At 73.0% G+C, this 56,246-nt stretch carries 53 protein-coding genes (1 of these 53 running past the window's edge); 28 read left to right on the forward strand and 25 right to left on the reverse strand.

Annotated features, from left to right (window positions below; genetic code table 11):
* Positions 1–242: 242 nt before the first annotated feature.
* The 6 genes from ACI781_RS14480 (at position 243) to ACI781_RS14505 (ending at position 4,925) form a co-directional block, all read left to right on the forward strand.
* On the forward strand, positions 243–998 hold the full coding sequence (locus tag ACI781_RS14480; RefSeq protein WP_456566812.1) for an enoyl-CoA hydratase/isomerase family protein: 756 nt from the start codon (positions 243–245) through the stop codon (positions 996–998).
* Positions 999–1,142: 144 nt separating this feature from the next.
* Positions 1,143–2,543, forward strand: a complete 1,401-nt coding sequence (locus tag ACI781_RS14485; RefSeq protein ID WP_456566813.1) for a DUF4407 domain-containing protein — start codon at positions 1,143–1,145, stop codon at positions 2,541–2,543.
* Between the two features lie 133 nt (positions 2,544–2,676).
* Positions 2,677–2,814, forward strand: a complete 138-nt coding sequence (locus ACI781_RS14490; protein ID WP_456566814.1) for a hypothetical protein — start codon at positions 2,677–2,679, stop codon at positions 2,812–2,814.
* Positions 2,811–4,034 carry an acyl-CoA dehydrogenase family protein gene (locus ACI781_RS14495; protein ID WP_456566815.1) on the forward strand — a complete coding sequence of 408 codons (1,224 nt, stop codon included), beginning with the start codon at positions 2,811–2,813 and terminating at the stop codon, positions 4,032–4,034. Before ACI781_RS14490 ends, ACI781_RS14495 begins: the two co-directional genes overlap by 4 nt.
* A complete protein-coding gene (locus ACI781_RS14500; protein WP_456566816.1) occupies positions 4,027–4,515 on the forward strand; it encodes an FAS1-like dehydratase domain-containing protein in 489 nt (162 codons plus the stop codon). Before ACI781_RS14495 ends, ACI781_RS14500 begins: the two co-directional genes overlap by 8 nt.
* A complete protein-coding gene (locus ACI781_RS14505) occupies positions 4,515–4,925 on the forward strand; it encodes a MaoC/PaaZ C-terminal domain-containing protein (protein ID WP_456566817.1) in 411 nt (136 codons plus the stop codon). The genes ACI781_RS14500 and ACI781_RS14505 overlap by 1 nt, the downstream gene beginning before the upstream one ends.
* Here ACI781_RS14505 and ACI781_RS14510 read toward each other — a convergent pair.
* Positions 4,922–5,542 (reverse strand): antibiotic biosynthesis monooxygenase, encoded by a 621-nt coding sequence (locus ACI781_RS14510; protein WP_456566818.1) that lies wholly within the window; start codon positions 5,540–5,542, stop codon positions 4,922–4,924. The two genes, ACI781_RS14505 and ACI781_RS14510, sit on opposite strands and share 4 nt — an antisense overlap.
* Before the next feature lie 269 nt (positions 5,543–5,811).
* Here ACI781_RS14510 and ACI781_RS14515 point away from each other — a divergent pair, with 269 nt between their 5' ends.
* Positions 5,812–6,396 (forward strand): dihydrofolate reductase family protein, encoded by a 585-nt coding sequence (locus ACI781_RS14515; protein ID WP_456566819.1) that lies wholly within the window; start codon positions 5,812–5,814, stop codon positions 6,394–6,396.
* 7 nt (positions 6,397–6,403) lie between these two features.
* Here ACI781_RS14515 and ACI781_RS14520 read toward each other — a convergent pair whose 3' ends face one another.
* Positions 6,404–7,510 carry a hypothetical protein gene (locus ACI781_RS14520; protein ID WP_456566820.1) on the reverse strand — a complete coding sequence of 369 codons (1,107 nt, stop codon included), beginning with the start codon at positions 7,508–7,510 and terminating at the stop codon, positions 6,404–6,406.
* A 46-nt stretch (positions 7,511–7,556) separates the two neighbouring features.
* Positions 7,557–8,048, reverse strand: coding sequence for a hypothetical protein (locus tag ACI781_RS14525; protein ID WP_456566821.1), 492 nt, complete (start codon positions 8,046–8,048; stop codon positions 7,557–7,559).
* A 118-nt stretch (positions 8,049–8,166) separates the two neighbouring features.
* On the opposite strand from ACI781_RS14525, the gene ACI781_RS14530 reads away from it, so the two are divergent.
* Entirely contained in the window at positions 8,167–11,394 is a 3,228-nt protein-coding gene (locus ACI781_RS14530) for an SNF2-related protein (protein ID WP_456566822.1), read from the forward strand.
* On the opposite strand, the gene ACI781_RS14535 is transcribed toward ACI781_RS14530, so the two are convergent.
* The 7 genes from ACI781_RS14535 to ACI781_RS14565 all read right to left on the reverse strand — a co-directional run bounded on the left by ACI781_RS14535 (position 11,387) and on the right by ACI781_RS14565 (position 16,137).
* Positions 11,387–11,830, reverse strand: coding sequence for a type II toxin-antitoxin system VapC family toxin (locus tag ACI781_RS14535; protein WP_456566823.1), 444 nt, complete (start codon positions 11,828–11,830; stop codon positions 11,387–11,389). The genes ACI781_RS14530 and ACI781_RS14535 overlap by 8 nt on opposite strands.
* On the reverse strand, positions 11,827–12,084 hold the full coding sequence (locus ACI781_RS14540; RefSeq protein WP_456566824.1) for a type II toxin-antitoxin system Phd/YefM family antitoxin: 258 nt from the start codon (positions 12,082–12,084) through the stop codon (positions 11,827–11,829). The genes ACI781_RS14535 and ACI781_RS14540 overlap by 4 nt, the downstream gene beginning before the upstream one ends.
* Positions 12,085–12,164: 80 nt before the next feature.
* A complete protein-coding gene (locus tag ACI781_RS14545; RefSeq protein WP_456566825.1) occupies positions 12,165–12,602 on the reverse strand; it encodes a hypothetical protein in 438 nt (145 codons plus the stop codon).
* Positions 12,603–12,666: 64 nt separating this feature from the next.
* The gene (locus ACI781_RS14550) at positions 12,667–13,335 is read right to left on the reverse strand and encodes a DNA alkylation repair protein (RefSeq protein ID WP_456566826.1); all 669 of its coding nucleotides are present in this window, start codon (positions 13,333–13,335) and stop codon (positions 12,667–12,669) included.
* The gene (locus ACI781_RS14555; RefSeq protein WP_456566827.1) at positions 13,332–13,694 is read right to left on the reverse strand and encodes a DUF1330 domain-containing protein; all 363 of its coding nucleotides are present in this window, start codon (positions 13,692–13,694) and stop codon (positions 13,332–13,334) included. The genes ACI781_RS14550 and ACI781_RS14555 overlap by 4 nt, the downstream gene beginning before the upstream one ends.
* Before the next feature lie 38 nt (positions 13,695–13,732).
* Complete coding sequence (locus ACI781_RS14560; protein ID WP_456566828.1) at positions 13,733–14,893, reverse strand: hypothetical protein; 1,161 nt, start codon at positions 14,891–14,893, stop codon at positions 13,733–13,735.
* 92 nt (positions 14,894–14,985) lie between these two features.
* Positions 14,986–16,137, reverse strand: a complete 1,152-nt coding sequence (locus ACI781_RS14565) for a hypothetical protein (RefSeq protein WP_456566829.1) — start codon at positions 16,135–16,137, stop codon at positions 14,986–14,988.
* A 183-nt stretch (positions 16,138–16,320) separates the two neighbouring features.
* Between ACI781_RS14565 and ACI781_RS14570 the strand changes: the two genes are divergently transcribed.
* Positions 16,321–17,364 carry a DUF3048 domain-containing protein gene (locus tag ACI781_RS14570; protein WP_456566830.1) on the forward strand — a complete coding sequence of 348 codons (1,044 nt, stop codon included), beginning with the start codon at positions 16,321–16,323 and terminating at the stop codon, positions 17,362–17,364.
* A gap of 32 nt (positions 17,365–17,396) precedes the next feature.
* On the opposite strand, the gene ACI781_RS14575 is transcribed toward ACI781_RS14570, so the two are convergent.
* The gene (locus ACI781_RS14575) at positions 17,397–18,014 is read right to left on the reverse strand and encodes a hypothetical protein (protein WP_456566831.1); all 618 of its coding nucleotides are present in this window, start codon (positions 18,012–18,014) and stop codon (positions 17,397–17,399) included.
* Positions 18,015–18,768: 754 nt separating this feature from the next.
* Complete coding sequence (dndA, locus tag ACI781_RS14580) at positions 18,769–19,968, reverse strand: cysteine desulfurase DndA (protein ID WP_456566832.1); 1,200 nt, start codon at positions 19,966–19,968, stop codon at positions 18,769–18,771.
* Positions 19,969–20,067: 99 nt separating this feature from the next.
* On the opposite strand from dndA, the gene dndB reads away from it, so the two are divergent.
* The 11 genes from dndB (at position 20,068) to ACI781_RS14635 (ending at position 38,317) form a co-directional block, all read left to right on the forward strand.
* Complete coding sequence (gene dndB / locus ACI781_RS14585; RefSeq protein ID WP_456566833.1) at positions 20,068–21,207, forward strand: DNA sulfur modification protein DndB; 1,140 nt, start codon at positions 20,068–20,070, stop codon at positions 21,205–21,207.
* Positions 21,204–22,892 carry a DNA phosphorothioation system sulfurtransferase DndC gene (dndC, locus tag ACI781_RS14590; protein ID WP_456566834.1) on the forward strand — a complete coding sequence of 563 codons (1,689 nt, stop codon included), beginning with the start codon at positions 21,204–21,206 and terminating at the stop codon, positions 22,890–22,892. Before dndB ends, dndC begins: the two co-directional genes overlap by 4 nt.
* Positions 22,889–24,859: a DNA sulfur modification protein DndD gene (gene dndD / locus ACI781_RS14595; protein ID WP_456566835.1), complete on the forward strand. Its 1,971-nt coding sequence runs from the start codon at positions 22,889–22,891 to the stop codon at positions 24,857–24,859. The genes dndC and dndD overlap by 4 nt, the downstream gene beginning before the upstream one ends.
* The gene (gene dndE / locus ACI781_RS14600) at positions 24,856–25,257 is read left to right on the forward strand and encodes a DNA sulfur modification protein DndE (RefSeq protein ID WP_456566836.1); all 402 of its coding nucleotides are present in this window, start codon (positions 24,856–24,858) and stop codon (positions 25,255–25,257) included. The genes dndD and dndE overlap by 4 nt, the downstream gene beginning before the upstream one ends.
* The gene (locus ACI781_RS14605) at positions 25,254–26,705 is read left to right on the forward strand and encodes a DNA phosphorothioation-associated putative methyltransferase (protein ID WP_456566837.1); all 1,452 of its coding nucleotides are present in this window, start codon (positions 25,254–25,256) and stop codon (positions 26,703–26,705) included. The genes dndE and ACI781_RS14605 overlap by 4 nt, the downstream gene beginning before the upstream one ends.
* 893 nt (positions 26,706–27,598) lie before the next feature.
* The gene (locus ACI781_RS14610; protein WP_456566838.1) at positions 27,599–29,329 is read left to right on the forward strand and encodes a hypothetical protein; all 1,731 of its coding nucleotides are present in this window, start codon (positions 27,599–27,601) and stop codon (positions 29,327–29,329) included.
* Positions 29,223–30,269: an HNH endonuclease gene (locus ACI781_RS14615; protein ID WP_456566839.1), complete on the forward strand. Its 1,047-nt coding sequence runs from the start codon at positions 29,223–29,225 to the stop codon at positions 30,267–30,269. The genes ACI781_RS14610 and ACI781_RS14615 overlap by 107 nt, the downstream gene beginning before the upstream one ends.
* 1,522 nt (positions 30,270–31,791) lie before the next feature.
* Positions 31,792–35,037, forward strand: coding sequence for a TM0106 family RecB-like putative nuclease (locus ACI781_RS14620; protein WP_456566840.1), 3,246 nt, complete (start codon positions 31,792–31,794; stop codon positions 35,035–35,037).
* A gap of 201 nt (positions 35,038–35,238) precedes the next feature.
* Positions 35,239–35,784 (forward strand): hypothetical protein, encoded by a 546-nt coding sequence (locus tag ACI781_RS14625; protein WP_456566841.1) that lies wholly within the window; start codon positions 35,239–35,241, stop codon positions 35,782–35,784.
* A 169-nt stretch (positions 35,785–35,953) separates the two neighbouring features.
* Positions 35,954–36,595 (forward strand): hypothetical protein, encoded by a 642-nt coding sequence (locus ACI781_RS14630; RefSeq protein ID WP_456566842.1) that lies wholly within the window; start codon positions 35,954–35,956, stop codon positions 36,593–36,595.
* 63 nt (positions 36,596–36,658) lie between these two features.
* On the forward strand, positions 36,659–38,317 hold the full coding sequence (locus ACI781_RS14635) for an FAD-dependent oxidoreductase (RefSeq protein ID WP_456566843.1): 1,659 nt from the start codon (positions 36,659–36,661) through the stop codon (positions 38,315–38,317).
* A 36-nt stretch (positions 38,318–38,353) separates the two neighbouring features.
* On the opposite strand, the gene ACI781_RS14640 is transcribed toward ACI781_RS14635, so the two are convergent.
* A complete protein-coding gene (locus ACI781_RS14640) occupies positions 38,354–39,085 on the reverse strand; it encodes a DUF6308 family protein (RefSeq protein WP_456566844.1) in 732 nt (243 codons plus the stop codon).
* Between the two features lie 471 nt (positions 39,086–39,556).
* Between ACI781_RS14640 and ACI781_RS14645 the strand changes: the two genes are divergently transcribed.
* Together ACI781_RS14645 and ACI781_RS14650 are read left to right on the forward strand one after the other, a co-directional pair.
* Entirely contained in the window at positions 39,557–39,838 is a 282-nt protein-coding gene (locus ACI781_RS14645; protein WP_456566845.1) for a hypothetical protein, read from the forward strand.
* Positions 39,839–39,976: 138 nt separating this feature from the next.
* Positions 39,977–40,156, forward strand: a complete 180-nt coding sequence (locus ACI781_RS14650) for a hypothetical protein (RefSeq protein ID WP_456566846.1) — start codon at positions 39,977–39,979, stop codon at positions 40,154–40,156.
* A gap of 22 nt (positions 40,157–40,178) precedes the next feature.
* Here the strand turns inward: ACI781_RS14650 and ACI781_RS14655 are convergent, their stop codons facing one another.
* Positions 40,179–41,219, reverse strand: a complete 1,041-nt coding sequence (locus tag ACI781_RS14655; RefSeq protein ID WP_456566847.1) for an NAD(P)-dependent alcohol dehydrogenase — start codon at positions 41,217–41,219, stop codon at positions 40,179–40,181.
* Between the two features lie 58 nt (positions 41,220–41,277).
* Complete coding sequence (locus ACI781_RS14660) at positions 41,278–42,681, reverse strand: ADP-ribosylglycohydrolase family protein (RefSeq protein ID WP_456566868.1); 1,404 nt, start codon at positions 42,679–42,681, stop codon at positions 41,278–41,280.
* A 203-nt stretch (positions 42,682–42,884) separates the two neighbouring features.
* Here ACI781_RS14660 and ACI781_RS14665 point away from each other — a divergent pair, with 203 nt between their 5' ends.
* Positions 42,885–43,046 (forward strand): hypothetical protein, encoded by a 162-nt coding sequence (locus tag ACI781_RS14665; RefSeq protein WP_456566848.1) that lies wholly within the window; start codon positions 42,885–42,887, stop codon positions 43,044–43,046.
* A 78-nt stretch (positions 43,047–43,124) separates the two neighbouring features.
* Here ACI781_RS14665 and ACI781_RS14670 read toward each other — a convergent pair whose 3' ends face one another.
* The 4 genes from ACI781_RS14670 to ACI781_RS14685 form a co-directional block, all read right to left on the reverse strand.
* Positions 43,125–44,024, reverse strand: a complete 900-nt coding sequence (locus ACI781_RS14670) for a carbohydrate kinase family protein (protein ID WP_456566849.1) — start codon at positions 44,022–44,024, stop codon at positions 43,125–43,127.
* Between the two features lie 18 nt (positions 44,025–44,042).
* Positions 44,043–44,450, reverse strand: coding sequence for a hypothetical protein (locus ACI781_RS14675; RefSeq protein ID WP_456566850.1), 408 nt, complete (start codon positions 44,448–44,450; stop codon positions 44,043–44,045).
* Between the two features lie 130 nt (positions 44,451–44,580).
* Positions 44,581–46,134, reverse strand: coding sequence for an MFS transporter (locus ACI781_RS14680; RefSeq protein WP_456566851.1), 1,554 nt, complete (start codon positions 46,132–46,134; stop codon positions 44,581–44,583).
* Positions 46,135–46,278: 144 nt separating this feature from the next.
* Positions 46,279–46,908: a TetR family transcriptional regulator gene (locus ACI781_RS14685; protein ID WP_456566852.1), complete on the reverse strand. Its 630-nt coding sequence runs from the start codon at positions 46,906–46,908 to the stop codon at positions 46,279–46,281.
* Positions 46,909–47,332: 424 nt separating this feature from the next.
* Here ACI781_RS14685 and ACI781_RS14690 point away from each other — a divergent pair, with 424 nt between their 5' ends.
* Complete coding sequence (locus ACI781_RS14690) at positions 47,333–47,701, forward strand: hypothetical protein (protein ID WP_456566853.1); 369 nt, start codon at positions 47,333–47,335, stop codon at positions 47,699–47,701.
* Positions 47,702–47,801: 100 nt separating this feature from the next.
* On the opposite strand, the gene ACI781_RS14695 is transcribed toward ACI781_RS14690, so the two are convergent.
* Positions 47,802–48,320, reverse strand: coding sequence for a C40 family peptidase (locus tag ACI781_RS14695; RefSeq protein WP_456566854.1), 519 nt, complete (start codon positions 48,318–48,320; stop codon positions 47,802–47,804).
* A 426-nt stretch (positions 48,321–48,746) separates the two neighbouring features.
* Between ACI781_RS14695 and ACI781_RS14700 the strand changes: the two genes are divergently transcribed.
* Positions 48,747–48,908 carry a hypothetical protein gene (locus ACI781_RS14700; RefSeq protein ID WP_456566855.1) on the forward strand — a complete coding sequence of 54 codons (162 nt, stop codon included), beginning with the start codon at positions 48,747–48,749 and terminating at the stop codon, positions 48,906–48,908.
* A gap of 78 nt (positions 48,909–48,986) precedes the next feature.
* Here ACI781_RS14700 and ACI781_RS14705 read toward each other — a convergent pair whose 3' ends face one another.
* From ACI781_RS14705 to ACI781_RS14715, 3 genes are all read right to left on the reverse strand, one after another.
* Positions 48,987–49,862, reverse strand: coding sequence for an SMP-30/gluconolactonase/LRE family protein (locus tag ACI781_RS14705; RefSeq protein WP_456566856.1), 876 nt, complete (start codon positions 49,860–49,862; stop codon positions 48,987–48,989).
* A gap of 14 nt (positions 49,863–49,876) precedes the next feature.
* Positions 49,877–50,932, reverse strand: a complete 1,056-nt coding sequence (locus ACI781_RS14710) for an IS110 family RNA-guided transposase (protein ID WP_456566857.1) — start codon at positions 50,930–50,932, stop codon at positions 49,877–49,879.
* A 384-nt stretch (positions 50,933–51,316) separates the two neighbouring features.
* Complete coding sequence (locus tag ACI781_RS14715; protein WP_456566869.1) at positions 51,317–52,165, reverse strand: helix-turn-helix transcriptional regulator; 849 nt, start codon at positions 52,163–52,165, stop codon at positions 51,317–51,319.
* A gap of 93 nt (positions 52,166–52,258) precedes the next feature.
* Here ACI781_RS14715 and ACI781_RS14720 point away from each other — a divergent pair, with 93 nt between their 5' ends.
* On the forward strand, positions 52,259–53,008 hold the full coding sequence (locus ACI781_RS14720; RefSeq protein WP_456566858.1) for an SDR family oxidoreductase: 750 nt from the start codon (positions 52,259–52,261) through the stop codon (positions 53,006–53,008).
* Between the two features lie 144 nt (positions 53,009–53,152).
* Here the strand turns inward: ACI781_RS14720 and ACI781_RS14725 are convergent, their stop codons facing one another.
* Positions 53,153–54,004: an LAGLIDADG family homing endonuclease gene (locus ACI781_RS14725; RefSeq protein WP_456566859.1), complete on the reverse strand. Its 852-nt coding sequence runs from the start codon at positions 54,002–54,004 to the stop codon at positions 53,153–53,155.
* A 59-nt stretch (positions 54,005–54,063) separates the two neighbouring features.
* On the opposite strand from ACI781_RS14725, the gene ACI781_RS14730 reads away from it, so the two are divergent.
* Complete coding sequence (locus tag ACI781_RS14730) at positions 54,064–55,395, forward strand: alpha-amylase family glycosyl hydrolase (RefSeq protein ID WP_456566860.1); 1,332 nt, start codon at positions 54,064–54,066, stop codon at positions 55,393–55,395.
* 15 nt (positions 55,396–55,410) lie between these two features.
* On the opposite strand, the gene ACI781_RS14735 is transcribed toward ACI781_RS14730, so the two are convergent.
* Entirely contained in the window at positions 55,411–55,842 is a 432-nt protein-coding gene (locus ACI781_RS14735) for an ATP-binding protein (RefSeq protein ID WP_456566861.1), read from the reverse strand.
* Between the two features lie 172 nt (positions 55,843–56,014).
* Between ACI781_RS14735 and ACI781_RS14740 the strand changes: the two genes are divergently transcribed.
* Positions 56,015–56,246: the 5' portion of an STAS domain-containing protein gene (locus ACI781_RS14740; protein ID WP_456566862.1), read on the forward strand. Its footprint extends 137 nt past the window's final position; the window shows 232 of its 369 coding nt (coding positions 1–232); its start codon is at positions 56,015–56,017; the stop codon falls past the right edge of the window.

A 56,246-nucleotide genomic window follows, 5' to 3' on the forward strand; every position in this document is an offset into this window, starting at 1 on the left:
ATCGGCGATCTCGGCGGCATGAGGCGCTGATGCCGACGAGATCGCCGATCTCGGCGGCATGAGGCGCTGATGCCGACGAGATCGCCGATCTCGGCGGACGGGGAGGGGGCAGAGGCGGCGGACGGGGAGGGGGCGGACGGGCGGCGGCAGGGGGCGGGAGCGGGGGACCGGGCAGCCGAGCCCGCCGCCGGTGCGCGTGGTCTGATCAGAGGCAGCGTTCCCGACGAGGAAGAGGTGTGCCCGTGGCCGAGTCCGGCTCCGGTGAGGTCCAGCTCGAGGTCGACGGCGCGGTGGCCGTGGTGACGCTGAACGCGCCCGAGCGGCGCAACGCGCTCTCCCCGGCGATGGCCCGCGAGCTGATCGGGGTGTTCGACGAGGTCGACGCCCGCCCCGAGATCGGCGCGCTCGTCGTCACCGCCGTCGGGAAGTCGTTCTGCGCGGGCGCCGACGTCGGCACGCTGCAGGCCGCCGGGGAGGACCCGGCCCGGCCCGACCTGTACGACGACATGTCCGCGGTCTACGACTCCTTCTACCGGCTCGGCCAGGTGCGGGTGCCCACAATCGCGGCGGTGCGCGGCTCGGCGGTCGGCGCCGGCATGAACATGCTGCTGGCCACGGACCTGCGCGTCGTGGCCACCGACGCGCGGCTGCTGGCCGGCTTCCTCCGGCGCGGCATGCACCCCGGCGGCGGGCACTTCGTGATCCTGTCCCGGCTGATCGGCCGCGAGGCCGCGGCGGCGATGGTGCTGTTCGGCGAGGAGATCAACGGCACCCGGGCCGCGGAGCTGGGGCTGGCCTGGGAGGCGCTGGACGCCGACGCCGTCGAGCCGCGGGCCCGCGAGCTGGCCGCCCGCGTCGCCGCCGACCCGGAGCTGGCGCGGGTGACGGTGGGCAACTTCCGCAAGGAGACCGCGACCGCGGTCTCGTGGGAGATCGCCACCCAGTTCGAGCGGCCGGCGCAGATGTGGTCGATGCGCCGCCAGGCGTCCGGCCGCTAGACCTCCCGCGGCCGGCCGCCCCCCGGGGCATCCGGCCGCGTGCGCCGCGCCACGCCCCCGGGGCGTTCCGGTGCCGCCGCCGGCTGCCGATGAGGAGGCCGAGGCGGCGGAACGACCCCCGTCGCCCAGGGGGTGCGAGCAGGCATGGCGAGACGACGGCGGATCGGCGATTCCCTGGCGACGCTGGGCGGCGCCCGGGCCGAGCTGCTGGAGGCGGCGCCCGGGGCGCGGCCGCGGTTCGTCGCGCTCGGCGGGGTGCTGCTGAGCACCGGCGGGCTGGCCGTGCTCTCGATGGCGTTCGCGGTCGCCATGGCGCTGGGCGTGTGGTGGCCGGTGGCGCTGCTGATCGGCCTCGGCTGGGGCTTCGTCGTCGTCAACCTGGACCGCATGCTGCTGGTCGGCATGGCGCACGACGCGTCGGTGGGGCGCAACATCGCCCTCGCCGTCCCGCGCCTGGGGTTGGCGCTGGTGCTCGGCGTGGTCATCGCGACCCCGCTGACGCTGCAGGTCTTCCACAAGGAGATCGACACCGAGATCGTGACGATGCAGGCCGAGGCGGCCGACGCCTACCGCACGTCGCTGGAGTCCGACGCCCGGTTCGCGGGCCTGCCGGAGCTGACCGAGCAGGTGGCCCTCGAGGAGCAGATCGTCGCCACCGGCGGCGCCGCCGACCCGGCGCTGGCCGGCGTCCAGGCCGACGTCGCCGCCAAGCAGGCGGCGCTGGACCAGGCCGTGGCCAGCCAGCGCGACCTGCAGGCCCGCGCCCAGTGCGAGCTGGACGGCACCTGCGGGACCGGCGAGGCCGGCTCGGGGAGGGCGTACCAGTCGGCGCGGGCCGCCGCCGACGCCGCCGCCGGCGGGGTGTCGGCCGCGCAGACCGCCCTGGACGACGCCCGCGCCACCGCCGCCGACGCCGAGCAGCGCAGCCTCGCGCTGGCGCAGACCGCGCTCGCCACCGACTCCGAGACGCTGGCCCGGCTGACCGCCGACCAGGACCGGCTTCAGGCGCAGTTCGACGCCACCAACGGCGGGTCGGGCGGCATCCTGCTGCGGCTGGAGGCGCTGGACCGGCTCAGCGACCGCAACACCACGCTGTGGGCGGCCAAGACGATGCTGTCGCTGCTGTTCCTCTGCGTCGAGATGCTGCCGGTGCTGGTCAAGCTGCTGCTGAACTTCGGCCCGCCGACCGCCTACGACGAGCTGGCAGCGCTGCGCGACCGCGGCGACGTGGAGATCGAGGAGCTGCAGAAGCAGTCCCGGTTCGAGGTCGCCCAGGCGCAGGAGGAGCTCCTGGTGCTGGCCGAGAAGGAACGGGTCGACCGGCAGAAGCAGGCGATCCTGGCCCGCCGGCGGGCGGCGCTGTCCTCGGCGGTGCAGCAGGCCGCCGCCGTCCAGGCGCCGGCACCCGCCCCGGCGGCGGACCCCGCACCGGCCCAGGCGGAGGACCCGCTGCGCGCGCTGTGGGACACCGGCCCGATCCGCCTGGCCCGCAGCGCGGCCCGGTCGGTGCGCACCGCCCGCCGCCGTCCCGAGGTCCAGGTCTGACCGGGGCTCCCGGCCGGTGAGGTCCGGCCGGGGTGGATGGACGCCGTCGCGACCCCGTCGGTAGTTTCCCGGGACAACCTCACCTGTGACGCGCGCCACCGGCGTGCCGTCCGGAGCCCCCCAGGAGCGCAGCGTGGCGCAACGACCGGCGGACGAGCCCCTCGACGCCTCCCGCGACCGCGTGCGCGCGTGGCCCGCCGAGCACGGGGAGCCGGCGGTCGACGGCGACGTGCCCGTCCGCGCGCTCCGGGTCGAGAGCGGGCGCTCGTGACCCGCGCGACGCAGACGGCGGTCGTGGTCCCGGCGCTCTGGGCCGGCGGCGGCACGGGGCGGCCGCTGCCGTCCCCGGCCGCGCCGGTGGCCACGTCCGGCCAGGCCGGGGCGGCCCGGCCCCGCCGGGGGACGGCGGTGGCCGAGGACCTGCGGACGTCGGTGCGCGCCTTCCTGGAGGCGGCGGTCCCGGAGGCGCGGGTGCGCCGGATCACGGAGTCCCCGTCGGGCTTCGACGCGGCGCTGTGGGCGCGGCTGTCGGGAGAGCTGGGGCTGACCGGGCTGGTCGTGCCGGAGCGGTTCGGCGGGTCCGGGGCGGGGTTCGCCGAGCTGGGCGTCGTCCTCGAGGAGACCGGGCGGGTGCTGCTGCCGGCGCCGTACCTGTCGACCGCCGTCCTGGCGGTGCAGGCGCTGCTGCTGTCGGGGGACGAGGCCGCGGAGGCGGCGTACCTGCCGGGGATCGCCGACGGGTCGCTGCGGGTGGCGGTCGGCGGGGTGGTCGGCCCGCCGGCGTGCGAGGCCGTGGCCGGGACGCGCGGCTGGCTGGTGGACGGGTCGGCCGGCGGCGTCGTGGACGCCGCAGGCGCCGACGTGCTGCTGGTGTTCGCCTCCTGCGCGGGCGGCTCGTCGCTGTTCGCCGTCGAAGCCGCGGCCGGCGGGCTGTTCCGGACGCCGCTGCGCACGCTGGACCCCACCCGCCGGCAGGCGCGGGTGGAGCTGCACGCGACGCCCGGCACGCTGGTGGGGGAGCAGGGCGACGGCGACCGGGTGCGGGCCGCCCTGCTGGACCGGGCGCTGGCCGCGCTGGCCGCCGAGCAGCTCGGGGGCGCGCGGCGGGTGCTGGAGACGGCCGTCGCGCACGCGGGCACCCGGCACCAGGTCGGCCGGCCGATCGGCTCGTCCCCGGCGGTCGAGCAGCGGTGCGCCGACCTGCTGGTCGACGTCGAGCGGATGGCCGTGGCGGCCGACGCGGCCCTGGCGGCGGTCGACTCCGGCGCCGCCGTCCTGCCCGTGGCCGCTCGGGTCGCGGCGTCGTTCTGCGGGGACGCCTACGCCGCGACGGCGGCGGCGTGCATCGCGGTCCACGGGGGCATCGGGGTCACCGGGGAGCACCCGGCACACTCGTACTACCGGCGCGCGAGCAGCTCACGGCTGCTCTTCGGGTCGCCGGCCGAACATCGGGAGGCATTGGTGAGGTTGGTGGTGGACGGTCGTGGCTGACAACCGGTTCCCGGTCGAAGCCGGGCACGTGCTCATGTTCCGCCGGGCGATCGGGGACCCGGCGGCCGCTTACGACCCGGAGGCGCTGGCGCCGCCGACGTTCACGGTGGCCGCGTCGCAGTTCGAGCCGCAGCACTCGCTGCGCCCCACGCCGGGTGAGCCGTGGTTCGGGTCGGGCCGCACGCCCAGCGGGACCGCGGGGTCCGGCGGCTCGTCCGAGGGCGGCGCGTCCGAGGGCCCGGCCGAGTCGACGCTGCACGCCGAGCAGCACTTCACCTACCACCGGCCGGTGCGCGCCGGGGACGTGCTGACCGCGACCAGCCGGCCCGGTGAGACGTGGACCAAGGAGGGCAAGCGCGGCGGGACGCTGCGGTTCTCCGAGTACGTCACCGAGTTCCGCGACGCCGACGGGGAGCTCGTCGTGACCTCCCGCGGGGTCTCCGTGACCCCGTCCCAGCCGCCCGTGGGAGGGCAGGGCTGATGGCGCTGCGCAGGGGTGACGTCGAGGTGGGCGCCTCGCGGCAGGTGACCGTCGTCGACGACCTGACCCGCACCCAGATCGTCATGTACGCCGGTGCGAGCGGGGACTACAACCCGATCCACACCGACGAGGTGTTCTCGACCCAGGCCGCCGGGTTCCCGTCGGTGTTCGCGCACGGGATGCTGACGATGGGCATGACCGGCCGCGCGCTCACCGACTGGGTGGGCGAGGGGCAGCTGCTGACCTACGGCGTGCAGTTCCGCGGGCAGGTCTGGCCGGGCGACACCCTGGTCACGACCATGACCGTGACCGCGGTGCACGACGACTCGGTGGACCTGGAGGTCCGCACGACCAACCAGGACGGCCGGGACGTCGTCGTCGGCACCGCGTCGGCCCGGCTGGAGTCCTAGACCAGTTCGGGCACCCGCAGGGAGGACAGGACGACGTCGGTCTCGGCGACGTCCAGAACCCGTGCGCCGACCGCCCCGGTGATCTCCTCGCGCATCACCCGGGTGCGGTCGCGCACGGCCTCCATGGCCACGCGGCTGTGGAAGGTCACGGTGCTGACCGCCCGGTCGCGGTGCCGGTCGACCAGGAGGCTGAGGCTGCAGAAGTTCGGCAGCTCCTCCAGCCGGGGCAGCAGGAGCGCGCGGTAGGCGTCGAGGAACCGGTCCAGCTGCCCGGCGTCCACGGCCACCCAGGTGACCCGCGCGGCGCCCCGGTCGTGCATCGCGCGCTCGCGGTGCACGACGGCGACCTCCCACTCGTGCACCTCCAGCTCGGCGCCGAAGGCGTTCACCAGGCGGTCGCGCATCGGGTGCACCAGGGCGGCGCTGGCGTGCATGGCCTCCTCGGTCTCCCAGGCGGAGGTGGCGATGGACCGGCCGGTGTCGCGGTCGACGAGCAGCGACAACCCGGTGCAGCCGGGCATCTGCCGGACCGCGGGCAGCGCCTCCTCGCGCATGTAGGCGATGCCGGCGTCGATGGCGGCGGTGAGGCCGCGGATGGTGGTGGACCGGGCGTACATGGTGCTCCCCTCCCCGGCGGCGACACCCCGCCGTGCGACCAGCGTCCTCGTGTCCGGCGGGTCCGGCCAGAGGGGCGCACGCGGTGGGTGGCCGCGCACGCCCGGCCTCGCGCGGCGGCCCGCGCAGCGGCGGGTCGACGCGTCGGCGAGGGGACTCGGGGACTCGTGGACGAGTCGACACGTCGCCAGGTCGACGGCACCGCGGCGATGAGCCGGGCCGGCGACGCCGGTCTGCACTCCCGTCCCGTCCCCTTTCCCGAGGAGCCCCCGTGACCGCCACCTACACCTGGGACGTCTTCTGCAGCCTCGACGGCTTCGGCTCCTACGGGGCGGACGGCGACTGGGGCGGCTACTGGGGAAAGCAGGGGCCGGAGTTCCTCGACCGCCGCCTGGCCCAGTACGCCGAGGACCAGCGGCTGGTCCTCGGCGCGACCACCTTCCGGGAGTTCGTGCACTTCCTCGGGGCGGCGCCGGGGATCTCCGAGGCCGACGACCCGATCAACCACCGGATGAAGCACATGCCGACCACGGTGGTGTCGACGACGCTGACCGGGCCGCTCGACTGGCCCGACGCGACGCTCGAGCGTGGGGACGCCGTCGACGTCGTCGCCCGGCTGAGGCAGGAGTCCGCGGTGCCGTTGCGCTCGCACGGCAGCCTGGCGATGAACCGGTCGCTGATGGCCGCCGGGCTGGTCGACCGCATCCAGCTGACCGTCTTCCCGGTCATCACCGGCCGGACCGGCACGGACCCGGTCTTCGCCGGCGCAGCGGACTTCGACCTGGAGCTGCTGGACAGCCGGACGCTGGACGGCCGCATCCAGGAGCTCGTCTACCGGCCGACCCTGCACGGCTGAGGGCGGCTCACCGCAGCACCCAGGCCCGGTTGGCGCCGTCGGCCCGGCAGACGCCGGTGACCACGAGGGTGTCGCCGTCGGCGGACAGGGCGGTGGCGCCGAGGCTGCCGAAGCCCTCGCACAGCGCCGTCCCGCCGCCCAGCTCACCGGTGCGCAGGTCGACGCTCGCCACCCGGGCCTCCTCCTGCAGCGCGGCCAGCGGCACGAGGGCGGAGTGGCCGGCGGGGTCGACGGCGAGGTCGAGGCCGGAGTCCGCGGCACGGCCGAGGTCGACCTCCCGGTCGACGTCCCGCCCGCGGACGGTGAGCAGGCGGGCGGAGTCGGCCGTGGCGAGGGTGACGACGGCGGTCCCGTCGGCGGTGAGCTGCACTTCCGCGGGGCGGGTGGCCTCCTTCGGGAGGAACCGGACCGGGGGACCCTCTGGCCGCAGGTCGGCGTCGACGCGGGCGAGCGCGGTGCCCTGCCCGCCGTCGGTGGCGAGCAGCGCGGCGACGGCGCCGTCGGCGCCCACGGCGATGCGGGTGACGGTGCCGGGGTCGTCGCCCTCGACCGCGGGGACCTCCCCGGTGGCGCGGACGGCCCCGGTGACCGGGTCGACGGCGAGCAGCCGGCGGTCGGCCGCCGCGACGACGAGCGTGGAGCCGTCGGGGGAGAGGGCGGCCGCGACCGTGTCAGGTGCGCGGCCCAGCGCGACGGCCGCCGTGCCGGCGGTGAGCTCGAGCGTGCCGGTGGCCCGGTCCACGCCGACCACCCGGGGGGTGCCGTCGGGGGTGACCACGAGCTCGGCACCGGGCCCCGGCGCCTCGAGGGGCGTGACGGTGCCGATCCGCGGCGCGTCGTCGCGGATGACGATCTCGACGAGCGCCCCGCCGTCGCCGGTGGCCAGCAGCGCGACCGCTCCGCCGCCGGGCCGGGCGGCGAGGGCGGCCATGCGGGCGTCGGCGCCCACGGCGGCGTCCAGGTCGACGCTGCCGGCGACCGACCCGAGCCGCCCGTCGGGAGCCGGCTCGCCGTCGCCGGCGGTGCGGGTGCACGCGGTGGCCAGGGCGAGGCCGAGCGCGGCGACGAGGGCGAGGAGCACCGCGGGCACGGCGGTGCGGGCGCGGGCGGCCACGGCCCCCTCCTCGGTCGGTGGGTGCTCCCGACCATCCCACCGCCGCTCACAGGAAGCCGCACTCGCGGAACGCGTCGCGCTCCCAGACGACCAGTGCCAGCTCGGCGAACTGGGGGCCGCCCGGCCCGGTGAAGGCCACCAGCACGGCGAAGGCCCCGCGCCCCTCCGACGGCACCGGCTGCACCCCGGCGACGGTCGCGCGGAAGAGCTCGTCCTGGTCGATGCCGCGCGCCTGGTCGGCGGCCTCGCGCAGGTAGCGGTCGCGCGGTCCCCGCTCCCGCTGCTGCTCCCGGCACATCAGCTCCCACGACGTCTCGGCGTCGCCGGCACGGGCAGCGTCGAAGACGGCGTCCACCGCGGCCTGCGGGGTGAGGGGGCGCACCGCCGCGCCCCGGACGAGCCACCACCCCGCGGTCCCGGCCGCGAGCAGCGCGGCGACCAGCAGCACGGCCACCGCCGCCGCCACGCGGGCTCGCGGTCCGCGCGGGGAGATCGGTGGGGCGGAGGCGGGCGCGGACACGGGCACGGAGGTGGTCATGGGCGCACCGTGGCACCCCGGACCGATGCCGCCGGGCGTTGTCCACAGGCGCCGGGGCCCGGACGGGCGGCTGTGGACGGCGCCGGGCCGGACCGCCGCGCGTGGTTAGCCTCGGCTGGTGCTCGAGGAGCTGCCCGTCCTGCTCGCCGAGGCGGTGGTCCGCCGCTCGGTCGGCGAGGACGCCCACCGGCGCGGGGTCGCCTATGCGCGCGAGGGCCGCGTGTTCGACCTGGAGTGGCGGCCCGGCGGTCTGGAGGGCGGCGCCGACGTCGCCGGCAGCGGTGGGCTGCTCTACCACGTGTTCGCGCGCTACGACCGCGCCGCCAGCCGGTGGCGGGGCGCGTGCAGCTGCCCGGTCGCCGTCGACTGCAAGCACGTCGCGGCGATGCTGGTCGCCGCCCGGGAGGCCGGCCCGATCGCCGTCGACCCGTACGGGCCGCCGATCGCCGTCCCCGCGCCGCTCCCCACCTGGGAGCGGCTGCTCACCGACCTCGTCGCGGCGCCGGGCGCCCGGCCACTGGTGCCGATGGGCGTGCAGTTCCGGGTGGAGGAGCCGCCGGGCAGGCCGCCGTCGATCCGGCTGCAGCCGGTGGTCCCGGGCGCCCGGGCGAGGTGGGTCCGCTCGGGCGTCTCCTGGCGGAACCTGCCGCACGAGCGGCAGACCAACCGCGACCCGGCGCACGTGGCCGCGCTGCTGGAGCTGTACGAGGCCTCCCGGGCGCGCGGGCAGACCTCCTGGTACGGCCCCGCGGCGGAGCCCGCGGTCCTGCTCGCGGAGTTCGGTCCGGGGCTGTGGCCGGCGCTGCGACGGGCGGTCGACGACGGCGTGACGCTGCTGACCAAGCCGGGGGATCCGGTGCGGCTGCTGCCCGAGCCGGGCGAGGTCGTCGTCGACGTGCACGACGACGGGATGGGCGGCCTGCGCCTCGAGCCGGTCGTGCGGCTGGCCGACGGCGCGACCGTGCCCGCCGCGGACCTAGTGCTCCTCGGCGATCCCGTGCACGGGGCGGCGCTGACGCCCGACGCCGGCGGGCTCGTCCTCAGTGCGCTGGCGCAGGTGCCGCGCGGGGTGCAGAAGCTGCTGGCGGCGCGGGTCGTGCGGGTGCCCGCCGCCGACCGCGAGCGGTTCCTCGCCGGCTTCTACCCGGCGCTGCACCGCGCACTGCCGGTGCGCTCGACGTCGGTGGAGCTGCCCGAGGTGCTGCCGCCGCTGCTGGGCCTCGCGGTGGAGCACGCGCCCGGCCACCGGGCGGCGCTGACCTGGTCGGTGCTGTACCGGACAGGGGCGGAGGTCCGCCGGGTGCCGCTGCTGCGCGGCACGGGCGTCGTCCCGGACACCGGGCGCGACCGGGCGGCCGAGGACCGGCTGCTGCGCGCGCTCCCGCCGCCACCGGAGCGGCTGGCGCGGCTGTGGCGGGGGAGCCCCGCGAGGCCGGTGCCGGCGGTGGAGATGTCGGGGGTGGACGCCGCCGTCCTCACCGCCGAGTACCTGCCGCGGCTGGCCGAGGCCGGGGTGGTGGTGGAGCAGAGCGGCGAGCCCCCGGACTACCGCCGGGCCGACGGCGCGCCGGTGGTGCGGGTGTCGGCCACCGACGCCGCCGACGGCGACTGGTTCGACCTCGGCGTCACGGTGACCGTCGACGACGAGGAGATCCCCTTCTATCTGCTGTTCGCCGCGCTCGCGCAGGGCGAGGAGTTCCTGCTGCTGCCCAGCGGCACGTGGGTCGACGTCCGGCGGCCGGAGCTGGACCGGCTGCGGGCGCTCATCGAGGAGGCCCGGTCGCTGCAGGAGACCGACCGGCCCGGGATGCGGATCACCCGCTACCAGGCGGGGCTCTGGGAGGAGCTCGTCGAGCTGGGCGTGGTGGAGGAGCAGAGCGCGCGGTGGCAGCGCGACGTCGGCCGGCTGCTGCAGGCCGGGGACGTGCCACCGCCGGCGGCACCCGCGTCGCTGGCCGCGGAGCTGCGGCCCTACCAGCTGGAGGGCTACCAGTGGCTGGCGACGCTGTGGGACCTCGGCCTGGGCGGCGTGCTGGCCGACGACATGGGGCTGGGCAAGACGCTGCAGACGCTGGCGGTGCTGTGCCGGGCGCAGGAGGCCGGCGAGCTGACCGCGCCGGTGCTCGTGGTCGCGCCGACCAGCGTGGTGTCGAACTGGGCGCGGGAGGCGGCGCGGTTCGCTCCCGGGCTCCGGGTCGCCACGGTGACCGGCCGCCGGCGGGGGACCCCGCTCGCCTCGGCGGTGGGGGGCGCGGACGTCGTCGTCACGTCGTACGCGCTGCTGCGGCTCGGGGAGGCCGACTTCCGCGAGCTGCCGTGGAGCGGGCTGGTGCTCGACGAGGCGCAGTTCGTGAAGAACCACCAGGCCAAGACGTACGCCGCGGCGCGCCGGCTGCCCGCGCGGTTCAAGCTGGCGATCACCGGGACGCCGGTGGAGAACGACCTGATGGACCTGTGGTCGATGCTGTCGATCGTCGCGCCGGGGCTGTTCCCGCACCCGAAGCGGTTCGCCGAGCAGTACCGGGTGCCGATCGAGCGCGTCGGCGACGCCGCGGCGCTGGCCGCGCTGCGGCGGCGGGTCCGGCCGCTGATGCGCCGGCGGACCAAGGAGCAGGTGGCCGCGGACCTGCCGCCGAAGCAGGAGCAGGTGCTGGAGGTGGCCCTGGAGCCCCGGCACCGCAAGGTCTACGACACGCACCTGCAGCGGGAGCGGCGCAAGGTGCTGGGCCTGGTCGACGACCTGGACCGCAACCGCTTCACCATCTTCCGGTCGCTGACCCTGCTGCGGCAGCTGGCGCTGGACCCGGTGCTGGTGGACGAGGCCTACGCCGGGATCGGGTCGAGCAAGGCCGACGCGTTCCTGGAGCACCTGCGGGAGGTCGTCGCCGAGGGGCACCGCGCCCTGGTGTTCAGCTCGTTCACCGGGTTCCTGGGGACGGTGCGGTCCCGGCTCGACGCCGAGGGGCTGCCGCACGCCTACCTGGACGGGTCGACGCGGGACCGGGACGCGGCCGTGGCCTCCTTCCGGTCGGGTGAGGTGCCGGTGTTCCTGATCAGCCTCAAGGCCGGCGGGTCGGGGCTGAACCTGACCGAGGCCGACTACGTGTTCGTGCTCGACCCGTGGTGGAACCCGGCCGCGGAGGCGCAGGCGATCGACCGGGCGCACCGGATCGGGCAGGACAAGACGGTGATGGTCTACCGGCTGGTCGCCGCGGACACGATCGAGCAGAAGGTGCTGGCCCTGCAGGAGCGCAAGCGCGACCTGTTCGCCCGGGTGGTGGACGGCGAGGACGGCGCGCTGACTGGCCCTTTGACCGCCGACGACATCCGCGGCCTGTTCAGCTGACGGTTACCGGCCCCGCGTTGGTGTCGACGAGCGCCAGCCCCTCGGTCTGCCAGGCGGCGAGCAGGTCACGGTCACCGGCGGCGGCGACCAGTTCCGCGTCGGCGGCCAGCAGCGCCGCCGCGCAGTGCACCGCGTCGTAGCCACGCAGGGAGTGGGTCCGCGCGAGCGAGGCCGCGCGCCGGACCAGCGGCTCGTCCACCGGGAGGACGGTCACCTGGTCCCAGATCAGGTCGAGCCGCTCCAGGGCCTGGTCCTCCTGGTCGCCGGTCATGCGGCCCAGCCGGGTGGCCTGGGCGAGGGCCGCGGCCGCCTCGACGTACCCGAGGCGGCTGCAGACGACGTCGGCAGCGGCGTCCCACACGGCCCGGCAGGTGGCGCTGGACGGCTCCTCGATCACCAGCGGGACGATCGCGGAGGTGTCGAGGTAGGCGATCACCTGCGCTGGTCGGCCACCAGGTCGCTGACCGGACCCTGCGCGCGCACGGGCTCCGGCAGCGGGCCCTTGCGGCGCTGCGGGGGCTGGACGACTCCCTCGGCGATCAGGCGCTCGAGGGCCGTCGGCTGGTCGACGGGGACGAGGCGCGCGACCGGCCTGCCGTGGTCGGTCACCGTCACGGTGCTCCCGGTGCGGACCTCGGCGAGGTACCGGCTCAGGCCGTCGCGGAGTTCACGCACACCCACCGTGCTCACGGTTCCTCCTGTGGCCACAATGCTGGAGTCGAGTGTAGCCACGGAAGCGTGTTCTGGGGCTCGCTCGACGGGCCGGGGCATCAGGCCGGCCACGCCCGCCGGGGCACGACGCAGACCGCCGTCCGCCCGTTCCCGACGTGCAGGCTGCAGTCCAGGCCGGCGCGGTCGCGCAGGACGGCCTCGACCGCCGAGGACCAGGCGTGGTCGTCGGGGGAGAGACCGGCCGGACCGGGCCGCTCCAGCAGCATCGCCAGGTGCAGCTCGCCCGGGTCGACGTCCTCGCCGTCGGCGACCGTCTCGTGCGCGACGGCGAGGTGGGCCAGGACCTCGCGGTCGGGCTCGATCGGCACGTCGTCGATCGGCATGAGCAGCGGGACCATCGTGCCGTCGGGGCGCAGCCACGTCAGCCACAGCGAGCGGCGCGAGGGCGGTCCGTCGAGCTGCAGCAGCGCGCGCCAGCGCTCGGTCAGCTCGCGGTCGCTGGTGGTGCGGACGTCGGGGTGCGGTCGGGTCGACATGGCAGGGGACTCTGGCCGATCCGGGCGACCGCCGTGCCCGTTGTCCACAGGCCGCCGAGGGCCCCTACTCGCCGCGGCGTCGCACGATCTCGGCAATCCAGACCGGCGCGTACGGCGACGTGCAGTTCGGCGGCGTCGGGTAGTCCTCCAGCACCCGCAGGCGCTCGCCGATCGCGACGGCGCGGGCGCGGTGCTCGGCGTGCTCGATGCCGATCGTGGCCAGGCAGGTGTTCATCGCCCACTGCAGGCGGTCCGGGGCGTCCTGCATCTCCGCCTCGATCACGTCGAGCAGGCCGGGCAGGTCGAGGCCGTCGGGCCGTTTCGCGACGCGTTCGGTGGTCAGCGCCCAGCCGGCGCTCGCGACGACCGGGTCGGGGTCGGCGAGCCAGGCGACCCGCAGGTCCTCGGCGTGCGGGCTCTTCTTCACCACGTAGCTGACGAGCCAGTCGTGCACCTTCGGGGTCCGGGACGAGCGCAGCATCGCGTCCAGCTCGTCGCGGTCGAACGCCTTCGGCCGGCAGATCAGGAGCGCCAGCAGCCGCGCCGCGGTGTCGTCGGTGGCCCAGAGGTCGCGGGCGAGGTCCTGCTGGGTCTTCAGTCGCTTGGCGACGGCGCGCAGCCGGCCGAGGTTCACCCCGTGGTCGTCGCCGTGCCGGGCGTTGACCTCGCGGATGCGCGGGTCCTCGAGCCCGGCCAGCTCGGCCAGCAGCTCGGGCGCCGTCGCGGCGGTCACCACGGGCTCGTCGGCTGGAGGACGGCCTCGGTGAGCGCCTGCGTGCGGAACCTCGTGAACTGCTGGTACTCGGGGTCGGCGACCATCCGGCTGAACGCCTCGCGGCTCGGGTAGCGGACGAGCAGGACGGCGTCCCAGTCCTGCCCGGCCTCGGCCACCAGCGGGGTGGCGCCGTTGCCGGCGTAGACGACCTCGCCGCCGTAGCGGGGGAGGAACGTGCCCTCGAGCGCCGCCGCGTAGGTGGCGTAGGAGGCGCGGCCGCCGTCGGCGAAGCGCAGCAGGTTGAGCATGACGACGGGTCCGCCCGGGTCCTCGTCGAGGAACTGCTTGAGGTCGGCGCCGCGGGGGTCGATGGCCATGGCTCCCGACGCTAGCGCCCGCCGATCAGCCAGGCCCGTCAGCTCCGGCCGACGAGGACGGCGACGTCACGGGCGGCGTCGCACGAGCCGAGGACGGCCAGCGACGCGCCGTCCGGGGTGAGGGCGGCGGTGTCGAAGCCGTAGCCGCCGTCCTCGCACAGGTCGACGGTGGTCACCTCGCCGGTGGCCAGCTCGAGGACGGAGACCACCGCGGCGCCGTCGTCCGTCTCGTGCGGCAGGTAGGCGTACTGGCCGGCGGCGTCGACGGCGACGGCCCGCGGCGCCTGCTCGGCCTCGTCGAGGGCGGCGAGCTCGGTGACCGCGCCGTCGGCGACGCGGAGGACGGTGGCGCCGGGGCCCGGTCGGAGGGGCTCGACGGTGACGACGGCGGAGCCGTCCCGGGTCAGCGAGAGCGCGCCGGCCACGGTCTCCTCGGCCGGCCGCAGCTCGGTGTCGCTCAGCTGCCGCAGGTCCGCGTCGAAGGTGACCAGCCGCGAGGAGTACACGTCGTCCGGGGTGCGGATCCCCAGCAGGACGGTGAGGGTGCCGTCGGCGGTGACGTCCAGGCCGAGGGCCCGGCCGCCCACCGGCAGGTCGACCGAGCCCGTGGTCTCGCCGGTGGCCAGGTCGACGGCGAGCAGCTGCCCGACGCGCGGCACGGTGGAGTCGATGATCGGGTCGACGTAGACGGTCGAGCCGTCGGGGGAGAGGGCCGACGCGAGGTAGTCGGCGTTCAGGTCCGGGTCGATGACCTCGGGCTCGTCGGCGCCGGGTGGCAGCACGAGGATCCGCGGGCCGTACTCGGGGCCCTTCTCGACGATGCCGGTGATCACGACGGTGCCGTCGTCGGTGAGGTGCAGGTCGGCGAACCAGTCGAGGGTCGGCAGCTCGCGGACGTTGCCCGTCGCCAGCCCGTCCGGGCCGGGGACGAGGTCGACGAGGAAGGTGTCGACGACGTTGGTCCGGCTCTCGGGGCCGATCAGCGCGGTGAGGTGGCCGTCGGGGTGGGCGACGACGTCGATCGGGAACGGCGGGTTGCCGACCACCTCCTCGATGTCGGCCTCGCCGAGGACCTGGGTGAGCGGTCCGGTCGGCCGCTCCTCGGGCGTGCCGTCGACGCTGGTCGTGCAGGCGGCGAGGGCGGCCCCGGTGGCGAGCGCGGTGGCGGTGAGCAGGGCGGTGCGAGCGCGGGCGGGCACGGTGGAGGACTCCTGGGTCGGCTGGCGGAGGCCGGTTTCTACCGTGCGGCGGCCCGCGGCGATACGGATCGGCGCGCGGGCGGTCGGCCGGCTCAGCCGCGGCCGAGGAGGACGGCGAGCGGGCGGCCGCTGCCGCAGGAGCCGAGGAGGGTGAGCGTCGCGCCGTCCGCGGCGAGGGTGAGGACGTCGAAGCCGGCGCTGTCGGCGCACAGGTCGACGTCGGTGACCTCGCCGGTGGCGAGCGCGACGACCGCGACCACCGCGTCGCCGTCCGCGGTGACGTACGGCAGGTAGGCGTAGCGGCCGGCGGGGTCGACGGCGGCGGCCCGCGGCGCGCGCCCGGCGTCGTCGAGGGTGGCGATCTCGGTCGGCCGGCCGTCCACGACCCGCAGCACGGTGGCTCGCTCCGGGGGGCCGGTGCCGACGCTGACGACGGCGACGCCGTCCGGGGTGACCGCGAGCGCGGCCCCGAGGTCGGCCGGGGGCAGCGCGGTGTCGGTGCGCGGGCGCAGCGCGGCGTCGAAGGTGGCGAGCCGCAGGGGAGCGGTGCCGTCGGGGGCGGCGACCTCGACGAGTGCGGTGACGGTGCCGTCGGGCGTGACGGCCAGGTCCCGCGCCCGGCTGCCGGGCGGCAGCGCGAACCAGTCCGTGCGCCCACGGGAGAGGACGCGGACGGCGAACAGCCGGGACTCCTGCGGCCGGGTGGTGGGGGTCGCGTTGACGTACAGGTACGTGCCGTCGGGGGAGAGGGCCGACTCGAGCTCGTCGGTGGGCATGCCCCAGGCGGCGAACTCGGGTTCGCCGGCGCCGGGCTCGAGCACCAGGATGCGCGGACCCCGTTCGGTGCCCTGCTGGAGCACGCCCGCGACCACGGCGGTGCCGTCGGGGGCGACGTGCAGCTCGGCGGACCGGTCCAGGGCCGGCAGCTCGCGGACCGGTCCTGCCTCCGGCCCGTCCGCGCCGGGGAGCAGGTCGACGAGGACGGTGTCGACGCCGCCGGTCGGGCCCGCCGGGCGGACGAGTGCGGTCAGGTGCCCGTCGGGGGCGGCGGCGAGGTCGATCGGGACGGCGCCGGTGCCCACCACCGCCGCGAGGTCGAGCTGGCCGAGGACCTGGGTGAGCGGGCCGTCCGACCGCCCCGCGACGGTGCCGTCGACGGTCGTGGTGCACGCGGCGAGGACGCTCGTCGCGGCGAGGCCGGCGACGGCGGTGCGGACGCGGCGGGCGGACACGGAGGTGGTCACCCCCGATCGGCTGGCTGCCCCGTTTGTACGCCGCGGGGCGGTCGGGCGGCGTCGTGCGGGACGCGTGATCCGGCCGACGGCGGGGTGCCGGTGCGCCGAGGGCGGATCGGGCCGCGGGCGTCCTAGCGTTGCCCGCGGCGGGGCCCTCCCGTCGCGTCGTCCCCCTCGGTCAGGAGCGTGCTGGTGCAGTCCCGTCCTCCGTCGCGCCCCGCCTCCCGCGGCGGGCGGGCGCGATGGCTCGGCTCGGCCGTGGCCACCGGCTTCCTGCTCAGCGTCGGGGTGGCGTGCGTGACGGACGGCGCCCCTTCCTCCCCGCCGACCGCGACGCCGGCCGGCGTGTGGCCGCTGACCGGCGTGGACGCGGCCGGGGCCGACACCGCGCGGCCGGCGCTGGCGGTGAAGGTGGAGAACTCACCGGCCGCCCGCCCGCAGACGGGGCTCGACGCCGCGGACGTGGTGTGGGAGGAGGTCGTGGAGGGCGGGATCAGCCGCTACGTGGCGGTGTACCAGTCGACGCTGCCGCCGGCGGTCGGGCCGGTGCGCTCCATCCGCCCGATGGACGCCCCGATCGCGGCGCCGCTGCACGGGCTGATGGCCTTCTCCGGGGGACAGGCGCCGTTCGTGCAGGCGGTGACCGCGGCGGGGCTGCAGGACGTCAGCTCCGACGCCGGCGCCGGCGGCTACTCCCGCGCGTCCGGCCGGGAGGCGCCGCACAACCTGTACGTCGACCCGGCCGCGCTGCTGGGCCAGGCCGACGACGCGCACCGGGCGGCGCCGCCGCCGCAGTTCGGCTTCTCGCCGGAGCCGACCGCGCCGGCATCCGGCACGGAAGCCGGCGCGCTGGACCTGACGCTGTCGCCGGTGGCGCGGCCGCGGTGGACCTGGAGCGCCGACGAGGCCGCGTGGCTGCGGTCGGAGGGGTCGACGCCGGCGGTGGACGGCGACGGCGCCCGGCTGCGGGCCACGAACGTGGTGGTGCTGCGCGTGGACGTGGTCGACACCGAGTTCACCGACAGCGTCGGCGCGGCCGTGCCGGAGACGGTGATGGTCGGCGACGGGGACGCGGTCGTCGCCACCGGCGGGCACACGGTGGAGGCGTCGTGGTCGAAGGCGTCGGTGGGGGAGCCCGTCGTCCTCACGCTGGACGGCTCCCCCGTGACGCTGGCGCCGGGGACCACGTGGGTGGAGCTGGTGCCCACCCGGACCGGCGCCGTCGCCGTCGACTGACGCCGCCGACCTGCTGCGGGCCGGGGACGCGGTCAGACCGTCTCGGGTACCCGGAGGTGGGCCAGGGCGACGTCCATCTCGGCCACGTCGAGCACCGTGGCGCCGAACGTGCCCGTGAACCCCTCGCGCAGGGCGCGGGCCTGCTCGCGGGTGGCCTCCAGGGCCGCGCGGCTGTCGAAGGAGACCGTGCCGACCAGCCGGCCGCCGGCCCGGTCGACCAGCAGGCTGACGCTGCAGAAGCCGGGCAGCTCCTCGAGCTTCGGCATCAGGCGGGTGCGGTAGCCCTCGAGGAACGGCTCCAGGGGACCGTCGAGGTGGGCCCAGGTGAGCCGCGCGGCCCCGCCGTCGTGGAGGGTGTGCTCGCGGTGCAGGACGTCGATCTCCCATTCCCGGACCTCCGGCTCGCCGCCGAAGGTGGCGACCAGCCGTTCGCGCATCGGGTGCACGAGCGGGGCGCTGGCGCGCATGGCCGCCTCGTCCGCCCAGGCCGAGGTCGCGATGCAGCGGCCGGTGTCGCGGTCGACGAGCAGGGAGAGCCCGGTGCAGGCGTGCATCTGCTGGATGGCCGGCATGGCCTCTTCCCGCATGTAGGTGATGCCGGCGTCGATGGCCGCGGTGCTCGCGTTGATGGTGGTGGATCGGGCGTACATGGCGGGGCCGCTCCTCTCCGGTCGGCGGCGACGCCCCGGCGGCACCGCCGCGCGGCTCCAGCGTCCTCGCCGGTGCTGCCCGGCGGAAGGGGGACGCTCAGACCGTCTCGGGGACGCGCAGGTGCGCGAGCGCGAGGTCCATCTCGTGCACCTCGACGATCTTGGCGCCCATGGCCTGGCGAACTGCTCGCGCAGTAGCCGGACGTACCAGCGCATAGGGCGAGCGCGTCGCGGGTCTGGAAGCTGGTCACGCTGACGGTGCGGCCGGAGGTGGGGACATGTCCTTGCGGGGAAGTCCTGTCGGGCCGCTGGTGTCACTTTAAGGGCAATTCTGGGACGCCTCGATCACCGATATTGATTCGCGTGACGGGCCTTGAGGACCTGTCTGCGCGGATGCGGGAGTCCACCGATGCCCGGGACTGAGGCCGCTTCCACGACGTGAGATCGCTGATGCTCGCGCTCGCCGGGGAAGTGGCCGAGCTGATGCGGTGGCTGCCGCCTGACGAATGTGCTGAACGATGAGCTGACAGCGCGATTCGGCGACGAGTTGGCTGACGTGCTGCTTCACCTCGTAGGCCTGGCGGATGTGGCTGGCATCGACCTTGGGGGCGCTGCACCGATCAGGCTGGCGCGCGATGAGGAACGTTTCCCGGCTGACGCATGTCAAGGAGCTGCACCAGCGCGGCACGCCTCCGTGATTCTGGCTCGGAGGAAGACTCGACGCTCGAACGTCAAGTGCAACGGAGCGCCTGGCCTACGGTGCCTGCAGGCCTCGGAGGCGCTGCGCGACTGCATGCCAATCGGGCTCCTCGCTCAAGTGACTCCAGGAGAACCGAAGTGCTCCGGCGACTTCGTCTTCAGCAAGGCCCATAGCGAGGAGGACATGGCTGGGCTCGTAGCTCTGCGAGGTGCACGCTGACCCGTTGGACACGGCCACCAGGTCCTTGAGCGCCACGATGGCCGCTTCAGAGTCAACCCCTGGAACGGAGAAGTTCAGGGTCTGCGGCAGTGACTGGTCTGACACGCCGTGAATCGAGACGCCCAAGGGGGAAAGTGCCTGCAGCGCCCGTTCCTTGATCTCCTGACAACGCGCCCGACGCCGCTCGGCCTCCTGCAACGCCAAGCGGGACGCCGTGCCCAGGCCAGCGATGAGCGCCACGGGCAGGGTGCCGGGGCGCAACCCGCGCTCCTGACCGCCGCCGTACATCAGGGGTTCCAGGGGTGCTCGCTTGAAACCGCGCCGTCGGGCGACCAGGGCGCCGATGCCCTTCGGGGCGTAAAGCTTGTGCCCTGAGATGGAAAGCAGGTCGATGCGCCGGTTCTGTAGCGGCTGAATGACCTTGCCGAAGGCCTGGGCGGCATCGACATGCAGGAACGCTTCGTGACCGTCGAGTGCGGCGGCAATCTCGTTGATCGGCTGGATGACGCCGGTCTCGTTGTTGGCCGCCATGACGGAGACGAGCAACGTGTCCGGCCGCAGGGCGGCGTGAACGGCCGCCGCGGCGACACGCCCGTCGGCCGCTGGGGGCAGCAGTGTGACGTCGAAGCCGCGGCCGCGTAGTACCCCCAGCGGTTCCAGCACTGCCTTGTGCTCAAGCTGTGTGCTGACGATGTGCTTGCGACGGCTGCGCTCGCCATGGGCAGCCAGTCCGAGGATGGCGAGGTTGTCGCTCTCGGTCGCGCCGCTGGTGAAGATGACCTCGTCGGGCTGGGCGCCGACCACGGCGGCCACCTCCTCCCGGGCGCGCTTGACGCGCTCCTTGGCGCTCTGGCCGTAGCTATGGGTGCGGCTGCCGGCGTTGCCGTACTCCTTGGCCAGGTAGTGCATGACCTCGGCTAGGACGGCCGGTTCAACGGGCGCGGTGGCGTTGCAGTCGAGGTAGACGGGGCGCTCGGAGCCGGTCGCCGCGGCCTCGTCTCCGGTCCTGTCAGCGGTCGCGGTTACCGTCGTCATGGTCGAGACGGTACGTCAGCCGGACGACGAACGTTAGGACACGCCGAGGCGCTGTACGGATCCTTGCGTCCGTACAGCACGAAGGGTAGACACCGGATCATGGCAGCACCACGCGCCGCCGCGGCGGCCCCGTCGCGGCCACGGGCGTCAGCCTTCGAGTACGTCTTTCCAGCCATTCGTGGCGTCCAGGCCGGACGCGAATACTACGTCACGATGTGCCCGCTGCGCCTCATTCCCCGACTGTTTGTCTTCGACGAGGAAGAACTGACTCCGGAGATGCGTGCGCAGCGGAGCCTCAACAAGGCACGCGTGCCGGAGATTGCTCGATACATCCTCGACAACCCCACGAGTTACATCTTTTCAGCCTTGACGGCATCGGTGAATGCCGACGTCCGCTTTGAACCCTTCGATGTTGACGGCGGTGGAGGCGAGCGACTTGGCTCGCTCACCATCCCGATGTCGGCCACCTTCGTCATCAACGACGGCCAGCACCGTCGGGCCGGTATCCAGCAGGCGCTTGTTGAGAATCCTGAGCTGGGTGATGAAAGTATTGCCATCGTCATGTTTCTGGACGTGGGGCTCAAGCGGTCGCAGCAGATGTTCGCTGACCTTAATCGGCACGCCATTCGACCGGCAAAGTCCATCGGAGTGCTGTACGACCACCGCGATGAGATGTCGGCCATCTCGCGTCTGGTCGTCTTTCAGTCGCCGCTCTTCAACGACCTGACCGAGACGGAGACCAGTAACCTCTCGACGCGGTCGCGCAAGCTGTTCACGCTATCGGCTTTCTACAACGCTAACCGGGCGCTACTAGACGGGCTGGAACTGCCCTCGCTGGAACGCCGCGTCGATCTCGCCACTGCCTACTGGGAAGTGGTTGCCGAACAATTCCCGGAATGGGCGATGGTGCACAGCCGCGAGCTCAGTGCCGGGGAGATCCGGCGCGACTTCATCCACAGTCACGGCATTGTCCTTCACGCTCTTGGCAATGTTGGTAACAGTCTGCTGCGCGCCAGCAAGAGCCGAGCTAACTGGGAGAAGCGGATCCGTGGCCTGCAACAGCTCGACTGGCACCGCGGCAGCACCACGTGGGAGGGCCGGGCCGTACTTGGCGGGAAGGTCTCGAAGAGCCGGGCCAACGTGCTCCTCACCACCGCTGCTATCCGCACTGCTTTAGGCATGCCGCTGCCGCCGGAGGAGCGGCGGGCCGAAGACGCTTTCCGCCGAGGAGAATCATGACCCGCAGCCTGCCCATCCGACCCCGTTCCGCCTTTGATGACAGCGGCTTCGCCGCCACGGTGGACAGCCTGGTCGCGCAGACGCAGCAGCTGTACCTCGCCGACAGCGTGCCGTGGGTCGTCGGCTACTCCGGTGGTAAGGACTCAACCGCCGTGCTGCAGCTGGTCTGGCTCGCCCTGGCCGGGCTGGCCCCGGAGCAGCGGACGAAGCCGGTGCACGTCATCAGCACGGACACCCTGGTCGAGAATCCGGTGGTTGCCGCCTGGGTGACGCACTCGCTCGACGTCATGGCCGAGGCAGCCCTCCGCGATGACTTGCCGCTGACGCCGCACCGCTTGACCCCGGCCGTCGCCGACACCTTTTGGGTCAACCTGATCGGCCGCGGCTACCCGGCCCCGCGCCCGAAATTCCGCTGGTGCACCGAGCGGCTAAAGATCAAGCCGTCGAACAGCTTCATCCGCGAGATGGTCCAGTCGCACGGCGAGGCGATTCTCGTGCTCGGCACCCGGAAGGCGGAGTCGGCCGGTCGCTCGCACCGTATGACGGCGCTGGAGTCGCGCCGTGTCCGCGACCTGCTGAGCCCCAATGACTCGCTGCCGAACTGTCTCGTTTACTCGCCGGTCGAGGACTGGTCGAACGATGACGTCTGGACCTTCTTGATGCAGGTGAAGAACTGTTGGGGTTATTCCAACAAGGAACTGCTCACGATGTACCAAGGGGCCTCGGCCGACGGCGAGTGCCCACTGGTGGTGGATTCCAGTACGCCGAGCTGCGGCGACAGCCGGTTTGGCTGCTGGACCTGCACGTTGGTCGATAAAGACAAGTCGATGTCGGCCATGATCCAGAACGACGAGGAGAAGGAGTGGATGCTGCCACTCCTTGAACTCCGCAACGAGCTCGATGTGGCGGATGACCGCCACTTGCGTGACTTCCGGCGGATGAACGGCTCGGTGCAGCTCTTCCACGACAAGCCGATTCCCGGCCCGTACACCCAGGCGTCCCGCGAACGCTGGCTGCAGCGGCTGCTGGAGGCACAGGCCTGGATCCGCGCGAACGGGCCGGAGTACGTGCGGCAGTTGGAGCTGGTAACGCTGGCCGAGCTGGAGGAAATTCGCCGGCTGTGGGTGGTGGAGAAGCACGAGTTCGAAGACCGGCTGCCCGCCATCTACGAGGCAGCAGTGGGAACGCCCTACCCCGGGCGACCGCTGGATGAGCACCTGCCGCTGGGTCCGGCCATGGTGGAGGTGCTGGAAGGTGTAGCCGGCGAGGACCGGCTGCACTTCGAGCTGGTGCGGGAGCTGCTGGACATCGAGCAGCGGCACCGGGCCCAGGCCCGCCGGTCGGGGCTGTTCGAGTCGCTTGAGAAGGCGCTACGTCGTGGCTTCTACGACGACGAGGCGGACGCGGGGGGGGGGGGGGGGCGGCGCCGGGGGCCCCGCGCCCCCCCCCCCCCCCCGCCCCCCCCCCCCCCCGCCCCCCCCCCCCCGCGGGGGCCCGCGGCCCGCGCCCCCCCCCGCCGGCCCCCCCCGCGGCGCCCCCCGCCCCCCCCCCCCCCCCCCCCCCCCCCCCCCCCCCCCCCCCCCAAGGCGGCCATGGAACGCCCGGACGATCAGGGCGATGAACCGGATCCACTCGACCTGGCCGACGGCTACGTTCGGCCGACCGCGCCGCAGGTCGCGCCGTGATCCTCGACGAGCTCGTCCTGCACAACGTCGGTACGTTCGCCGGCCGACATGCCATCGAGTTGACGCCACCGTCGAAGCACAAGCCGGTGGTCCTGATCGGTGGTCTCAACGGCGCTGGCAAAACGACGGTGCTCGAGGCCATTCATCTGGCCCTGTACGGGTCGCTCGCCCCGGTGTCCGGTCGCCGGACCGGCAGCTACGACAACTACCTGCGAAGCCTGATTCACCGGGGAGTGCCGCACACCGACGGCGCCGCCATTGAGCTGGCTTTCCATGCCCACCAGCAGGGCGCGGAACGGCACTACCGGATCCGGCGCAGCTGGAAGAGCACCGGCAAGTCGCTGCGCGAGATCCTGCTTGTCTCGGTTGATGGCCGGCACGACAGCGCGCTGACTGCGACGTGGAGCGACTACGTCGAGACGTTTCTGCCCCGGGGCATCGCCGGCCTGTTCTTCTTCGACGGCGAGCAAATCGAGGCACTGGCCGATATGGAGCGGTCGCGCGAGGTGCTGGCCTCGGCCTTGGCGGCCCTGCTCGGTCTCGACCTAGTCGACCGGTTGACGACCGATTTGGCAGTCGTCAAGCGGCGGCACCGTACGCAGCACGTGCCGGACGAGCTGAGGCAGGCCGTTGACGAACGGTGGCTGGCGGTCACCCATGCCCGGCAGGCCGAAGAGCGGGCGGTCGAAGCCGCCGCGGCAGCGCGGAGCGAAAGGGAGCAGGCCGACAAGCGGGCCTTCGAGCTGACCGAGCGCTACCGGGCGGCGGGCGGGGAACTGCTGGATCAGCGCGAAGTGGCCGAAGCGCGCGCCAGCCTGCTGCGCGCCCAGCTGACTTCGTATGAGGAGGAGCTGCGCGCCGAGTTGGCCGAGGCCGCTCCGCTGCTTCAGGTGAGCACACTACTGGCGCGGGTCGTGGCGCAAGCCCAGGCCGAGGCAACCGCTGCCCGCGAGCGCATCGTGACCGCCGCGGTGACCGAACGGGATGCCGTCGTACTGGCCCGCCTGCGGAACGACGTGGCCGAGAGCGCGGTGCGGTCGATCGAGCAGTACCTGGCCGCCGACCGCCAGGCCCGCGCCAACGCAGCCGACGTCATCAACGTCACGGGTCTCGGGGAAGCCGCTGCCGTCGAGCAGCTGGCCGCCGCTACCTTGCCGACAGCGCAGCGCCGACTCGCCAGCCTGGTGCGGCATCAGCGGGAGGTGCGGGCCGAGCTCGACCAGGCCGACCGGGTCGTTGTCGCCATCCCGGATGCCGAATCACTAGCGCCGCTGCTTCGAGCGCGCGACGCAGCCCAGGCTGATGCCACGCGGGCCGGCGCGCGGCTGGCGCAGCTGGAGGACCAGTTGGCCTTCCTGCGGCAGGAGCGCGCCCGCGTCGATGCCGCCTACGAAGCGGCGCTGACCAAGGCGACGCAGGCGGGGCTGGTCGCCGACGACGGGCGGCGGCTCGTCGATCACGTGGACCGCGTGCAGGCGACGCTTGAACGTTTGCGCGAGGCGGCGGTGCGCCGGCACCTCGACGGCATCGGGGATCTCATTCTTGAGGCGCTCGGCCGGTTGATGCGCAAGTCCGGTCTCATCACCCGTGTCGACATCGACGCCCGAACGCACACCGTTCAGCTGACGGGCGCCGACGGGCAGCGGTTGTTGGCCTATGAGTTGTCCGCTGGGGAACGGCAACTCCTGGCAGTCGCCTTGCTTTGGGGTCTGGCTCGAGCGGCCGGCCAGCCGCTGCCGGTGGTCATCGACACGCCACTGGGTCGGCTCGACGGCTCGCACCGCGCGCACCTGCTTGAGCGCTACTTCCCTTACGCCAGCCACCAGGTGATCCTGCTGTCGACGGACACCGAGATCGACGAGGCCGCCTACGCACGACTGGCTCGACATATTGGCCGTAGCTACCGGCTGCTGTTCGATTCGGGGACTAACGCGACCACCGTCGAGTCCGGCTACTTCTGGGAGTGAGTTTCGTGGCCCTTGAACACATTCGCTTGTCTCAGACGGCCCGCGACCAGCTCATCACGCTGAAGCGCCGGACGGGTATCACGCATTGGAACGTGCTCTGCCGTTGGGCGCTGTGCCGGTCGCTGGCTGAGCCGACGGTGCCGCCCGCGACCAAGCTGGCGTTCGACAGCAACGTCGAGATGACCTGGCGGGTGTTCGCCGGCGAGTACGGCGATGCCCTCTGGGCGCTCCTCCGCTATCGCTGCCATATCGATGGCCTCGGCTTGGATGAGGAGACAGTGGCGCAGCAGTTTAGGCTTCATCTGCACCGCGGCATCGGCTACCTGGTCGGCGATCCGCGGGTGACCGATGCGGCCGGGTTGGCCAGTGTGGCCCTGATTGAGGCGCCAGCCGCATGATGCCGGCGGTCGCCCGCCACCGGACAGCCATGGCCCGCGGTCGGCTGTCCCGCCCGCTGGCGACCGCCCTGGCTGACGAGCTGCTTGACCCGTCGCTCAGCGTCTTCGACTACGGCAGCGGGCGCGGTGACGACCTGCGACACCTGCAGGTGGCCGGCTACCGCGCCGAGGGCTGGGATCCGGTCCACCGGCCGGCGAGTGACCGGGCGTCAGCGGATGTCGTCAACCTCGGTTATGTCGTCAATGTCATCGAGGATCAGGCGGAGCGCGCCAGCTGTCTCCGAAGCGCCTGGTCGCTCACGCAGCGGGTGCTCATCGTCAGCGCCCGGATGCGCTGGGATGCTCGGGATTTGGTTGGGCGGCCGCTTGGGGACGGGCTGCTAACCCGGACCGGCACTTTCCAGAAGTTTTTCGAGCAGTCCGAGTTGGCGCGCTGGATTCAGGACGTCCTTGGCGTGGCGCCGCTCGCCGCCGCGCCGGGCATCTTCTACGTGTTCCGCGAACCGGCCGACGCCCAGGGTTTCTTGGCAACTCGGGTGCGTACGTACCGGCCGCGGCTCGAGGTCGATCCCCATGCCGTCTACGAAGCCCAGCGGGAGCGGCTGGCACCGCTACTAGCCTTCATGACGACCCATGCCCGGCCCCCGCGAGCGGGCGAACTCGCGGAGGGCGACGCCGCTGGCGTTCAGGACGCATGCGGCAGCCTCGGTCGGGCGGTGCGTCTGCTCCAACAGGTGACAAGTGCCGAATTCTGGCAGCAAGTGACGATTCAGCGGCGGGCCGAACTGCTCATCTACATCGCCCTATCCCGCTTTGGGCGGCGGCCCCGCTTCGGCCAGCTGCCGCTCACCCTTGCTACGGACATCCGCACGCTGTTCGGCACGTACCAGGACGCCTGCGCGCAGGCGGATCGGCTGCTGCTGGCGTGCGGCGATCCGGCGATCGTGCTGGTTGCGGCACGTAGTACCCGCGTCGGCAAGCAGACCCCGAGTGCGCTCTATATACACCGCGACGCACTTCGGCACCTGCCGCCGGTGCTGCAGGTCTATGAGGGCTGTGCCCGCGTGCTCGCCGGGACCGTCGAGGATGCCAACCTGATCAAGCTGTCGGTGACGCAGCCCCAAGTGTCCTTCCTGTCGTACCCGACGTTCGAGCGGGACGCTCACCCGACGCTGGCCATAGCCGTGACGGTCAATCTCTGGAAGCTGACCGTTGACTGGCGGGACTACCGCCAGGTCACCAATCCGCCGCTACTGCACCGCAAGGAGGAGTTTGTCTCGCCGGACGACCCTCGCCGCGAGCTTTATGCCCGCTTGTCCAAGGCGGAGCACCGCAAAGGTCTCTACGCCGATCCCGCACGCATCGGCGCGCGAGCCGGCTGGGAGGCGGTGCTGGCGCAGGCCGGGGTTACCGTGAAAGGCCATCGGTTGGTGCGTCGGCGCCCTTGATGGCGCAGCGGTAGAGCTTGCCCTCGGCGGTTGGGTGCTCGTGACCTGGGCCTGGACCTGGTGCGGGCGCTGGGCGGTGAGGTTCCGTTGCACATGATGGTCGTGCACCGCCGGGCCAGGAATCTTGCCCGTATCTCGGCGACCCTGCGCACGGTGGTCGACCGCAGCTTTGCTGCAAGCCGAGCCGCCAGGCGCGCCGTTCGCCAGCTACGGCGACAGCGACTTCGTCGATGAAGGGCCGGCAGCCGCAAGCTGAGTTGTCGTCATGGGCGTCGATGCCGCATTGGTTAGGCATGCCGTCCTCACGATCGCGCCAGCGCACTGGAGCGGCCAGCCAGGCGTCGTAGTAGGCCTGGGGCGATGGACCCGGGACCCCGCAGGTCGGCCGCAGCGGGTGAGGCGGCAGCCGTGAATTAGGCCGCGTCTTGACGGAGGCTCTCGCTCTCCATCTCAACCAGCCGCTTCTTGCGGCGCAGCTGCGCCAGCTCGTTCCGCCCGGCGCTGCTACGCCCAGCGACGACGCCACCGTTGATGTCGGCCTGGCGCACGGCGTACCAACTACACCGAGATGTCGAAGTCGGCAGCGACCTCAGCCGGACCCAGGTCATCGCGGCGATCGTCCCGGACGACACGACGCTTGATATCCGGCGGGCAACCTCTTGGACACAGCGACAGCGCCTCTGCCAGAGAAGATCCCGCCGAGTGAGTGTCAACCGAAAGAGCAGCAGCCCCGGTCAGCCCTCCGCCCCCAGCTCAGGCAGTCCCTCCCACTTCGCAGCGGTCCCGGCGCGCCAACCGCGCCCCATCTGCGAGTTCTGTCCCCGTCCCCACATAGGATCGGCCCGCTTCGAGCGGACGCCGATGCCGGTTGTGCACATGATCAGGGAGAGTCGATGCCCAAGCGCACGTACAGTGCCGTCCGACTGCGGCAAACCACTGAGTCGGGCGATCTTGTCCTCTTTGCCGCGCCGGCCACCGACATCGACGAGTGGTCGGGCGTCCCCCAGCGTGAGCGCCTCGGGTCGAACACTGAAGCGATCGGCTTTCAGCGTGAGGAGAGTCCCAAGCGGCTCGAGGAGCTTGCCGCCTTTTTTAGTAACAAGAATAACGTTATCCAAAACCCGCTGCTTTGTGCGAGTCGAGACTCGAGTCGTGTCACGTTCGAGACGACTACTGACGACTCTGGTACCTCAGTTGGGTTGCTTACTGTCGAATGGGAAGATCTGACAGTACTGCCACTTGTTGAATTGTTGCGACGAGTGCGCGCCGCTCTTGAGCAGCGACTGCCCGACCTCGCCAGTGTGAGAATCGATGATGCGAAGGTTGCTCGTCTTAAAGAGCGCGCGAATCTGAGTCACGGTGTTGTGACTGCACCGGCTGGGGTCGATGATCATGACGATGACGGAGCGTCTCTCCCTACTGAGTCTTCGGATGGTGGCGAGGCGGAGCAGCCCGCGACGTCTGTGCTCTTCTCGGGGGAAACGCACATTGCAGACTTCTGGGAGGAGGTAGCGGCACGCATACAGCTGTTGGAGGAGTCGGGTAGCGCCTTCGACGATGATGATTTTCTTGGCTTCTCGAAGGAGGCAATGATCTCCTACCTCCAACCAGTAGTAGTAGTGGACGGCCAGCACCGACTTCGCGGTGCGATGTTGGCTGCCGAGCAGGCAGTAAACTCCGAGGCGTTGCAGCCTGAGGTTGAGGCTGCGATTAATGCCGAACGGGATGTCGATGAAGTTGTTGACGAACTGCGACGACGGGAAGCGCGTCTGTTACCAGTTTCGATGCTGATGGAGTCTTCTCCTGCCGAGCATGTCTTCCAGTTCGTCGTGGTCAACCAGAAGGCCACGCCAATCAAGCCAGCCCTGCTGGGAACAATCGTCGCAACAAGTCTGTCGGCGGAAGAGCTCGAACGAGTCTCCGAACGGCTTGAGTCGGCAGGAATTCCGCTTGAAGATTCTCAAGCTATCGCATACCTAACGCGGCATCCTGACAGTCCCTTCAGAGATCTTGTCGAGAAGGGTCTCGCCAACGAGGGGCGTCCGGACCTGCTTCAGTGGAATGTGCTCGGGTCCCTTGTTAAGATCTTCAGAGAGTTGAAGGGGGGGCGCCTATTTGGCGAAAAGAATGACTACGCTGACAAATGGCGCCGGAGCCAGCTCGATGCGTCCGGGATTGTTGCTGGCGCCCCGGATGGGCAGTCCAAACTTGAGTACTGGAGTCGTCAAGACGGGCCATGGCGCGAAGTCTTCATCGCCTTCTGGACGGCCGTGCGAGATCGACTGGCGACAACCGACGACAAGGATGCGGGAAACTACTGGGGGTCGCCCAGGTCGTCTAATCTCTTCAACAAGATCAGTCTAACAATACTTGCAGCTGATTTTTTCCAGTACATGACCGATACTAAGCGCAGCATTAATGACCTCGAAGACGTCACGAAGTGGGTGAACGAGTGGCTCGAGGAAGTCAAAACGTCGTACTTCTCGCGCGACTGGAAGCTCGCTGGAGTCAAGAAGGATGCTCCTGGTACGCGAGCGCAGTGGGCCTACTTGTGGGTGCAGTACCGAAAGGATCCTCAGCAGCTGCCTGATCTTCGCACCTTCCGGCACCAGAAGGCGAGTTAGTCACCTCGTGGACCGCGCGCTCGGCGACTTTATTGAGTCGGCGCTGGAGACGGATTCATTGGTATGGGATGAGGGTGGTGTTCGAGATCTCGCTGCAAAAATCGCGCCAGCGAGCCTAGGCGGGGTAACCGACTGGTTGTTGCGCGGCGATGTAAATCACCTGTGGGCTCGTTGGTTTCTCGAAGGGCTCGCTGATCCTCTGCCCTATCTGGAGGGCGGTCAGCAGTATGCGCACCTCTATAAGCGCGTGAGTGACGCGCTGGCAGTCGATGCGGGTCAATTGCCAGCCGACGAGCGAGTCCAACTCGCGAGTCGGTTCGCAAAACTACTCTGGCGACAGATCGACCGGCTAAAAGTGGGTCGACGCGTCGTTGCCGACCGAGAAACTCGGCTCTTCCTTTGGGAGCTCTACCCTCGGTGCTGGGTGTGCGGTGCCGAGTTTAGTGCCTGGGCTCGCGCGGCATTTCTTGGCGAGGGAAGCGACGCGGAGCCGTGGATTCCGCCGTTCGTCGATTTTTACAAGTCTCGCGGCGTCAAGCTTTTTGACCTCCGTATCGAGGTTGAACATGTAGTGGCGCATTCCTCGGGCGGGTCTAGCTTCTTGCACAACTTGCGTCTTGCCTGCGGGTGGTGCAATCGGGCGAAGTCGAGCCGCGCCCTCTTGTACGACGCTGAGGGAACCCCGCGGATTCGTAAACACCCGACGCTCGGTTGGGTCAGTGTGCCTCAGCCGTTTTGGGTTGTTCGGTTCCTGGCGATGCGGGGGCGGTGTGAGCACCCAAGCGGCTGCGCCGCTAGGACGTCCTCCGACGAGCTCACGGTTGCGCCACGACACATTCACGGCGCTCCGAATCCCGCCAACTTAATGGTGGTCTGTCGGGACCATGACCCTTTACGGGATGTTCGTCTTGTTGCGTCTAAGCAGCTCATGCCTCGCTGAAACAGCGAGTGGAACCGAATGTCGCTCCTTGAACTTCGCTTCCAAAGAACGTTTGCGTGCCTCGCGGTGGTGGTGACCGTTGGGGACGTGATCGAGGATTTCGTCCCTGACCGGATGTGAGGAGGGCTTCGCTCCAGTGCTGCCTCCGGTCAGGCCCGCCCATAGCAGCATCCCGGTCGCCGGGCGGTCAATTATGAGGCCGCGCTCGGCTGCACCGTGTTCGCGCTCCTGACTGGCATCGGCTGTGGTGATCGGCCCTCTCGCTGGTTTCTGCGCAGAGGCTGCTTGTTGGCGGGAAGCGCAGGATCGCGTCTGAGGCCGTCGTTTGAGCCGCCCTGCAGAGCAGCTGCTGCCTCATCTGCGAGTCCGCGGCGAGCTGAGCCCGGACGTCTGTGCATCGGCGGCTTACTCGTGAGCGTAAGTAAAGGGTGCTCACGTCAGTCCGTCCCGGCCGCCTTTGCCCGAGCTGGCTGAAAGCACCACCTCATTTGCGACGGCGCCGTTCTGCCGCCGGCAGTCAGCTCTCGCCAGCGGCAACCCTAACGACGTCGCGCCGCTGCTTCGGTTGACGCCATCCTGCCAATTCGCAGCCTTGTCGATCGACCGCGGCTATGACTCGAAGTTTACCGCCGGCCGCTTCGCGACCGCTGCCTCCCCCTGCCGTGCGCCCGCCGCAGCATGCCGCACGTCGTTGGGCTTGGCAGACAATGCTGACTCGGTCAGCGGGGCTTCGCCTGGCCCCACGCGTCCGGCCAGGTTGCGCAGCGGGTATGAGCGTTGCGCCGCCTCATGGGGCTCTGTCAACTGGCGTGTGTGGGTCGGCATCGAAAGTCCACTCTGATGTGAGCTCTCGAGCGACGACGGCTCCGGAGGGGCCTGGCAAGAACGGTATTACTGTGGATTGCGGCCCTGTAGGCGGAATAGCCTGCAGAAACTTTGAGGTCGAATCGCTTGGCCTGGTGTCAGGAGTTCTCCGTCGCAGCCTCGATGAGGCCCTGCAAGACGCAGGATCAAGGTTGAAGCCTCTGCGTCTTGTCGGTGGCGATCAGACAGGCAAGTGTGGCGGTACGCAGGTTGCCCAAGCAGACAGCAAAGTGTGCCTGATAGACGCCTTCGTCACGCCGATAAAATAGGCGAGCGGTAGCTGCTGCGCCGCCGCCCGCAACACCCGGTTGCTCGAGTGCTGGGGTCAGTGTCGCGATAGGGCACATGACGAGGCCGAAGGACGCGACACTGTGCTCGTGAGGCGTCAGCTAGTGCGCTGCGGTGAAGGTGGTCCGGTGCGGCAGGGCATCTTGAGCTCAGCGGGCATCCGGCGGCCGGTCGCCACTACTGGCTTCCTTGGTCGGCCAGCGAACCGTGACACTGTCCGCGCCTGCAGCGCCCAAAGTGGCGCGGGAAATTCCGAGACAGCGCTGTCCGTGCGAGCCTTAGAGGGCTCTCTGAACGCCGCACCACGGGGGACCGCTTGCTGCACTTTGCCCTGCCTGCCGCCGTTCGACCGACGCGGGAGCGCTGAGCCGTGTACCGCCTCGACGGACGGCTGGTCCTCAGCCCTAGCGACCTGACCCGGCACCAGGAGTGCCATCACCTCACGACGCTCAACCTCGCGGTGGCCGGCGGGAACCTGCAGCCGCTCGCCGCGGGCCCCGGTGACCAGACGATGGTCGTCGCCGACCTCGGCATCGCCCACGAGCTGCGCTACCTGGAGTCGCTGGAGGAGCAGGGGCTGAACGTCGTCCGCCTCCAGGGGCAGCGCACCGAGGCCGCCACGCTCGAGGCGATGCGGGCCGGCGTGGACGTCGTCCACCAGGCAACGCTCTTCGACGGCACCTGGGGCGGCCAGGCCGACTTCCTCCTGAAGACCCCCACGCCGTCCGACCTCGGGGACTGGTCCTACGAGGTCGCCGACGCAAAACTCGCCCGCCGGATCAAGGTGCCGGCGCTGCTGCAGATGGCCACCTACGCCGACCGGCTCGCCACCCTGCAGGGCCGCGAGGCCGAGCGGATCTGCGTCATCACCGGCGACGGCGAGTCCCGTCCCTGGCGGCTGGTCGATGTCGCCGCCTACGCCCGCCGTGCCCGCGCCCGGCTCGAGGGCTTCGTCGCCTCGCCGTCCACCACCGGGCCCGTCCCCATCGCGCACTGCGACCGCTGCTCCTGGCAGCCGCGCTGCGCCGACGAGCTGCGCACCGCCGACGACCTCAGCCTCGTCGCCGGCATGCGCCGCGACCACCGCGCCGCCCTGCGCGAGGCCGGCGTCGCCACCCTGGAGCAGCTCGCGCACGCCGACGACGACACCCTCAAGGCCACCGGCATCAGCCGCGGGACCCGCGAGCGGCTGCGCGACCAGGCCCGCGAGCAGCTCCGCGGCCGCCAGGCCGGCGCCCCCACCCGCACCCTGCTCGACCCGACGCCCATGCAGGGCCTGCTCCGGTTGCCTGCGCCCAGCCCCGGCGACCTCTACCTCGACTTCGAGGGCGACCCGCTCTCCGGCGACGGCGCCGGCCTGGAGTACCTCGCCGGCCTCGGCGACCGCACGGGCGCCTTCACCGCGCTGTGGGCGCACGACGCTGTCGAGGAACGCCGGATGGTGGCCGACCTCGTCGACCGAGTGATCGCGGCCTGGCGAGAAGACCCCGGCATGCACGTCTACCACTACGCCGCCTACGAGGTCAGTGCGCTCAAGCGGCTCACCGGCCGGTACGGCGTCCGCGAGGCGGAGCTCGACCAGCTGCTGCGCGCCGAGCGGTTCGTCGACCTCTATCCCGTCGTCCGCCAGGGAATGCGGATCAGCAAGGAGTCCTACTCAATCAAGAAGGTCGAGGCGTTCTACGGGCGCGAGCACACCGGCGACGTCGCCGACGCGATGTCCAGCGTCGTCGAGTACGAGAAGTGGCTCGCCGACCGCGACCCGGCCCGGCTGCAGGCCATCGAGGACTACAACAAGGACGACGTCGACTCCACCCGCGAGCTGCACGACTGGCTGGAGACCCAGCGCGCCGAGCTGGCGGCCGAGCACGGCGAGCTGCCCCGCCCGATGCTGTCCGAGCTCGACGCCCCCGCCCCGCGGTCGGACGCCGAGGTCGCCGAGCTCGCCCTGGTCGACCGGCTGCAGACCGCCGGCCACGCACTGCTGGGCGACCTCGTGCAGTGGCACCGCCGCGAGGCCCGGCCCGGCTGGTGGGAGTTCCTCAGCCGCGGCGAGCTGGAGGACGAGCAGCTCGTCGAGGACCGGACGGCGCTCGGCGGGCTGAGCCCCGCCGTCGAGATCGGCGCCGAGAAGCGCAGCAAGCTCTACGCGCTGACCTTTCCGGCGCAGGACACCAAACTCTCGGTCGGGTCGAAGGCGTTCGACGTCGACACCCGGGCGCGGGTCGGCGAGGTCCGCGAGATCAACCCGGTCGCCGGGCGGGTGGTCGTCAAGAGCACCAAGGAGCCGTCCGCCCGCGGGCTCGGACCCGAAGGTCCGCTGGACGACAAGCCGATGCGCGAGTCGATCGCCGCCACCGCCGACGACGTCCTCGCCGGCCGGCCGTGCCTGCCGCAGGCCCTGCTCGACCGGGTCGTCCCCGCCGACTGCCGCCGGCTGCCGGGGGAGGAGGCGGGCGACGCCGTCGTCCGGCTGGGTGCGGCGCTCGACGGGCAGGTGCTCGCCGTGCAGGGGCCGCCGGGCAGCGGCAAGACGCGGGCGGCGTCCCGGCTGATCCGCGAGCTGCTCGACGCGGGCAAGAAGGTCGGCGTCACGGCGACCTCGCACGCGGTGATCGGCAACGTGCTGCGCGCCGTCGGCCGGCCGGCGCTGCAGAAGTGCGACGAGCACCAGGCCTGCGGGGCGCCGGGCGTGGAGTGGTCGAAGGACTCCGCGGACGTCGCGTCCCGGCTGCTCGACGGCTCGGCGACGCTGGTCGGCGGGACGTCGTGGTTCTGGTGCCGGCCGGACCTCGCCGAGGCCGTCGACGTGCTGGTCATCGACGAGGCCGGGCAGTTCTCGCTGGCCAACGCCGTCGCCGTCGCGCGATCGGCGACGTCGCTCGTGCTCCTCGGCGACCCGCAGCAGCTGGCCCAGCCGACGCAGGCCGTGCACCCGGGGCAGTCGGGGCTGTCGGCGCTGGAGCACCTGCTGGAGGGGCACCCGACCGTGCCGCCCGGGCGAGGGGTCTTCCTCGACCGCACCTACCGGATGCACCCGGCGCTGACCGCGTTCGTCTCCGACCTGGCGTACGAGGGGCGGCTGGAGTCGGCGGCCGGTCGCGAGCGGATCGCCGTCGACGGCTGGGCGAGTGGTCTCGCCGTCCGGTTCGTCGAGCACACGCGGCCGGCAGCGGCGGCGTCGGACGACGAGGCCGAGGCCGTCGCGGAGCTGTGGCGTTCGCTGCAGGGCACCGGATGGGTCGACGCGGAAGGCGCGACGTCGCGGATCGGGCCGGACGACGTGCTCGTCGTCGCGCCGTACAACAACCAGGTGGCGCGCATCCGCGGGCTGCTGCCCGACGGTGCCCGGGTCGGGACCGTGGACAAGTTCCAGGGGCAGGAGGCGCCGGTCGTCGTCTACTCGATGACCTCGACCAGCGCCGAGGACGCCCCGCGCGGCGTCTCGTTCCTCTACGACCTGAACCGGCTCAACGTCGCCGTCTCACGCGCCAAGGCGCTGGCGGTCGTGGTGATGAGCGAGGAGCTGCTGGACGCCGCAGTGCGGACGCCGGAGCAGCTGCGGCAGGTCAACGCGCTGTGTCGACTCGTCGAGATGGCGACCGTCGTCGGGTGAGCTGGATGCCCGACGAGGCCGGCGCCGGCGTTGGTGCTCCTCACGGGCGTCACCTCCGCGGGGTGCGGCGGGCGCACACGCGTTCCGATCGCGCGTCTCATCTCCTCGGGTGACGGCGGTCGACGAGCAGGGATCAGCGACCGGTCCGGACATTAGCGTCTCGGAACGTCGTCATCCCGCTATGTCTGGCGCGAGGAACCCATGGACATCGAGTACGTCGCAACGCCGCCGCCGCAGCAGCTCGGCTACGCGCGTCCACCCGCGGCGCAGCCTGCCCCCAGCGGGGGTGCGCGCCGGTTCGGTCTCGTCGTCGGTCTGGTGGCGGTACTGGTCGTCGGCGGAGCGATCGGCCTCTTCTCCGCGCTGATGGGTCCCACGGTGATCGACGGCTCCGCGACCGCTCCGCCCGTCGAGTACCGAGAGCTGACCATCGAGCTCGACCTCTACGACACGTCGTCCTACAACTACTCCACCTGTGCGGGCGGCGACGGCGGCTACAGCGACATCAACCCCGGCATGCCGTTCACGGTCCGCGATCAGACGGGCGAGGTGGTCGCGTCGACGTTCCTGCCGTCGACCGGCAGGGCGCACGCCGGCGGCCACGGCTGTACGTGGTCGATGACGGTGGACGTCCCGGCGCACATCCGCCACGTCGTCATCACCGGCGGCTCGCGCGGCGAGATCACCTACAGCCGGGACGATCTCGCCGCCAACGACTGGGTCGCGCCGCTGTCCATCGGCGACTGACTCGTGAACCGGCCGCTCCGGCGGCCGGATGGTCGCGGGTTCGTGGTCCAGGCGTGCCCGGTCGCCCGAGCGGGTGACGGCGACCGGCAGCCGGGCCCGTTCCTGTCGGGGGCCGCTGCCAGTCTCTGCCTCCGCCGTCGCAGGGACGGCGAGGAGCACGGGGAGCGGCATGAGCCAGTCGGTGGGGATCCAGGCCGGGCGGATCTGCCCGCAGTGCGGGCGCGAGGAGTCGGTCCCGATCGTCTGGGGGCTGCCCGCGGGCGACACCTTCGACCTGGCGGAGCAGGGCCTGGTCGCGCTCGGCGGGTGCGTGCGCGACCCCGAGGGCGACCCGGTGCTCGAGTGCCGGTCCTGCGGGCTCGCCTGGGGCCGCGAGGGCGACCCGACCGCCGACGAGGAGGCCCTCGCCGACCTGCTCCGCGCCGGCTGGCCCGAGGTGCTCCGGGCACTCGGCGCCGGCTGGCGGCGGGAGGACGCCGGCCCGGACACCGGCCTGCAGTGGTTCGCGAGCGGGGAGCCGGCGCAGCTGTCGATCGGGGTCGACGGCACCGGGTTCGTGCTCGCCCGCCCGATGGCGAACTGGGCGCCCCGGCAGGACGTGTACCCGCCCGACGGCCGCCGCTTCACCCGCGAGGACCTCCGCTGGTTCCCCGCGGAGGTCGCCCAGGCCGCGGAGGCCATCGCCGCGCACCGGCGTCGCTCGTTCCGCTGGTGCCGCGTCTGCCGCCGTCCGGCCGCCCCGGAGGCCTTCAGCAACTCACGGATGACCTGCACGACCTGCCTCGACGCCTACGAGCGCTTCGCGCACTAGCCACCCGAGCAGGGACCTTCGTACCTGGTGCGCGAGGCCCGGCCGTTCCTACGGTCACGGGACATGACTGCGCTGAGCGCACCTCTGATCGTGGCGGTCGACGACGACCCCGCGCTGCGGGCCGACGTCGAGCGGGAGCTGAGCAACCGCTACGCCGCCGACTACCGCGTCCGCTGCTTCGCCACGGCGGACGAGGCGCTCGCCGCGCTCGCCGACCTGGCCGGTACCGGTGACGACGTCGCCCTGGTCCTGGCGAGCGAGGAGTCGTCGGGGCTGGACCTGCTCGCGGCGGTGCGTCCGCTGTTCCCGCACGCCCAGCGCGCGCTGCTGATCAGCTGGAGCCGTCTCGGCGTCGCGGAGACCGGGGACGTCATCTTCGAGGCGATCGCCCGCGGCCGCATCGACCAGTACCTCGTGCGCCCCGCGCCCCCGCCCGACGAGGAGTTCCACCACTCCGTGTCCGGCTTCCTGATGCTGTGGGCCGAGGCGAAGCGTCGGGCGCCCCACACGATCGAGGTGGTGGGCGAGACGTGGTCCGGGCGGGCGTACGAGCTGCGCGACGTCCTCGGCCGCTGCGTCCTCCCGCACCGGTTCCACCTCGCCGGCTCCGACGAGGGCAGGGCCATCCTCGCGGGCACGGGCCCGGACCGGAGGCTCCCGATGCTCGTCCTGCCCGACGGCCGGGTCATGGAGGACCCCACCGACGCCGACATCGCCAATGGCACCGGCCGGACGCTCGACCCCTCCGGTGAGCGGTTCGACCTGGTCATCGTCGGATGCGGGCCGGCGGGCCTGTCCGGCGGTGTCTACGGCGCCTCCGAAGGGCTGCGCACCCTCGTCATCGATCAGGGAGCCATCGGCGGACAGGCCTCGACGAGCTCGTCGATCCGCAACTACCTCGGCTTCCCCCGCGGTCTGAGCGGAGCCGACCTCGCCCGTCGGGCGTTCCAGCAGGCGTGGGTGTTCGGCGCCCGGTACGCCTTCATGCAACGGGTCACCTCCCTGACCCGCGAGCGCGACGGGGTCGTCCTGGCCCTGGACACCGGGGGAGTGGTGTCGGCCGGCGCCGTCGTCCTCGCGACGGGGGCCAGCTACCGGCTGCTCGGCGTCGAGTCGCTCGAGGCGCTGCGGGGGGCCGGCGTCTTCTACGGCGCGGCCATGTCCGAGGCGCCCCTCGTGTCCGGCGAGGAGGTCTACATCGTCGGCGGCGCGAACTCCGCCGGCCAGGCCGCGATCCACCTGGCCCGCTACGCGAAACGGGTCACGCTCGTGGTGCGCGCCGCGTCGCTCACCGCCGCGATGTCGCACTACCTGGTCCACCAGATCGAGGAGACGTCGAACATCGACGTCCGCACCGGCACCGAGGTCGTGGACGGCGCCGGCGACCGGTGGCTGGAGCAGCTGGTCCTGCGCGACCGCGCGACCGGCGAGCGGGAGACCGTCAGCGCCTACGGGCTCTTCCTGATGATCGGCGCCCAGCCGCACAGTGCGTGGCTGCCGCCCACCATCGAGCGGGACGAGAGCGGCTTCGTCCTCACCGGCGCCGACATCAGCGACGACGCCCGCCGTGCCTTCGGCCGGCCGCCCATGCCGCTGGAGACCAGCCTGCCGGGCGTGCTCGCGGTCGGCGACGTCCGCCACGGCTCGGTCAAGCGCGTGGCCTCGGCGGTGGGGGAGGGCTCGATCGCCATCCAGTTCGTGCATCGCCTGCTCGCGCTGTAGAGGCCGCCGCCGACGACGCGGCCGCCGCCCGTCCCGTCAGTCGTCGTCGGAATCTGCGTCGGGCTGGATCGGCGGGGCTGGGGACACGTATCCCTTGTCCTTGCCCTCCATCCAGCAGATGACGTCGTACACCCGCAACACCGAGACGTCGTCGCCGATGCCGGCCTCGGTCCGCAGCCGTTCCAATCGCCGGCTGAGGCGGCCCTCGTCGGCTCGGAGTGCCGCCCGCAGCGGCTCCCACTGCGGATCCGCTGGTCCGACGCCGGTCACCGCACCGATGACCGAGTCGTAGATCGGGAAGAGGCGCGGACGCTTGCGGGCGCAGAGCTTGCTCGCCTTCGTGCGTCCGACGCCGTCCAACCGCCGCAGTTCCATCTCCAGGCGCCAGGCCGGGTGCTCACTCGTTCCCGGCTCGTTCTCCAGGGAGAGGTCGCGGTCGGGGCCCACTGCTCGCAGCATCGCGTCGAAGTGCTCCGCCTCGGTCTGCAGGATCGCGCGGGCAGCCATCGCCGGGATGTACACCGAGAGGAAGCTGACCGCGATCAGGTCGTCGGCGCTGAACCGGTCCGGGTCCTGCTCTCTGCCCCAGGCGTTGAAGTAGGAGCCGGTGTAGGCGCCGCGGCCCCCGGTCCCGTAGTAGGTCCGCAGAGAACGCAGGGCGCGAGAGTCGTCATCGCCGCACAGCGAGTCGGGGAGGCGGTAGGTCACCCTCGCAGGCTGCCGCACCGCTGCCTTCGTGAGATCGAAGGCGCGCGGCGGCAGTTCCATCGACCGGTCGTACCTGCTCCGGCTCCATCGATCCTCACGCGCAACACCACGAGGCCGTTGGACTCGGATGGGCGGAGGGGCCTCGTCAGATCAGTCCGCCGTCCCGCCGCGCCCGTATGGCCACGGGACGACTGATCGCTGCTGTGTCGGCGAGAGAGCCTGTGAAACGGCTGGGAAACGAGGCGACCCTGCGGACGGTTGGGGCCAGACGGTTCCGGTACCGGCGCGTCACACGCGTGCTGGTCCGTGCCGGCGTCTCATCCTGGTCGCGCTGACAGAACGTCCCGCCACCCGGATCCCTCCGGCGGAAGAGGACGAACTGCGCGCAGGCACTGAGGTGGCCATCGGCGACGTCAGGGCCCACGGGGGACAGGCGCTGAATGCCGATGCGGCGAGGCGTCTCACCGTCGTGCGTCCTCGTCGACCCGGCTCCTCACGGCTGGGCGTGCAGACGACACGAGGAGGAACGACATGGCTTACGTGGACACCGAGACGGCCCCGCCCGCCAAGAAGAAGAAGCACATCTTCCGGTGGGTGTTCCTGGCGATCCAGGCGCTGTTCCTCATCTGGATCATCGGCGGCGTGGGGAACGTCTCCGACAACTGCGACGGAGAGGTCGGTACCGCTCTCGACGCCTGCCAGGCGGGCACCGCCGTCGGCGCCGGGATCGGCGTCGCGATGATCGTGTTTCTGTGGGTCGCGGTGGACGTCATCCTCGGCATCACCTACCTGATCGTCCGCAAGAAGCGCTGATCCGCTGACGCACGAAGCCCCCCGGCCGACGGCTGGGGGGCTTCGTCGTGTGCAGGGCTGGCCGGGTGTCAGCTGCCGGTCCGCGCCGCGGCGCCGGGCTACGTACCCTGGGCGCAGACGACCAGGGGAGGACCCATCGTGGCGAGGCACCTGAACGACGAGACGGCCGAGTTCAAGATGCCCCGGCCGGGGCGGCACGCGGCCGAGGACGACGAGACCCCCGGCGACGACGTGCCGGCCCCCGAGGCCACCCAGCGCTTCGACCCCGGCTTCCGCGACCGGCCCCGCCCCGCGCCGCCGGCCCCCGAGTCCCGCTAGCGGCCGGCGGCGCGCAGGGCGCTCAGGCCCCGGGGACGACGACGGCGCGGCCCCGGACCGTCCCGTCGTGCAGCTTGCGGTAGGCCGCCGGCGCCTCGTCGAGTGAGTAGCGCTCCACCTCGACGTGGACCGCCCCCGACCGCGCGAGGTCCAGCACCTCCATCAGCTCCGGCCGCGTCCCCCAGTACGGGGCGCGCACCGAGGCACCGAACGGCGTCGAGAAGAACCCGGTCGGCAGCAGGCCGCCACCGATCCCGACGATCTGGATCACGCCGTCCGCGGCGACGGTCTGCCGGGCGATCTCCAGGGTCGGCGGGGCGCCGACGAAGTCGAACACCGCCTGCGCGCCCACCCCGCCGGTCAGCGAGCGGATCGCCGCGACCGCCGACGGGTCCGACCGCAGCACGTGGTGCGCCCCGACCTCCGACGCCAGCTCCAGCTTCTCGTCGCTGATGTCCAGCGCGACCACCACCGCGCCGGTGATCGCCCGCAGGATCTGGATGCCGACGTGCCCCAGCCCGCCGGCGCCGATCACCACCGCGGTGCTCCCGGCCGGCAGCGCCCCGAGGCTGTCCTTGATCGCGTGGTACGGCGTCAGCCCGGCGTCGGTCAGCGACACGGTGGCCACCGGGTCCAGGTCGCCCAGCGGCACCAGGTGGCGGACGTCGTCCACGATCATGTACTCGGCGAGCGCGCCGGCCGCGCCGAGCCCCGGCGGCTGGATGCCCAGCTCGGCGGCGCGCGGGCAGTAGTTCTCCGCGCCCCGCGCGCACGCGTGGCACAGCCCGCAGCCCCACGGCCCGTAGACGGCGACGGCGTCCCCCACGGCCACGCCGGTCACGCCGTCCCCGAGGGCGTCGACGACCCCCGCGCCCTCGTGCCCGAGCGTCAGCGGCAGCCCGTAGCCGTACTGCTCCTCCGGCAGGCCCATGATGAACGAGTCGGAGTGGCACAGCCCGGCGGCGGTGACCCGCAGCCGCACCTGCCCCGGGCCCGGTTCGGGCGTCGGGACCTCCACGACCTCCGGTTCGCCGCCGATGGTCCGGTACTGCACTGCACGCATGCGGGTTCCCTCCTCGCGGTCGGCATCGGTGCCGGCGGCGTACCCCGCCGGCGGCCCCTCACCGGGCGCGCCGGTCCTCGAGCGCCGCGAGGCGGTGCAGCGCGGCGGTGAAACTGTCGTTCCACAGTCCCAGATGTGGCCACCGTTCGGCGACGTGCGCGGTGGCGTCCTGCACGGTCATGCCGTGCTCGCGGACGAGGTAGCCGCGGAGGACGAGTCCGGTGCGGGAGGCGCCGCCGTGGCAGTGGACGAGGATGCGGTGACCCTCGTCGTGCAGGGCCTTCATGTCGTCGAGGACGTCGGCGAGCATGACGTCGAGGTCGGCGTTGTACTCGTTGTCGGCGATGTAGGCCATGCGGTGCACGGGGTGCGGGAAGGGCTCGCCGAGGCGGCAGAGGGAGATGACGGCGAAGTCGGGGTCGCTGGTGCGGGCGCCGTCGAGGTTGCCGGCCCAGATGCCGGGCAGGACCTCGGCGGGTCCGATGCGGGGGATGACGCCGGGGTCGTAGGACTGCTGGACGCCGGAGTCCAGGGCCGCGGCGAGCTGCTGGAGGTCGGCCAGCCGCCACACGCGGTCGCCGTGGCCGGGGACGCGGCCGTGCACCGGGGACGCCCAGCGGCTGGGGATGGCGCCCATGCCGTGGACGGCGCCGGCGAGTGCGCCGGCCACGCAGGCGACGGTGTCGGTGTCCCCGCCGAGATCGATGACCAGCCGCAGGACGTCGGGGAAGTCGCGGCCGGTGCGCAGCGCCCAGACGGCCTGGCCGAGGGTGGGCCAGACGGCGCCGTTGCTCTCGGTGGCCCGGTCCGGGGTCCAGTCGGGGGCGAGCACGGTCGCCCAGCGCTCCCGGTGCTCCTCGGCGACCAACTCCAGCGCCGCCGGGATCGCTGCCAGGGGGTCGCCGCCGTCGAGCGCCACGCGCAGCAGCTCGTGGAAGACCGCGCAGCCCTCGCCGGCGGCGGGGTCGCCGTGGGTGAGGGCGGAGATGCGCCGGGCGGCGTCCATGGTCGCGGCGGTGCCCGCGCGGGCGAAGTGGATGGCCGCGGGTGTGGTGCGCATCAGCGAGCCGTTGCCGGCCGCGTGCCCGGTGCCGGCGAAGTGCTCGGCGGCGGCGGCGTCCCAGGGGCGGCCGGAGCCGAGGACGGCGCGGGTCTGGGTGCCGATGTCGGGCGGGTTCGCCTGCGCCCAAATGCGGAACCGGGTGAAGACGTCGTCCTCGTCCAGGCCGGCCCGCTCGACCAGGGACTGCGCGAGCAGCAGCGCCATCTGGGTGTCGTCGGTGAACTCGCCCGGCGCCCAGCCGAGCGCCCCGCCGCCGCACATCTCGGTCCGTGCGCCGCGGGCCGGTGCGGGGAAGCGGGCGGTGAACGCCCCGGGCGGGCCGAACTCGAACGGCGCGCCCAGCGCGTCGCCGACGGCCGAGCCGACGAACGCGCCGGCGACCCGGTGGGAGCGGTGCATCGAGGCCACGCGGGAACGATGCCACCTGCGCCGTCCGCGGGCCGGGGGCCGGCCCGCCCAGCCGGCCCCGCCCGGAGAGTGACGCATCTGACTGAGCGGTTCTCCCTCAGCAGTCACAGCGCTCCCACCGCTCTCGGCCGCTCCGGGTCCGAACCCCGATCTCCGTACCCTCAGTGCGCAACCGACTACGGAAGGACGGCTTCGTGGCCAAGCACCTGCTCGACGAGACGGCGGAGTTCGCCATGCCCCGCGCCGGGCGGCACGCCCAGCCCGAGGACGTCCTCGAGCCCACGCGCCGCTTCGACACCGGCCTCGGCACCCGCCAACCCCGCCCCGAGCCCCGCCCGGCCGCTCGTCCCCGCTGACGCCTGACGGCGGCGGGCGGTAGGAGCACGCCTCCGGATCGCCGCGGTCCTCGCGGCGGCTGACGTGGTCCGAGCGGCTCAGGACGGCGGCTGCGCACCCACGACACCGGCGACCTCGCCGGCCGCGGTGTGCCCGGCCTCGACCGCGGCGACCAGCGGGGACCCCGCTCGCCAGCCGGCCAGCACGCCCGCGGCGAAGGCGTCCCCGCAGCCGGTGGTGTCCACGACCCGCTCGACCGGCGCCACCGGCACCGCCACCGCCCCGGTCCGCGTGACCACCCGCGTCGGCCCGGCCCCCGCGTGCACCAGCACCAGGGGCGGCGCCCACTCCGGCACCGTCCCGGTCAGCCCGAGCACCGCCGCCTCGTCGGCGTTGCAGAACAGCACGTCGGCACGCAGCGCGGCCAGCAGGTCCACGTACCCGTCCACCCCGTGCAGCCCGATCCGGGTGGCCGCCGCGACGTCCGCGCTCACCGGCGCGCCCGCCTCGCGCGCCAGCGATGCGGCGGCGGCCAGGGCGGCGGGGGAGCGGAGCAGGTCGTAGCCGTCGACGTGCAGGACGGCGGCACCGGCCACCCACGCCGGCCGGACGTCGGTGACCTCGAGCGCGCCCTCGCCGCGGTCGGTGAGCATCGTGCGCTCGCCGTCCGGGTGCACGAGCACGGTGGTCAGCGGCGCCCGGCCACGCCGCACCACGGCGACGTCCACTCCTCGCCCGGCGAGCCCGGACAGCAACCCGTCGGCCAGGGCGTCGGCGCCGGCCCAGCCGGTCATCCGCGCGGGCACCCCCAGCCGCGCGAGCCCGGCGGTCACGTTGGCCGCCGCCCCACCCGCCGACGCCGAGCGGACGACGCGCTGCTGCCCGCCGGCGACCAGCGGCCCGGACAGCTGCAGCACCTGGTCGGCGACCAGCTTGCCGAGCGCGACCACCGGCCCGCCACCGGCGCGGCGAGGCCAGTCGGGGATGCCGTCCGTCACGGGGGACAGCCTGCCCGATCAGCCCTCCCGGGCGGCCGCGTCGTAGACCCGCACCGGCACGGGCACGGTCCAGTAACGCTGCTCCCGCGCCCTCTCCAGCAGCTCCTGCAGCCGGTCCCCGCCGAGGCGGATCAGCTCGAACCGCGCCGGGTCCCCCTGCGCCACGTTCTCCACGAGATACAGCCAGAACCGGTCCGGGTCGTCCTTCGCGGCCACGTACCTCCAGCACTCGAGCAGGATGTCGTGCCCGCGCGAGGACGTCGGGCACGCCCGGACGGCGATCACCCGGTCCCCGCTGACCACGTCGCCCGCGCCCTCGCCGCGGACGTCCCGGGCCGGCCGGCCCTCGCCCTGCTCCCGCTCGATCACCCAGGCGATCGCTGCGCCCTCGATCTGCTCCCGCCCGCGCAGCTCCGTCGTCGTCATCGGAATCCCCTCCGTCGACGTCCCCCCGCCCAGCCGGTGTACCCCCGTGAGCGGGAAAGGGGAACCCGGGCGGACGAAACGGCGCCGGCGGTCCGTGCGGACCACCGGCGCCGTCGCGTCGGGCCTGCCGTCAGGCGGCGACGGCGCCCTCGGCCGGCAGGTCCTCCTTCTTGGCGTTGACCAGCACGACCGCGACGATCAGGGCGAGCGCGAGGATCCCGGCCGCCGCGGTGAAGGCCACGTGGTAGCCGGTCACCGATGCCTCGGCCTGGGCCGTCGCGGCGAACGCCGGGTCGGAGGCCAGCCGCGCGCCGTTGTCCTCGAACCAGCCGCTCACCGACGAGGCGAAGATCGTCGTCAGCACCGCCAGGCCCAGCGAGCCGCCGACCTGCTGCGCTGTGTTCAGCACCGCCGAGGCGATGCCCGAGTCACGGGGTTCGACACCGACCAGCGCGGTGCTGGCCGTCGGCACGAACACCGCCGCCAGACCGAGGCTGAGCAGCAGCATCGCGGGCAGCACCTGGCTGACGTAGGAGCTGTCGTCGCCCGCCTCGATCCGCGTCAGCGAGAACATCCCGACGACGGCCATGACGAGGCCGACGAGCATCAGCGGCCGCGGCCCGACCCGCGGCAGGATCTGCGACACCACGCCCGCGCCGACGATGATGCCGCCGCTGAAGGGCAGGAACGCCCAGCCGGCCTCGAGCGGGGTGTAGCCGAGGGTCCGCTGGAAGTACAGCGTCAGGAACAGGAACATCGCGAACAGCCCGGCGCCGACCAGCAGGAACAGCAGGTAGGAGCCACCGCGGACCCGGTCGAGGATCACGCGCGTCGGCAGCAGCGGGTGGCTCGTGCGCGTCTCCCAGACCGCGAAGGCGGCCAGCAGGACGACGGCGACGACCAGCAGCGTGATGGTCACCGGGTCGCCCCAGCCCACGCCCTCCTCGGCGGCCTTGGTGAAGCCGTAGACGAGGCTGACCAGCCCGACCGCCGACAGCAGCACGCCCGGGATGTCGAAGTGCCGGTCACCCTCGGCGCGGCTCTCGCGCACCAACGGGATCGCCGCGGCGGCCGCGGCCAGCGCGATCGGCACGTTGACGCCCAGCGTCCAGCGCCACGAGGCGTACTCGGTGAGCACACCGCCGAGGATCAGGCCGATCGCGGCGCCACCGCCGGAGATGGCGCCGAAGACGCCGAACGCCCGGGCCCGCTCCTTGGGGTCGGTGAACGTGACGGTCATGATCGACAGCGCGGCCGGCGCCATCAGCGCGGCGAACGCGCCCTGGAGCGCGCGGGCGGTGTACAGCAGGCCCTCGTTGGGGGCGATGCCGCCGAGGCCGGAGGCGACGGCGAAGCCGACCAGGGCGACGACGAAGACCCGCTTGCGGCCCAGGAAGTCCGCGATCCGGCCGCCGAGCAGCAGCAGCCCGCCGAAGGCCAGCGTGTAGGCGGTGACCACCCACTGCAGGTTCGCGTCGGTGATGTCCAGGTCGGTCTGCAGGACCGGCAGCGCGACGTTCACGATCGACGCGTCGAGGATGATCATCAGCTGGGCGACCGCGATGACGGCCAGTGCCAGCCAGCGCTTCGGGTCGAGCCCCTCGGGTGCCCGGTGCTGCCCGGGCGGGAACGGATCGTCGGGGAGATCGCTCTCCGACGGGGTGGCGAGACGTTCGGTGGACATGACGGTGGGGTCCTTCCTGCGCCGGGCGCAGTTCTGCGGTGCTGCGGTGGTTGGTTCGGTGCGGCGGGGAGCGCGCGTCGCAGCGCGGTCTCCCGCGGTGGTGCGCCCGGCGGGTCAGTGCCGGGCTTCGAGACGTGTGGGCGGTCAGCCCGGAGCGTGGGCGAGTCCTGCGCCGGCCCAGCGCAGGCAGTCGCTCACGAGCTCCAGGAACCGGTCGTAGGGCTCGTCGGGGTCCCAGGCGTCCACCGCGGTGCCGACCGCGGCGATCGCCGTGTTGAGGACCAGGGTCGTCCTCACCCCGTCGGTGCCGGCGCAGCGCCGGCTCAACCAGTCGCGCAGGTCGGGCTCGAAGCTGTCACAGGCGCCGCGCGCCGACCGGCACAGCCCCGGCGACTGCTGGAGCAGCCGCTTCTGCAGGGGCAGCCGCTCCGCCAGGAGTCGCGCCAGGCTCAGCGCGACGTCGGTCAGCGCGTCCCAGAGTGGCCTGTCGGTACGACAGTCCTCGAGCACGTCCCGCCACTGGCGCACCTCGTCGGGGTCGAGGTCGAAGACGACGGCTTCCTTGCTCGCGAAGTAGCTGAAGAACGTCGTCCGGGAGACCCCGGCCGCGGCGGCGATGTCCTCCACGCTCACGGCGTCGAAGCCGCGCTCGCCGATCAGGCGCAGCGCGGTCGCGCGGATCGTGCGCCAGGCCGCGAGCTTCTTGCGCTCCCGCAGGCCCAGCACGGCGGACACGGGACAGCGGGCGGTGTGCGCCTTGCCCGCGATCTCCATGGCCGAGGACGCTAGACCTGAACCTGTACTGAGTTCAAGTTCTTACTGCGTCCGGCTTTCGATGTCACCTGGAGTTCACCAGCCTCGCCACCGCCGGCTGCCGGCGCATCCTCGTCGTCCTGACCGGGGACGCGGCTGCGGTCCTCGCGCGGCGCGGAGCCTCGAGGTGGCTGCGACGACGTCGGCGAGGTGCCCGTGCAGGTCCACCTGTCTCCGTGGGCGGCTCGCCACGTGGCGGAGTGCGGGACCACGCTCTGAGCCGTGCGTGCACCGGTGCTCGCGCTCAGTGAGCCGGCGGGCCGTTCGCCACCCGCCCGGGCGAGCGGCGTCACCCGGGCTGCTGCACTCCGGGCCGAGGGGGGCATGCCCCGCCCGGACCGGGGGAGGACCCTGCCGTCCAGCGCCGTCCTCCGGGAGGAACACCGTGTCCCAGCACGTCGACCCGTCGCCCAGCGGCGGTGTGCGCACCGGCGGCGCGTGCACCCGGCGCACCGCCGGGCACACGCCGCACCGCAGCACCATCCTGCTGTGCCACACGGGCACCCTCGCCCAGTGGCGGCCGGTGCTCGTCATGGGCGTGGTGGACGACGTCGTCACCCTCGCCGACGGCGACGAGCTGCTGCGCTACCGCAACCACGCGCCCGCCGAGCTGGCCCGGGCGGTGGCCGAGGCCGGCGCCGAGGGGCACCTCAACACCCAGTTCGGCTACCTCTTCCTCGCCTCCTGGCCGCGCGACCCGGAGGCGGTGTTCTCCCTCGCGCCGGTCGACCGGCCCGGCGGCGCGTGCGGCTGAGCCTCCGCCGGCTCCCCGAGACGCCGCGGAGCCCCGGTCGCAGCGTGGCGACCGGGGCTCCGGCGGTCGGGCCCCCGGGCAGGGCCCCGGGTGACCGGGCTCAGGCGATGCGCCGGGCGCCCGCGTAGTCCGGCATGGACGCCGCCTCGACCACCTTGACCGGCTCGCCGGCGGTGGAGGCGTGCACCATCTGGCCGTTGCCGATGTAGATGCCGACGTGGCTGACCGGGCTGTAGAAGAACAGCAGGTCGCCCGGCTGCAGGTCCCAGACCCCGACGGGCGTGCCCATCGTCGACTGCATCCGGGACGAGTGCGGCAGCTCGATGCCGGCCGCGCGGTAGGCGCTCTGGACCAGCCCGGAGCAGTCGTAGCTGCCGGGTCCGGCGGCGCCCCACTGGTAGGGCTTGCCCTGCTGCGCCAGCGCCGTGTCGACGGCGACCTGGGCGGCCGGGGTCGCGGCGGGGGCCGGGGCGACGGCGACGGCTCCCCCTGCCGGGGCGGAGGCCGCCGCGTTCGGCAGCGGGCTGAGCATCAGTCCGGCGCCGGCGAGGGCTGCCACGGCCAGGCCGCGGGCGGTACGGGAGGTACGACGTGCGGAGGTCGTGCGAGTGGTCGTCATGGACGACGGGTGCTCCTCGTGCTCGGTTGCAACGGCTGCCGGAGACCTGGGGGCGTCCGGCCCGCAGCGACGTTAGGAAGCACGTCCCGGGGCGTCGAATCCCGACCCGCCACGGGGACCGGGCGCCGACCCTGGCGTGTCGGCCCCTCCCCTCGACAGCGATCCCGCCGGGCTGACCTGGGCGGACGTCGCGGCGCCCGGCACTCGGATCGGACGAGTGCCAGCGCTCTCCGACGGATCGTCGCCACGCCGCGGCGGTCTCACGCACGGTCACCGGCCGTGGTCATGATGTGGCCGGATGGTGACCGGTGATTGGCGCGCCGGTGTGCCGGGCATCGGGAGGGGGACGGACGTCCACCGTCCACCGAACCCCCGGGCGGTCCCACGACGGGTCGCCCGCCGACCGGAGGAGGCCGCATGGCCGGCATGTTGCGGAAGCTGATGGCCTCGGGCGTGGCTGCGAAGCTCGTCCAGGAAGCCCGCAAGCCCCAGAACCAGGAGAAGATCAAGGCGATGATCGCCAAGCTCGGCGAGCAGAACAAGAAGCGCGGCGGCGGCGCCGGCCGGGGGCGCGGCCACGGGTACTGATCCGCTCCATCTACGCGACGGCCCCCGCCCGGCTGCTGCCGGGCGGGGGCCGTCGCGTGTGCGGGGGAGTGCGCCGGTTCAGGGACGGCCGGCGCGGGCGACACCCACCTCGGTCGCGACGAGCACGGCCTCGCGCACCGGCGCCCGGTGGTGCTCCAGGTAGTCGGGCGCGCAGCACACCAGCAGCGTCGTCCCGTCCTCCCCGCCGAGCATGCAGGCGAACACGCCCATGCCGTCGGGCGCGGGCACCGACTCGACGATCGCCCCGCCCGGCGCCAGGCGCGCGACCCGGCCGCCGTCCGCGTCCGCGGTCCAGATGTGGCCCTCGGCGTCCAGCGTGCAGCCGTCCGGTCCGATGGCCGCCCCTCCGGTGGCCTCCGGTCCCAGCGCCGCCCACTCCCGCCGGTTCGACAGCGTCCCGTCCTCGGCGAGGTCGAAGGCGGTGTACCGGTTGCCCAGGGTCTCGCCGACGACGAGGGTGCCGCCGTCCGGGGTGATCACCATGCCGTTGGGGAACTCCAGCCCGTCGGCGACGACGTGCACCGAGCCGTCGGGGTCCACCCGCTTCAGGGTCGTGGCCGAGGGCGCGTCCCCGCTCATCAGGTCGAACCCGAAGTCGCCGGCGAACACCCGCCCCCGCTCGTCGACCACCAGGTCGTTGAGGTGCCCGCCGCAGTGCTCGGACAGGTCGGCGTAGGTGGACAGCTCGCCGTCGGCCCACCGCAGCAGGCGACGGTCCCTCATCGACACGACGACCAGCGACCCGTCGGCCAGCCAGCCCAGCCCCGACGGCTGGTTCTCCACCTCGAACAGCACCGTCTCCTCGCCGGCCGGCGTCACCCGGCTCACCGTGTGCCGGTAGAAGTCCGACACCCACCAGGTGCCGTCGCGCCAGCGCGGCCCCTCGAAGAACCCACCACCGGTCAGGACCGTCCGCAGCTCTCGTTCCGCCATGTGTTGCTCCTATGTCAAGCCGCGGCCGGCTGGCAAGCCGGCGCGGCGGTGTCGGTGGGCCGAAGCAGGTTGAACACGATGCGTGCCAGGCGTCGCTTGAGCGCACGGAGGGCTTCCATCGTGGTGTCGCCGTTGGCGCGTCGGCGCTGGTAGTAGGCCCGGCCGAGGCCGTCGAGTCGGATCTGGGTGACGGCGATGCGGTGCAGGGCGGCGTTGAGCTGCCGGTTGCCGCCGCGAGCGAGTCGGTGCCGCGTGGTCTTGCCGGAGGAGGCCGGGATGGGCGCGGCGCCGGCGTGCATGGCGAAGCATGCCTCGGAGCGGAACCGGGCCGGATTGGCCGTCTCGCCCAGCAACTTGGCGGCGGTCAGCGGTCCGCAGCCGGGCAGCGCGAGCAGTTGCGGGGCCTGGGCGCGGACCAGGTCGGTGAGTTCTCGTTCGAGTTCGTCGATCCGGCCGGTCAGCGATCGGATGTCGGCCAGTTCCTCGAGCGCGATCCGGCGCAGCGTGCTCGCCGGCAGTTCCTCGAGCCGGGCCTGTGCTCGGTTGAGCTGCTTGGTCAGGTCCAGGCCACGGGCCGGCAGGTCGAACTCCGGGTCGAGCTCGTGCAGCCGCCAGCGCAGCCGGTTCTGCAACCGCGTGCGGGTGCCGACCAGGTCCTCGCGGTGATCCACCAGCAGTTTCAGCTCGCGGGAGGCGTGGGTGTGCTCCGCGCGCGGCAGGTCCGGCTCCCGGACCGCGGCCCGGGCGATGGCCAGCGCGTCGATGGGGTCGGACTTGCCGCGGGTGCGGGCGCTGGTGCGGGTCTGGGCCATCAGCTTCGGAGGCACCCGCACCACCGCAGCGCCGGCATCCAGCAGGCTGCGTTCCAGCCGGGTCGACACGTGCCGGCAGTCCTCGACCGCGAACAGCACGGCCTCGGCGACCTGACTGCCGGCCCAGCGCAGCAGCTGCCGGTGCCCGGCGTCGGTGGCCCGCACGCTCAGCGGCTTGCCCACCTGCCGTCCGGCCTCGTCGACGGCGACCGCGCAGTGGGTCTGCTTGTGGACGTCGATGCCAACCGTGACCACCATGAAGGGGTCTCCTCTCTGACCCGAGAAGGGACGGTTGGGCCGGCCGGCGGACACACCTCAGTGGGGGCGCGGCCACGCTCCTATCAAGTCACGCCGGTCGGCCCTGACCAGCGATGATCGGCACAACGCATGAACGTCAGCCCCGAAGAGCGGCAGCGACCCTACGAGCCAGACCATCACCGGCCAGGATCCCAACCACCGCAACCGACCGGTGCGGCGCCAGCACCCTGACACTGACGCGGACCCTAGGTCGGCCGGACCCCGGCGGCCTTCCGGACCTCGCCGAGCAGCCGCCGGCTCGCCGCCCGGGACGCGGGCGGCTCGCGCGGCGGCGGGGATGAGGCGCGTGGGTGGCCGGCACGGCGCCACCCTGGGGCTGCCGGGTCAGGCGGTGAACTGCTGCTCGCCGATGACCGACAGCAGCTGCAGCTTCTCGGCGGCCTCGGTGCCCGGGGCGGCGGTCAGCACCAACAGCACCTGGCCCTGGTTCTCGGTGGACAGCGCCTGGCAGTCGACGTCGATCGGCCCGAGCTCGGGGTGCACGAGCGTCTTCGCGTCCTCAAACCGCTTCCCGACGTCGTGCCGTTCCCAGACCTCGACGAACTCCGGGCTGGCGGCGCGCAGCCGGCGCACGATCTCCGCGGCCCGGTCCGTCGAGGCCCCGGCCGTCAGCGCCGCCCGCAGCCCCGCGGCCTGCAGCCGGCTCTGCCGCGCCTGGTCGGCCTGGGGGTAGCGGGCCCGGTCTGCCGGGTCGGTGAACCAGCGGTAGTAGGCGCTGCGGGCCAGGCCGGTGTGCCGGGTCTCGTCACCGAGCAGCGCGGTGGCCAGCCGGTTCTGCAGCAGCGTCTCGGCGAGGTCGGAGAGCACCAGCGCCGGGGTGTCGGCCAGCCGGTCGAACACCCGCTGCAGCGCGGGCGCGACGTGGTCGGCGGCGCGCACCCGCAGCGGGGCGTGGTGGCCGGCGAGGCGGAACAGGCGGTCGCGCTCGTCGACCGTCAGCCGCAGCGCGCGGGCGAGGGCCGCGAGCATCTGCTCGGACGGTTGCGGGCCGCGCCGCTGCTCCAGGCGGGTGTAGTAGTCCGCGGACATCGTGGCCAGCGCGGCCACCTCCTCGCGGCGCAGGCCCGCGGTGCGCCGGCGCAGGCCCGGCGGCAGCCCGACGTCCGCCGGCTGCAGCCGCTCCCGCCGGCTGCGCAGGAAGTCGGCCAGCTGCGTTCGGTCCACGCCGGCCATCGTGCCCGGCCCGTGGGGGGCCATCCAGGGAGCGGGAGTCCCTGGATGAGCGCTCTCTGCCGCGCCGCCGGCCGGCGCCGCAGGCTCGGTGCCATGGACATCGCACACAGCACCGTCTTCATCACCGGCGGGACCTCGGGCATCGGTCTGGGCCTCGCGCAGCGCCTGATGGCCGCCGGCAGCACCGTCGTCGTCGGCGGACGGCGCACCGACCGGCTGGCCCGCATCGCCGAGGAGCTTCCCGGCATCGGCACCCAGGAGCTCGACGTCTCCGATCCGGCGTCGATCGCGGCCGCGGCCGAGGCCGTTACCGCCGCATACCCGGAACTCGACGCCCTCGTGACGACCGCGGGGATCATGCTGCCCGAGGACCTGACCGACCCCGCGCACCTCGACGTGGCCCAGCGGACGGTCGACACCAATCTGCTGGGCACCATCCGCAGCATCGACGCCTTCCTGCCGGCGCTGCTGCGCCGGCCGAGGGCGACGGTGATGACCGTGTCCTCCGGGCTCGCCTTCGTGCCCATGCCGCTGACGCCGACCTACAGCGCCACCAAGGCGGCCGTGCACTCGTACACGCAGGCGCTGCGGGTGCAGTTGGCCGGGCGCCCGGTGCAGGTGACCGAGCTGGTGCCGCCGGCGGTGCGGACCGACCTCATGGGGCAGCGGGACTCGGCGCACGCGATGCCGCTGGAGGAGTACCTGGACGAGGTCATGGGGATCCTCACCGATCGGCCCGACGCCGAGGAGGTCCTGGTCGAGCGGGTGCGGCCGCTGCGGTTCGCCGAGGCCGAGGGCCGGCACGACGACGTCCTCGCCGGGCTCTCCCGCTACGCGGCCTGACCCCGGCCGTCACGCCTCGCCGCGTCCTCCGGCAGTGCCCAGCGGGACCGGGCACCGCCGGAGGAACGGGGGAGGGGCACACGAGGGCCCGGTCCTGCCCTGGCCGATGCGTCGTCCCGGAGCCGGGGAGGGCGAGGAGTCGTGTCACCGGCTCATGGGCTCCCGGGCCGACGGGGTCACCGGTGTGCGGCCCGCGCACTCGTGCGCGACACCGGCCCTCCGCAGGCGGACGCGGCGGATGGTCACGGACCGCTCGCTGCGGCCGAGCCTGCGGGCGGCCTCCCGGATCGAGCCGGTGAACACGTCGGCGTCCTCGGCAGCTGTCCATCGGCGGGCTCCAGCGACCGGTCGCGCCCGCATGCCCACCGGCCGCGTCCACGCGGCCACGCGCGCGGCCGACTCCCGCTTCCGGTCGAGCGCGAGGCACCCGTCCGGATAGAGCCAGGCCGCGAACGGAGCGGCCGGATCCCCGGCCACCATCGGGTTGAAGACCCCGTCGCGCGTGTTCCGGCGGGGGACCCGGTGGGCCCCGGTCACCGCCAGGGCCTGCGCGCAGAAGAACTCGGCGAGCGGGCGGCTGGCGGTGACGAAGCTGACGAACGGCCGGCCGGTACGGGTGAGACCCACGCTGCCGTCTCCGTCGACGAGGCCGCGCAGGTAGTCGGGGAGGCTGACCGGGCCCGCCGGTGGCGCCACCGTCGCCGCCTTGCGCCCGCTCGGCAGGCCCAGACCGACCAGCTCGCGCCGGAAGGCGAGGTCCGACACCGTCCACACGGCCGAACGATGGGGCCCGAAGTTCGTCGTCCGCTCGCGGTAGGACACCCGCGAGTAGACGTCGAACAACCCGGCGAACGCGTGGAGCACCGCCTCGTCCCGCACGGACAACTCGATCGAGAAGCGTCCCTTCTGACCGACCCCGGCGTAGAGGCAGCCGTCCGTCTGCGCGAAGCCGAAGAAGTAGGCGTGCGCCGGGATGCGCAGGTCGAGGTGGGGCACCGGGCCACCCTCCCGCGGACGTCCGACAGGAACTGCGCCCGGATGTGAGGGTGGGCGGTGTGGGCACCGAACCGGAGTGGGTCGAACACGTCATCTGGTGGCACGTCTACCCGCTGGGCTTCGTCGGCGCCGAGCGGGAGCGCGACCCCGCCGCCCCCGTCGTCCACCGGCTCGGGCACCTGACCGCCTGGCTGGACCACCTCACCGGGCTCGGCGCGAACGGCCTGGCCCTCGGCCCGGTCTTCGAGTCCTCGACGCACGGCTACGACACCACCGACCACCTGCGCGTCGACCCGCGCCTGGGCGACGACGCCGACCTCGACGCCCTGTTCGCCGCGGCGGCCGATCGCGGGATCCGGGTGCTGCTCGACGGCGTCTTCCACCACGTCGGCCGCGACCACCCCGCGTTCCGGGCGGTGCTCGAGCAGGGCCCGTCGGCGCCGACGGCGTCGTGGTTCCGGCTGCGCTGGCCCGGCGGCCCCGGGGCCTGGCGGCCCGGCGTGGAGCCCGGGTACGACGACTTCGAGGGCCACTCCGCCCTGGTGGCGCTGGACCACACCGAGCCGGCCGTGGTCGACCACGTCGTCGAGGTCATGTGCACCTGGCTCGACCGCGGGGCGTCGGGCTGGCGGCTGGACGCCGCCTACGCGGTGCCGACGTCGTTCTGGGCGGAGGTCTCCCGGCGGGTGCTGGAGCGGCATCCCGGCGCCTACCTCATGGGCGAGGTGATCCACGGCGACTACCCGCGCTTCGTCGCCGACAGCGGCCTGCACTCGGTGACCCAGTACGAGCTGTGGAAGGCCGTCTGGAGCTCGCTCAACGACACCAACCTGCACGAGCTCGCGCACGCACTCGGCCGCCACGACCGGTTCGCGCGGTCCTTCGCGCCCTACACGTTCCTCGGCAACCACGACGTCACCCGCATCGCCAGCCGGCTCACCGACCCCGCGCACCTCCCGCACGCCGTCGCCGTGCTCGCCACCGTCGCCGGCACCCCGGCGGTGTACGCCGGCGACGAGCACGCCTTCCACGGCATCAAGGAGGACCGCGCCGGCGGGGACGACGCCGTCCGCCCGCCGTTCCCCGCCACCCCCGCCGAGCTCTCCCCGCTGGGCCGGCCCACGTTCGCGCTGCACCAGGAGCTGCTCGGCCTGCGCCGGCGCCACCCGTGGCTGCACCGGGCCCGCACCGAGGTCGTCGACGTCACCGACGAGACGCTGGTGCTCGCCTCGGCGGGGGACGGCGGCCGGCTGCTCCTCGCCCTCTCCACCGCCGGCCGGCCGGTGACGCTGCCCGCGCCCGGGGCCCGCGCCGTCCTCGCGGGGCAGGCGCGGCCGGCCGGCGACCGGGTCGAGCTGCCCGCCGGCGGCTGGGCCGTGCTCGCCGGCTGAGCGGCGGCCGGGGGATCAGTCCAGCAGGCGCAGCGAGGGGCGCGGGCTGGCCAGCTCCTTCTCCAGCGTCACCCGGTGCCGGCCGTCCGGGTCGTGCCGGAAGTCCAGCGAGTCCACCAGCGCCTGCATCAGCAGCAGCCCGGTGCCGCCCTCGGCGCGGTCCCGCCCGTCCCGGGTGTTCGGCGCCGCCAGCGGGTCGAGGCCCCGGCCGTCGTCCCACACGGTGATCCGGCACAGCCGGTCGTCGATCTCGACGCCGACCTCGTAGTGGGCGTGCTCGCCGCTGTGCTGGACGACGTTCGCGCACGCCTCGGTGAGCGCCAGGGTGACCTCGTCGACGACGGGCCGGGCGATGCCGAGGTGCTCCAGCGCCTGCCGGGTGAGCCCCCGGACGAACGGGACGCTGCCGGTGTCCACGGGCAGGGTCACGGTGAACGCGATGTCCACACCCACCCCTCCCGCCGGCCGACCGGGCACAGCCTGACAGGTCCGGGCGGCGGGCACGACTCCGGGCCGGGGCGCTCCCGGGCGGGTGACCTGCCGCGACACCGCGGCTGGCGGCGCCTACGGTGGAGCCGGTAGACGAGCGCCGTCGAGGGGACGCGCGGCGCGGTGGCGGGTGAGAGGCGACGAGTCGGTGCTGTTCGAGGTCCAGCGCACGAGTGTCCGAGGACGCCCGGCGCTGGAGGTCCGCGGTGAGCTCGACATCGCGACGTCCCCCCAGCTGGGCGCCGCGGTCGCCGACGTGCTCCAGGACGGGGCGACGTCCCTGGTGGTCGACCTCGGCCCGACCACGTTCCTGGACTCCTCCGGCGCGCGGCAGCTGACCCGCACCGCCCGGCACTGCCGGG

This window comes from Blastococcus sp. SYSU D00695 (assembly GCF_054050555.1).

Bases quoted from the DNA above. Each gene is read 5' to 3' on its own strand.
- dndC (WP_456566834.1), top strand. From the start codon at position 21,204: ATGACCCGCAGCCTGCCCATCCGACCCCGTTCCGCCTTTGATGACAGC.
- ACI781_RS14660 (WP_456566868.1), bottom strand. From the start codon at position 42,681: ATGCACCGCTCCCACCGGGTCGCCGGCGCGTTCGTCGGCTCGGCCGTC.
- ACI781_RS14705 (WP_456566856.1), bottom strand. From the start codon at position 49,862: ATGGCGGAACGAGAGCTGCGGACGGTCCTGACCGGTGGTGGGTTCTTC.
- ACI781_RS14695 (WP_456566854.1), bottom strand. From the start codon at position 48,320: ATGACGACCACTCGCACGACCTCCGCACGTCGTACCTCCCGTACCGCC.
- ACI781_RS14485 (WP_456566813.1), top strand. From the start codon at position 1,143: ATGGCGAGACGACGGCGGATCGGCGATTCCCTGGCGACGCTGGGCGGC.
- ACI781_RS14675 (WP_456566850.1), bottom strand. From the start codon at position 44,450: ATGACGACGACGGAGCTGCGCGGGCGGGAGCAGATCGAGGGCGCAGCG.
- ACI781_RS14635 (WP_456566843.1), top strand. From the start codon at position 36,659: ATGACTGCGCTGAGCGCACCTCTGATCGTGGCGGTCGACGACGACCCC.
- ACI781_RS14640 (WP_456566844.1), bottom strand. From the start codon at position 39,085: ATGGAACTGCCGCCGCGCGCCTTCGATCTCACGAAGGCAGCGGTGCGG.
- ACI781_RS14505 (WP_456566817.1), top strand. From the start codon at position 4,515: ATGGCGCTGCGCAGGGGTGACGTCGAGGTGGGCGCCTCGCGGCAGGTG.
- dndB (WP_456566833.1), top strand. From the start codon at position 20,068: ATGGCAGCACCACGCGCCGCCGCGGCGGCCCCGTCGCGGCCACGGGCG.
- ACI781_RS14615 (WP_456566839.1), top strand. From the start codon at position 29,223: ATGCTCCTGGTACGCGAGCGCAGTGGGCCTACTTGTGGGTGCAGTACC.
- ACI781_RS14655 (WP_456566847.1), bottom strand. From the start codon at position 41,219: ATGCGTGCAGTGCAGTACCGGACCATCGGCGGCGAACCGGAGGTCGTG.
- ACI781_RS14625 (WP_456566841.1), top strand. From the start codon at position 35,239: ATGGACATCGAGTACGTCGCAACGCCGCCGCCGCAGCAGCTCGGCTAC.
- ACI781_RS14700 (WP_456566855.1), top strand. From the start codon at position 48,747: ATGTTGCGGAAGCTGATGGCCTCGGGCGTGGCTGCGAAGCTCGTCCAG.
- ACI781_RS14555 (WP_456566827.1), bottom strand. From the start codon at position 13,694: ATGGCCATCGACCCCCGCGGCGCCGACCTCAAGCAGTTCCTCGACGAG.
- ACI781_RS14575 (WP_456566831.1), bottom strand. From the start codon at position 18,014: ATGTACGCCCGATCCACCACCATCAACGCGAGCACCGCGGCCATCGAC.
- ACI781_RS14630 (WP_456566842.1), top strand. From the start codon at position 35,954: ATGAGCCAGTCGGTGGGGATCCAGGCCGGGCGGATCTGCCCGCAGTGC.
- ACI781_RS14645 (WP_456566845.1), top strand. From the start codon at position 39,557: ATGGCTTACGTGGACACCGAGACGGCCCCGCCCGCCAAGAAGAAGAAG.
- ACI781_RS14720 (WP_456566858.1), top strand. From the start codon at position 52,259: ATGGACATCGCACACAGCACCGTCTTCATCACCGGCGGGACCTCGGGC.
- ACI781_RS14525 (WP_456566821.1), bottom strand. From the start codon at position 8,048: ATGACCACCTCCGTGCCCGTGTCCGCGCCCGCCTCCGCCCCACCGATC.
- dndA (WP_456566832.1), bottom strand. From the start codon at position 19,968: ATGACGACGGTAACCGCGACCGCTGACAGGACCGGAGACGAGGCCGCG.
- ACI781_RS14710 (WP_456566857.1), bottom strand. From the start codon at position 50,932: ATGGTGGTCACGGTTGGCATCGACGTCCACAAGCAGACCCACTGCGCG.
- ACI781_RS14680 (WP_456566851.1), bottom strand. From the start codon at position 46,134: ATGTCCACCGAACGTCTCGCCACCCCGTCGGAGAGCGATCTCCCCGAC.
- ACI781_RS14510 (WP_456566818.1), bottom strand. From the start codon at position 5,542: ATGTACGCCCGGTCCACCACCATCCGCGGCCTCACCGCCGCCATCGAC.
- ACI781_RS14685 (WP_456566852.1), bottom strand. From the start codon at position 46,908: ATGGAGATCGCGGGCAAGGCGCACACCGCCCGCTGTCCCGTGTCCGCC.
- ACI781_RS14610 (WP_456566838.1), top strand. From the start codon at position 27,599: ATGCCCAAGCGCACGTACAGTGCCGTCCGACTGCGGCAAACCACTGAG.
- ACI781_RS14715 (WP_456566869.1), bottom strand. From the start codon at position 52,165: ATGGCCGGCGTGGACCGAACGCAGCTGGCCGACTTCCTGCGCAGCCGG.
- ACI781_RS14605 (WP_456566837.1), top strand. From the start codon at position 25,254: ATGATGCCGGCGGTCGCCCGCCACCGGACAGCCATGGCCCGCGGTCGG.
- ACI781_RS14545 (WP_456566825.1), bottom strand. From the start codon at position 12,602: ATGTCGACCCGACCGCACCCCGACGTCCGCACCACCAGCGACCGCGAG.